We start from the raw sequence: 52,123 nt of genomic DNA on the forward strand, positions 1-52,123 counted from the left end.
TCAAATGACAAGTCCATTCAACCCTCAAATTACCAGAAGGATTTGAACTTTATGTGGGCTCACCGATTGATGTGGATTGCATGGCCTGCCTTCTTGCTGGCAGGCATGATAGAAATGCTGGTATTCGCCCTGGTTGATCCGCAGAGCCTGCATTGGTTTGGCCAGCCTCTGGCTTTGTCTCGCGAGGCCGTCTACACTTTGGCTTTTTTTGTATTCTGGGCACTGACCATGGCATCAAGTGCTTTGACAACCCTGCTTGCCATGTCTCCATTCGAAGTCAATCGTCGCCAACTTCTGGCGGATGAAGTGCTCGAAAGCGGTGCTCGAAAAGTGAAGATCAATTAGCCCGTCCACCCATCAGTCACCGGCCAAGAAATTTCAGTCTTAGCAGGATTTCTGGTTGTTGTTCACGATCAGTTTGAGGGCTTCGGTATCAAGGATGCGCACATGACGCTGCTTGACCTCCACAATCTTGTCTTCTACGAATTTTGAAAAAGTCCGGCTGACCGTTTCCAGCTTAAGGCCCAGGTAGCTGCCAATTTCCTCTCGCGTCATGCGCAACAGAAGTTCGGATTGCGAGAAGCCGCGAGCATGCAGCCGCTGGACCAGGTTCAACAAAAAGGCGGCCAGGCGCTCTTCCGCGCGCATGCTGCCGAGCAGCAGCATCACGCCGTGTTCACGAACGATCTCTCGGCTCATGATTTTGTGCACATGGCGTTGAAGGGAGACAACTTCCCGTGACAACTCTTCGATGCGGTCAAACGGCATCACGCATACTTCAGCGTCTTCCAGCGCGATAGCATCACAGGTGTGGTGCTCCTTGACAATGCCGTCCAGACCGATAATTTCGCCAGCCATCTGAAATCCGGTCACCTGATTGCGGCCGTCTTCGGTGGTGATGCAGGTTTTGAAAAAGCCGGTTCGGATGGCAAACAGTGAACTGAACTTTTCACCGTTGCTGTACAGACGGCCTCCGCGTTTGACCTTGCGGCGTACAGCGACCACTTCCTCGATCCTGTCCAGTTCATCGGCTTTCAGGCCCATGGGCATGCAAAGTTCACGAAGGTTGCAGTTGGAGCAGGCAACTTTCACGGTGACAGGGTTGATGGGCTGGAGCCCGGCGTCGCTTGCGACTTCCCCGCGCTTGCCCGTACTCATGGACTCTGGTTTGACCTCGAACATGACATTCTCCTGATGTGGGTTCGTTGCATGGTTTTAGACAGGCTGACCGCTGACATAGGTCAAACAAGCAATGCGAACTTCAAGATACATTGGCAGTGCTTGCCCCGGAATCGCGGGTGCGCGTTTCAAGGAACCGTCACGAACGCACTTGCGGTTGATTGTATGCCCATCCCCACTCACGAATTGATTCGCCGTTTCGATGTACCGGGACCGCGCTACACCACGTACCCGACCGCAGACCGCTTCGTCGAAGCCTTCACGCCCGAACAGCTGGCGCAGGCACTTGCACAGCGCCGAAACGGCGCGGCCGCCATGCGAGTGCCGCTTTCAGTCTACGTGCATATTCCTTTCTGCGAATCGCTTTGCTATTACTGTTCCTGTCACAAGATCATCACCAGGCAGCATGCACACGGCGAAACCTACCTGCACTACCTTGGCCGCGAGCTTGATTTGTACACTGCTCATCTGGGAACGGGTCAAGCAGTCAGCCAGCTCGATCTGGGCGGCGGCAGCCCCACCTTCTTGAGCGATGGTGAATTGCGCAAGTTGATGGCCATGCTGCGGCGGAGCTTCCAGTTTGCAGCGGGTGGAGACTATTCCATTGAAGTCGATCCGCGAACCGTAGACTCCGCGCGCCTGTCCACACTGGCGGAACTGGGTTTCAACCGGCTGAGCTTCGGGGTCCAGGATTTCGATCCGGCGGTGCAAAAAGCGGTCCATCGCATCCAGCCTGCCGAACAGGTTTTTTCATTGATGGCAGCGGCACGCCTGATTGATTTTGAGTCCATCAACATGGACCTGATCCATGGGCTGCCGAAACAAACGCCGGAATCGTTTGACCGCACCCTGGCGCAGGTTTTGGAATTGCGGCCGGACTCCATTGCCCTGTACGCATATGACCACCTGCCCCAGCACTTCAAACCGCAACGCCGGATTGATGTTGCCGCGTTGCCTGACCCCCGCGCCAGGCTTTGCATGCAGTCGCACTCTTTTTCTGCCTTTCAGCATGCCGGTTATGTGTATATCGGCATGGACCACTTTGCCCTGCCTGACCATGCACTGGCGGTTGCCAAACGCCAGGGCCGACTGCACCGCAACTCCCAGGGCTACAGCATCCAGCCTGACGCCGACCTGATCGGTCTGGGGGTCTCCGCCATAGGCAAGGTGGGCGCCACTTACAGCCAAAACGCCAAGACACTGGACACGTATTACGACGACCTGCAGCAGGGGCGACTGCCCGTGGCACGGGGTCTGGCGCTGTCCCGCGATGACCTGGTGCGGCGCAGCGTCATCATGGCGCTGATGTGCCAGGGCCAGTTGGAGTTCGAGTCGATCGAACTGGGCTACCTGATTGATTTCAAGTGCTATTTTGCCGCCGAGCTGGAACTGCTTTGCGGCCTGCAGGCACAGGGTCTGGTGGAGGTCAGTGACACTGGCCTTCAGGTGACGGCGATGGGCTGTTATTTTGTACGCAGCGTGGCGATGGTTTTTGACCGCTATCTGCAGGCAGACCGTACGCGTGCAAGGTTTTCCCGGATCATCTAGAACGGTTTCATGAACACCTCGCTGGCCATGACGGCATTATTGATGGGACTGGCAGGCGGGCCGCACTGCATTGCCATGTGCGGCGCCGCCTGCGCGGGCATCGGCAATGCGGCCGGCGCGCGCAAGACATCCGCCCTCTGGACTTTCCAGGCTGGTAGGCTGGCCAGCTATTCGGCGCTCGGTGCGGTGGCCGCAGCGTCGATGCAGGGCCTGGGATGGCTGACCACCCAGACGGCAGTCATGCGCCCGGTCTGGACGCTGTTTCATGTCGCCGTGATGATGATGGGCTTGATGCTGGTGGTGCTGGCCCGCCAGCCGGTGTGGCTCGACAGCACGGCGCGTAGCGTATGGAGCCGGGTCAGGGCGTTCAATGCATCCTGGGGCCGGGGCGCGCCGCTGGCCATTGGCGCACTCTGGGCCTTCATGCCATGCGGGCTGCTGTACTCGGCGGTGCTGGTGGCGGCCCTGAGCGGCGGTCCGCTGCAGGGCGCGCTGACCATGGCGCTGTTTGCCCTGGGCAGTAGTGTGTCCCTGCTGATCGGCCCGTGGCTGCTGCTGCGCCTGCGCGGCGGTGGAAGCGGTGAATGGGGCATTCGCCTGGCCGGGCTGGCATTGGCAGCCACTTCCGGCTGGGCCTTGTGGATGGGGCTGGCGCACGATACGGCGCCCTGGTGTGTTACGTAAGCCCCCACGCTCCGCCGCTGCGCGGGTCGCTGCCCCTGAGGGGGCGCTGCGCCTGCGGCCCGGCAAAGCCGGTTCCGCGGCCCCTGCTGTTGTTCAGGGCTTTTTCAGCCTTTGGGGCGTATTCATTCTGATCAGAAAACCAATTTTCAGTACCGAATAGGCTTCTTTCGCATGCTGAGTATGGTTAACCAGCTACAAATTCGATAGCAATCAGCCAGCCGGCGAGTTTTGAACGCCGCGATGGACGTGCCCGGTGATGCCGCTCTATCCCCGGCGCATCAGCGTGCTTTTGCCGAACAGGCTTTCGATCAGGTCCAGCGCCACTTCGGCCGTGGCATTGCGCACGTCGAGTGCCGGGTTGAGCTCCATCACGTCAAGCGATGCCATGCGGCCGGTGTCGGCAATCATTTCCATGCACAGCTGGGCTTCGCGGTAGGTGGGGCCGCCCTTGACGGCCGTTCCAACGCCGGGCGCGAAGCTGGCGTCCAGAAAGTCCACGTCAAAGCTCACATGCAGGTGCGTGTCGGCGTCGATGCCGGCCAGCGCCGCCTCCATGGTGCGCTTCATGCCCATTTCGTCGATGTAGCGCATGTCGAACACCTCCAGCCCCGATGCCCTGACAAAGCGCTTTTCGCCGGCATCCACGCTGCGGATGCCGATCTGGCGAATGACCGACGGCTCGATCGCCGGCGACTGCCCGCCAATGCCTGTCAGTTCGGCCGGCCCGTGGCCGCACAGGACCGCCACCGGCATGCCGTGCGTGTTGCCGGTCGGCGTCAGGTCGTCGGTGTTGAAGTCGGTGTGCGCATCGAGCCACAGCACGCGCAGCTTCTTGCCGGTCTGGCGACAGTGACGGGCTACCGCGCTGATGGAGCCAATCGCCAAGCAGTGGTCGCCGCCCAGCAGCACCGGCATCTCGCCCTCGATCAGCGCCGTATGCACCGCTTCGTGCACCGCATGGTTCCAGGCCGCAACCTCGACCAGGTGGCGGTAGCCGCTAACGGGTGCTTGCCAGGGGTTGGCCGGTCCGACAAGGTTGCCCTGGTCGGTGACGCGCAGGCCGTGGCCTTCCAGTGTCGGCTGCAGGCCCGCCACGCGGAAAGCTTCCGGACCCATCGAGGCGCCGCGCGTGCCCGCGCCGACATCGGTGGGTGCGCCTATCAGTCTGATGTGTTGTGTCATGGGGTTGTCGATTCGCGGTTGTGGGCAATGTGTTTTATGGGCGACTTGCGGCTCATTCCAGAACGGGCTCGGCCACTGGCCGGACAGGCGCCCCGGCGTCCAGCAGTCCGGAGGCACTGGAAAAGGCCGGCCTGACGAGCTGGTAAAGGTCCTTGGGGTCTTCCAGCCGGGGAATCAGGGGCAGGGACTGGCCAAGTCCGTGCCCTCGGGCCTGGGCGTAAAGATAGCGCAAGGCCGAGAAATCCTCAAGCGCAAAGCCGACCGAGTCAAACACCGTGACCTGCGCGGCGCTGTCACGGCCCGTCGCATCGCCTGCCAGCACCTGCCACAGTTCGGTGACGGCAAAACCGGGCGGCATCTGCTGCAGATCGCCTTCCACGCGGGTTTGCGGCTCGTATTCCACGAACACTTTGGCGGCGGCCAGCACCTCGGGGTGGATTTCGGTTTTGCCGGGACAGTCGCCACCTACGGCGTTCAGGTGGGTGCCGGGGCTGAGCATGCCGGCGGTAATGATGGCCGCCTGTGTCTTGTCGGCGGTGATGGTGGTCACGATGTCCGCGTCAAACACCGCTTCAGCGCTGCTGGCGCAGACCCGCAGGCGCAGGCCGGCGGTGTCCGGGTTGGCCTGCAGGTTCCGCATCAGCTTGGCGGTGGCGGCGGCATCGGTGTCGTAGAGACGGATTTCCTTGATGCCGAGCAAATGGTGAAATGCCAGCGCCTGGAATTCGCTTTGTGCGCCATTGCCGATCAGCGCCATCACGCGGCTCTCGGGCCGGGCCAGCGCGCGCGCCGCCAGCACCGAAGTGGCGGCGGTGCGCAAGGCCGTCGCCAGCGTCAGTTCACTGAGCAGCATCGGCATGCCGGTGGACACATCGGCCAGAACCCCGAACGCCATGACAGTAGGCAGGCCCTGCGAGGTGTTTTTCGGATGGCCGTTGACGTATTTGAAGGTGTAGTGGGCGCCATCGGCAATCGGCATGAGTTCGATCACGCCGTCCGGTGAATGGCTCGCCAGGCGCGCCGACTTGTCAAAGCTGCTCCAGCGCGAAAAATCCTGCCGGATGTACGCTTCCAGACCCTGCAGCGTAGCAGCCATGCCCTGGTTGTGGACCAGTCCGGCCACATCGGAGGGGCTCAGGAAAAGGGTTTTCTGGCAGGGTTGAGTGACATGTTTCATGGAGGCCTCGCGCGCTTTGGAAAAGATGCACCCAGTGTCCTTCTCACGCAAGGCAATCACAAGTGTCAAAATTGAGTGCAAATTGACAGTTTATTGCCGTTATGACAGGATAAAATATCAAAATGGATGAAACCGATCACCAGCTGATTTCCTTTTTGCGCCAGGACGCACGCCTTTCCGTGGCGACGCTGGCCACTCGGATGGGGGTTTCGCGCGGTACCGTCACCAACCGGATTCGCAAGCTGGAAGACGAGCGCGTCATCGTCGGCTACACCGTGCGCCTGCGGCCCGATGTGCAGCGGAGTGAAATCAAGGCATGGATGAGCATTGCCGTCGAGGGCAACCAGACCCGCACGGTGATTGCCAGCCTGCTGGGCGAGCCCGGCGTGGCCACGCTGCACGACACCAACGGCCGCTGGGACCTGCTGGCCGAACTGCGCGCCGAAAACCTGCAGGATCTGGCCAAGGTGCTCGAACGCATCCGCCTGCTCAAGGGCATCAGCAACACCGAAACCAGCATTCACCTGGAAACCTACCGGCTCTCGTAGCGCGCAGGCCCCAGCTTCTAGAATCACTCCACTATGCAACTGGCCCCCGCCCAACTGTCCGACCACCTCAAGCGCGGCTTGAGGAGCCTCTACACCCTGCATGGCGACGAACCCCTGCTGGTGCAGGAGTTTGCCGATGCGCTGCGCGCTGCGGCCCGTCAGCAAGGTTACACCGAGCGCACGGTGCACACGGTTTCAGGCGCGCATTTCGACTGGAGCGAGGTGCTGGCCAGCGGCGGCTCGCTCAGCCTGTTTGCCGACAAACAGATCGTCGAGGTCCGCATTCCCGGCGGCAAGCCCGGGAAGGACGGCTCGGTGGCGCTGCAGCAACTGGCCGAGCGCGCCCAGGGCGACGACTCCACGCTGACGCTGGTGATGCTGCCGCGGCTCGACAGCGCTACCAGCAAGGGCGCCTGGTTTGGCGCGCTGGAGAGCTTCGGCGTGACCGTCAGGTTCGAGCCGATTGGCCGACCCATGCTGCCGCAATGGATCGCGCAGCGCCTGCAGCAGCAGGGCCAGCGCGTGGCGAATGGCGAAGAAGGCCAGCGCACGCTGCAGTTCTTTGCCGACCGGGTCGAGGGCAACCTGCTGGCCGCGCACCAGGAAATCCAGAAGCTGGCGCTGCTCTACCCGGTCACGGGCGATGGCGTTTTGAGCTTTGACCAGGTGGAAAATGCGGTGCTCAATGTGGCGCGCTACGACGTGTTCAAACTGTCCGAGGCGGTGCTGGGCGGTCAGGCGATCCGCGCTGCCCGCATGATCGACGGCCTGCAATCCGAAGGCGAGTCCGAAGTGCTGGTGCACTGGGCGCTGGCCGAAGACATCCGCAGCATGAAACGGGTGAAAGACGCGATTCGCGCCGGCCGCCCCATGCCGATGGCGCTGCGTGAAAACCGCGTCTGGGGTGCGAAAGAAAAACTCTATGAACGCGTGCTGCCCGGCATGAGCGATGCCGCACTGGCCAGACTGCTCGACGCCGCGCAAAAGGTCGATGGCATCGTCAAGGGCCTGAAGCAGCCCGACTGGCCGCTGAGCGGCTGGCAGGCACTGCACCGGCTGGCCGGCATGGTGTGCGAGCACTGCGCGGCACCATCGCGCGGGCCTCCACCGGCCAGCCGACAACGCCCGCAGGCATGAGGGATTCAACACATGCTGCACAACGCCTCCCTTTCCAAAAAGCTGCTGCGCATCGGTGCCAGCCTGCTGATCCTGGCGCTGGCGTCGATCGGACTGACCTTGTGGGTCACCTGGCAGCTTGAAGGCGGCGCTGCGGCGGTCAACGAAGCCGGACGCATGCGCATGCAGACCTGGCGCCTGACCAGCGCCGTGCATGCCGGCACGCCCCCTGTCGAACTGCAGCGCCTGATTGGCCACTTTGAAGACAGCCTGTCGGTATTGCGCAGTGGCGACGCGTCCCGGCCGCTGTTCGTTCCCTGGGATGACCAGGTCCGCCAGCAGTTTGCCGTGGTCGAGTCGCTGTGGCAGGTGCAGCGCCAGCACTGGCAGGCCGTGCCGGCCCTTCCCGTGGATGCTTCGCTGCAGACGGCTGGCGATTTTGTCGAGGCCATCGACCGCTTCGTGCTGGCCATCGAGCGGCACCTGTCCCGGCTGACCGCCATCCTCAACCTGTTCCAGTTCGCCATGATGGCGCTGGCCATCGGCGGTGCGGTCGTCATGCTCTACACCGGCTACCTGTATGTGATCAGCCCTCTGAGCCGGCTGCGCCAGGGCCTGGGCAAGATCGAGTCCGGCGAGCTCGCAACCCGCATCGATGTTGACACCGGTGACGAGTTCGGCCAGGTGGCCGCCGGCTTCAACCGCATGGCCGGCACCCTGGAGTCGATGTACCACGGCCTGGAGTCCCAGGTCGAGGCCAAGACCCGGCACATCGAGGCGCAGCGGCTGCGGCTGGAGGCACTCTATGAAGTCAGCGCCTTTCTGGCCCAGGCCAGCAGCATCGAGGAGCTGGCGCGTGGCTTTGCACAGCGTGTGCGCACGCTCATGAAGGCCGATGCCGGCGCCGTCCGCTGGTCGGACGACGCCAGCAAGCGCTACCTGATGCTGGCCTCTGACTGCTTTCCGCAGGACATGCTCGAAGAAGAGCGCACGCTGCTGGCCGGCGCCTGTGCCTGCGGCAACCTGCAGCCTGCGTCGCGCACCCGTGTGATCCCGATCCTGAGTCACGACGAAATCCCGGTGCGGCGCTGCGCCAAGGTGGGCTACGAAAGCGTTGTCAGCGTGCCCATCCGGCTGCAGCAGCGCCTGCTGGGCGAATTCAACCTGTTTTTCCGCAGCGCCGTCACGCTCAGCGACGAGGAAACCGAGCTGCTCGACGCGCTGGCCAGCCATCTGGCCAGCGCGCTGGAAAGCCTGCGTGCCGCCGCGCTGGCCAGAGAAGCCGCCGTGGCCGAAGAACGCGCGATGCTGGCGCGTGAACTGCACGACTCGATTGCGCAGTCGCTGGTGTTCCTCAAGATCCAGCTGCAACTGCTGCGCACCGCCACCCAGAAAGGCCAGACCGAGCAGATGCACCAGGCGCTGGACGAACTGGACACCGGGCTGCGCGAGAGCATCGGCGACGTGCGCGAGCTGCTGGTGCATTTCCGCACCCGCACCAATACCGACGACATTGAGCAGGCGCTGCAGGAAACATTGCAAAAATTCCAGCACCAGACCGGCCTGCCGACGCACTTGACCGTGCATGGCGACGGCCTGCCGCTGCCGCCCGACGTGCAGGTGCAGGTGCTGCATGTGCTGCAGGAAGCGCTGTCCAATGTGCGCAAGCATGCCGGCGCCAGCAAGGTCGAGCTCGAAGTGATCAAGGGTGCGCAGTGGCGCTTCATGGTGCGCGACGACGGCATCGGTTTCAATGCCCGCAGGGAACACGGCCCCTCCCATGTCGGCATGAAAATCATGCGCGAACGCGCCGGCGGCATTGGCGCCCACGTTGAAATCATCTCGAAGCCGGGGCAGGGCACCACCGCAAGCCTGACGCTGCCCACGCATCCGGTGGCTAAAAGCAGCGGCGTGGCCATCACCGGGCTGGAGCTGGAGTCGCTGGCCGGCCTGATGCGTGTTCATTGACAAAAACCTGACATTCCACGACTGAATAGCCATGAAAAACGCCTCTGGCGCACTATCCACTTACACAGATAGCTATTTAATTGATAGCGTTTTCCGAAAGGCACAGCCATGGAGCTGATCCGCTTGCTGGTGGTCGATGACCACACGCTGTTTCGCCGCGGCCTGATGGCCTTGCTGTCGCAGGACGAGCGCTTCCAGGTGACCGGTCAGGCTGGCGACATCGGCGAGGCGCTGCGCTGCGTGGCACAAGCCAAACCCGACCTGGTGTTGCTCGACAACCACCTCCCTGGCGTTCTGGGCGTGGACGGTATTGCCTCGCTGAAAGCGGCGGCACCCGGCATCCGCATCCTGATGCTGACCGTGAGCGAAAACGAGGATGACCTGGCCGCCGCGCTGCAGGCCGGTGCCGACGGCTACCTGCTGAAAACCGTGGAACTCGACCACCTCTCCGAATTCATCATCAAGGTGCTGGCCGGCGAATCGGTCATCAGCCCGGAAATGATGACCAAGCTGGTCGCCGCCTTTCGCGGCAAATCCGCATCAAGCGCGCCCGAACCGGCGGTCTTGCCTGAAATGCCCGCCGGTGTGGCCCCGGAGACTGCGCCAGCGCACCCGGGCATCGACCTGCTGTCGACGCGCGAGCGTGAAGTGCTGGCCCTGATCGCCCTGGGCGACAGCAACAAGCTGATTGCGCGCAAGCTCGACATTGCAGAAACCACCGTCAAGATCCACGTCCAGCACATCCTGCGCAAGCTGCAGCTGACGTCGCGCGTGCAGGCCGCCGTGGTGGCGACCGGCCTGGAAGCAGGTTGAGCCGGAACAGACTTTACTCATTTATTGATAGCTGCCTTGGTCCGCCAGGCTTGCGCAAGAGGCATGAAAGACCTGAAAAACTTGAAATCAGGCCGATCTGCAGCGCTGCGTGTCGCATTCATCGCCCGGGTGGGCTTTGACCTGCATCAAGCTTTTCCTGAATTGACACGGGTGTAGTCCTTCAGAACGATGGCCGCCGGGTTGGCCATCGTTCTTCTGGCGCGTTCGCACCTTCCAACGGTGGATAGGCAGCAAGCCCGAAAACCCCGACAGTCATGCCATGTCTCCTGGAGAAAAAAACATGGCCTCTGAGCTGAGCAATTCAAGAAGAGCGTGGTCGGTGCTGATCGTCAGCACGCTGGCGTTCACCGTTTGCTTCATGGTGTGGATGATGTTCGGCGTCATCGGCATCCCGATCAAGAAGATGCTGAACCTGAACGCCACCCAGTTCGGCCTGCTGACCGCCATGCCGGTGCTGACCGGCTCGCTGATCCGCGTGCCGCTGGGCATCTGGACCGACAAATACGGTGGCCGCATTGTCATGGCGGTGCTGATGGCGATCACCGTGCCAGCGATCTGGATGATGAGCTATGCCACGCAGTACTGGCATTTCATCACCATCGGCCTGTTCGTTGGCCTGGCTGGCGGTTCGTTCTCGGTCGGCACGCCGTATGTGGCGCGCTGGTTTCCCAAGAGCCGTCAGGGCACGGCCATGGGCGTCTATGGCGCGGGCAACTCGGGCGCGGCGGTGAACAAGTTCGTCGCGCCGGTGATTCTGGTGGCCTTTGGCTGGGCCATGGTGCCGCAGGTGTATGCGGCCATCATGTTCGGCACCCTGGTGCTGTTCTGGATGTTCAGCTACAGCGACCCCAAGCACCTGGTGCCCAGCAACGTCAAGTTCACCGACCAGCTCAAGGCCCTGAAAGACCCGAAAGTGCTCAAGTACTGCCAGTACTACAGCATCGTGTTTGGTGGCTATGTGGCGCTGTCGCTGTGGATGGTGCAGTACTACATCGGCGAATACGGCCTGGACATCCGCACGGCGGCGCTGCTGGCGGCCTGCTTCTCACTGCCCGGCGGCGTGCTGCGCGCGGTCGGCGGCGTGCTGTCGGACAAGTACGGCGCGCACAGCGTGACCTGGTGGGTGATGTGGGTGAGCTGGATCTGCCTGTTCCTGCTGTCCTATCCGCAGATGGATTTCACGCTGCTGACCGTCAACGGCCCCTCGACCTTTCACCTGGGCCTCAATGTGTACGCCTTTACCGGCCTGATGGCGGTGCTGGGCGTGGCCTTTGCCTTTGGCAAGGCCAGCGTCTTCAAGTACATCAGCGACGACTATTCGCACAACATCGGCGCCATCAGCGGCATCGTCGGACTGGCCGGCGGCCTGGGCGGTTTTGTGCTGCCCATCCTGTTCGGCGCGCTGATGGACATCACCGGCGTGCGTTCCAGCGCCTTCATGCTGATGTACGGCGTGGTCTGGGTCTCGCTGATCTGGATGTACTGGACCGAAGTGCGGCGCACCGAAGTCATGGGCCGCAACGCGGCCGGCGCCCAGGCTTGAACCCCGATTCCTAACGAGAAACTCACCATGAACAACAAAACTGCCTCCCCCGCAGGTGCTGCGGTCCTGCCGTCAGGGAAAGATTCCGGCGCCGACATCGGCGACTGGCGTCCCGAAGACGAAACCTTCTGGGAAAACACCGGCAAGCGCATCGCCTACCGCAACCTCTGGATCTCGATTCCGGCCCTGCTGTGCGGCTTCGCCGTCTGGGGAATGTGGGGCATCATCACCGTGCAGATGCTGAACCTGGGCTACCCGTTCAGTCAGGCCGAACTGTTCACGCTGACCGCCATTGCCGGCCTGGCCGGGGCAACGATGCGCATTCCGGCGTCCTTCCTGATTCGCCTGTCGGGCGGGCGTAATACCATTTTTCTGACCACCGCCATGCTGCTGGCCCCGGCCATCGGCACCGGCATTGTGCTGCAGCACCCGGAATGGCCGCTGTGGTCGTTTCAGCTGATGGCCTTGTGGTCGGGCGTGGGCGGCGGCAACTTTGCTTCTTCCATGTCCAACATCAGCAGCTTTTTCCCCAAGCGCCTGCAGGGAACCGGGCTGGGCCTGAATGCCGGCCTGGGCAATTTCGGCGTGACCACGATGCAGATCGTGATCCCGCTGGTCATGACGGTGAACATCTTTGGCAGCTTTGGCGGCGAACCGATGACGCTGCTCAAGGAAAGCGGCTGGATTTTTGGCGCCATTCCTCCGGGTACGCCGACCTGGATCCAGAACGCGGGCTTTGCGTGGGTGCTGTCGCTGGTGCCGCTGTCGATCTTGTGCTGGTTTGGCATGAACAACCTCAAGACGGTCTCGCCCGCCATTGGCGGCGCGATTCCGGCCTTTCTCAAGATCACCTGGCTTTACACACTGTCGTTCATTCCTGCCGGCATCGGCCTGTACCTGTACCTGCCCAAGCCGTCGGGCCTGGGCGTGCTGAACATGTGGCTGGCCATGCCGCTGATCATTGTCAGCACCCTGATGGTGCTCAAGCTGACGGCCTTCGGCCCGATGAAGGAAAACGTCGCCAAGCAGTTTGCCATTTTTCGCAACAAGCACACCTGGTCGCTGACCATTCTGTACATCGTCACCTTCGGCTCGTTCATCGGTTTTTCGATGGCGCTGCCGCTGGCGATGAAGGTGATTTTTGGCGTCAGCCATGTGCCTAACTCGGCCGGTGTGATGCAGCACACGCTGAACAACCCGAACGCCCCGGCGGTGCTGGCCTACGCCTGGATCGGTCCGTTTGTGGGTGCTGCGATCCGGCCCGTGGGCGGCTGGATTGCCGACAAGATCGGCGGCTCCATCGTCACGCAGGCGATTTCCGCTGTCATGGTGGCCGCCTCGGTGGCCGTGGGTTACGTGATGCTGCTGGCCTACAACTCGGCCACGCCCGAGCAGTATTTCTTCGCTTTCATGGCGCTGTTCGTGGTGCTGTTTGCCGCCAGTGGCATTGGCAACGGCTCGACCTTTCGCACCATCGGCGTGATTTTTGACCGCCAGCAGGCCGGCCCGGTGCTGGGCTGGACTTCGGCCATCGCCGCTTACGGTGCCTTCATTGCCCCGGTGGTGATTGGCGCGCAGATCAAGGCCGGAACGCCACAAAACGCGATGTACGGCTTTGCCATTTTTTACGCCCTGTGCCTGGTGCTGAACTGGTGGTTCTACTTGCGCGCGGGTGCCGAGATCAAGAACCCATGAGCCCTCTTAGCGCCGTCTCCCTCTGGCTCCCTCTCCAGAAGGGAGAGGGCAGGGGTGAGGGTTCCCCGATTTTGGGTTTTGTGGCGGTTGCAACGTCCGCTGCCCTCACCCTAACCCTCTCCCCAAGGGAGAGGGAACAAGAGCACACCCTCTCCCAGAGGAAGAGGGAAAAAGAACACATGTTTTACCGAATTAAAGGAGACCAGAATGAGTCATTTTCTTGATCGACTAAGCCACTTTTCCAATCCACGGGAATCGTTTTCGGGTGACCACGGCGTCACCACGGCCGAAGACCGCACCTGGGAAGACGCCTACCGCAACCGCTGGGCGCACGACAAGGTGGTGCGCAGCACGCACGGCGTGAATTGCACCGGCTCGTGCTCTTGGAAGATTTACGTCAAGGGCGGCATCGTCACCTGGGAAACCCAGCAGACCGACTACCCGCGAACCCGCTGGGACATGCCGAACCACGAGCCGCGCGGCTGCTCGCGCGGCGCCAGCTACAGCTGGTACCTGTACAGCGCCAACCGCGTGAAGTACCCGATGATCCGCGCCCGATTGCTCAAGCACTGGCGCGAAGCGCGCCTCACCTTGGCACCGGTCGAAGCCTGGGCAGCCGTGGTGCAGGACGAGGCCAAGCGCCGCGACTACCAGAGCGTGCGCGGCCTGGGCGGCATGGTGCGTTCCAGCTGGGACGAGGTCAACGAACTGATCGCTGCGTCCAACATCTACACCATCAAGCAGCATGGCGCCGACCGCATCATCGGCTTCTCGCCGATTCCTGCGATGTCGATGGTCAGCTATGCCTCGGGCTCGCGCTATTTGTCGCTGATTGGCGGCGTGTGCATGAGCTTTTACGACTGGTACTGCGACCTGCCTCCGTCGAGCCCGCAGGTCTGGGGCGAACAAACCGACGTGCCCGAGTCGGCCGACTGGTACAACTCCAGCTTCATCATCGCCTGGGGCTCGAACGTGCCGCAGACGCGCACCCCCGACGCCCACTTTTTCACCGAAGTGCGCTACAAGGGCTGCAAGACCGTCGCCATCACGCCTGACTATTCCGAAGTCGCCAAGCTGTCCGACCTGTGGCTGCACCCCAAGCAGGGCACTGATGCCGCCGTCGCGATGGCGATGGGCCATGTGATCCTGAAAGACTTCTATTTCGGCGGTAATGGCCGGCCACGCTCGCCGTACTTCGACGACTACGCGCGCCGCTACACCGACCTGCCGATGCTGGTGATGCTGAAAGAGCACACGCTGGAAAACGGCGACACCTGCCTGGTGCCGGATCGCTATGTGCGCGCCTCCGACTTCGGCGACCAACTCGGCCAGGACAACAACCCGGACTGGAAAACCGTCGCGTTCGATGCGAACGGCGAAGTCGTCACGCCGCAGGGCGCGATCGGTTTCCGCTGGGGGCCGGATGGCCGCGCCGACATGGGCCAGTGGAACCTGGAAGCCAAGGAAGCACGCGATGGCAACGACGTGAGCTTGCGGCTGTCGGCGCTGGAAGGCGATGAAGCCGGCCACGACAGCGCCCGCGTCGGTTTTCCGTATTTCGGCGGCATCCACCACGAGCATTTTCCGAACAATGAACAGGGCGATGTGCTGGTGCGCACCGTGCCGGTGACGCGTATTTCGGTCGGCAAAGACGGCGAAGCCAAGGATGTGATGGTCGCCACCGTGTTTGACCTGCAAGCCGCGCAGTACGGCATTCCGCGCGGGCTGACCGGCGAACTGGCTGCAGCAGACTTTGACGACAACACACCCTATACACCGGCCTGGCAGGAGCAGATCACCGGCGTGCCGCGCGCGCAGATCATCAGCGTGGCACGCCAGTTCGCCGAGAACGCCGAAAAGACCGAAGGCCGCTCGATGGTCATCATTGGCGCCGGCATGAACCACTGGTACCACAGCGACATGAACTACCGCGCGGTCATCAACATGCTGATGATGTGCGGCTGTATCGGCAAGAGCGGCGGCGGATGGGCGCATTACGTCGGCCAGGAAAAGCTGCGGCCGCAGACCGGCTGGACGCCGCTGGCCTTCGCGCTCGACTGGATTCGCCCGCCCAGGCAGATGAATTCGACCAGCTTTTTCTACGCCCATACCAACCAGTGGCGCTATGAAAAGCTCGGCGTCGATGAGGTGCTGTCGCCGCTGGCCGACAAGAAGCAATACGGCGGCAGCATGATCGACTACAACGTGCGCGCCGAGCGCATGGGCTGGCTGCCATCTGCGCCGCAGTTGCAGACGAATCCGATGCAGGTCGTGAAGGACGCGCAGGCGGCCGGACTGGACGCCAAGGATTACGTCGTCCAGTCGCTGAAGGACGGCTCGCTGAAATTGAGTTGCGAAGACCCTGACCACCCGGCCAACTGGCCGCGCAACATGTTCGTCTGGCGCTCCAACATCATCGGCTCGTCGGGCAAAGGCCATGAGTATTTCCTCAAGCACCTGCTGGGCACCGACAACGGCGTGCAAGGCAAGGACCTGGGCGCTGAAGACGGCAAGCCCGAAGAAGTGGTGTGGCACGACAAGGCGCCTGAAGGCAAGCTTGATTTGCTGGTCACGCTCGACTTCCGCATGAGCACGACCTGCCTGTATTCCGACATCGTGCTGCCGACCGCCACCTGGTACGAAAAGAATGACCTGAACACCAGCGACATGCACCCGTTTATCCATCCGTTGTCCACTGCCGTGGACCCGGTGTGGCAGTCGAAAAGCGACTGGGAAATCTACAAGGGCTTTGCGAAGAAGTTCAGCGAACTGTGCGTGGGCCACCTGGGTGTCGAAAAGGAAATGGTCCTGACGCCGGTGATGCACGACACACCCGGCGAGCTGGCCCAGCCGTTTGACGTGAAGGACTGGAAGCGCGGCGAATGCGAACTGATTCCCGGCAAGACCGCGCCGCAGATGCAGGTCGTCGAGCGCGACTACCCGAACGTTTACAAGCGCTTCACGGCCGTCGGCCCGCTGCTGAACAAAATCGGCAACGGCGGCAAGGGCATTGCGTGGGACACGAAGCTGGAGGTGACGCAGCTCGGCCAGTTGAGCGGCCTGGTGACAGAGCCCGGCGTCACGCAGGGCATGCCGCGCATCAACAGCGACATCGATGCCTGCGAAATGGTGCTGCAGCTGGCGCCTGAAACCAACGGCCACGTCGCCGTGAAGGCCTGGAAAGCGCTGGGCAAACAGACCGGGCGCGACCACACCCATCTGGCGCTGCACCGCGAGGACGAAAAGATCCGTTTCCGCGACATCCAGGCGCAGCCGCGCAAGATCATCAGCTCGCCGACCTGGAGCGGCATCGAGTCCGAGACCGTGTCGTACAACGACCAATGTGCATGAATACATCCCGTGGCGCACCCTGACCGGCCGCCAGCAGTTCTACCAGGACCACCCGTGGATGCTGGCCTTTGGCGAAGGCCTGGCCAGCTACCGTCCGCCGGTGAACCTGAAGGCGACGGCCGGCGTGCACGGCATCCGTTCTAATGGCAACGCCGAGATCCTGCTGAACTTCATCACGCCGCACCAGAAGTGGGGCATTCACTCGACCTATACCGACAACTTGTTGATGCTCACGCTGAGCCGGGGCGGCCCGATCATCTGGCTCAGTGAAGACGACGCCAAACTGATCGGCGTGCAGGACAACGACTGGATCGAGGCCTACAACGTGAACGGCGCGATTTCTGCGCGGGCCGTCGTCAGCCAGCGCGTCAAGCCCGGCATGGTGATGATGTACCACGCACAGGAAAAGATCGTCAACACGCCAGGCTCTGAAATCACCGGCCAGCGCGGCGGCATCCACAACTCGGTGACGCGCATCGTGCTCAAACCCACGCACATGATTGGCGGCTATGCGCAGCTGAGCTACGGCTTCAACTACTACGGAACCATTGGCACCAATCGCGACGAATTTGTCGTGGTGCGCAAGATGGACAAGGTTGACTGGCTGGATACGCCACGCGAAGATGAACGCGCCTTTGCGGTGCAACAACTGGGAGAAGCAGCATGAAGGTACGCGCACAAATCGGCATGGTGCTGAACCTGGACAAGTGCATCGGTTGCCACACTTGCTCGGTCACCTGCAAGAATGTCTGGACCAGCCGTCCGGGCATGGAATACGCCTGGTTCAACAACGTCGAGACCAAGCCCGGCATCGGTTACCCCAAGGAATGGGAAAACCAGGACAAGTGGAACGGCGGCTGGGTTCGCAAGGCTGATGGTTCCATCGAGCCCAAGCAAGGCGGCAAGTGGAAAATGCTGATGCGCCTGTTCGCCAATCCGAACATGCCGCAGATTGACGATTATTACGAGCCGTTCACGTTCGACTACGACCATTTGCAGTCAGCGCCCGAGATGAAGGCGACGCCCACGGCCCGCCCGCGCAGCCTGATCACCGGCAAGCGCATGGAAAAAATCGAATGGGGTCCGAACTGGGAGGAAATCCTGGGCGGCGAGTTTTCCAAGCGCAGCAAGGATGCCAATCTGGCGAATTTCGACCAGGTCCAGAAGGACATGGTCGGCCAGTTTGAAAACACCTTCATGATGTATTTGCCGCGCCTGTGCGAGCACTGCCTGAACCCGGCCTGCGTGGCCTCGTGCCCGTCGGGTTCGATCTACAAGCGCGAGGAAGACGGCATCGTGCTGATCGACCAGGACAAATGCCGGGGCTGGCGCATGTGCGTCTCGGGCTGCCCGTACAAGAAGATTTACTACAACTGGAAGAGCGGCAAGGCCGAGAAATGCACTTTTTGCTACCCGCGCATCGAGGCCGGCCAGCCGACGGTGTGCAGCGAAACCTGCGTCGGCCGCATCCGCTACCTGGGCGTCATTCTGTATGACGCCGACCGCATCCAGGAAGCCGCCAGCGTCGAAAACGACAAGGATCTGTACCAGGCCCAGCTCGACATCTTTTTGGACCCGAACGATCCGGCAGTGATTGCGCAAGCGCGTATCGACGGCATTCCCGACGCGTGGATGGACGGCGCGCGCCGCAGCCCGGTCTACAAAATGGCCGTCGAATGGAAGGTCGCCTTGCCGCTGCACCCCGAGTACCGCACGCTGCCGATGGTCTGGTATGTGCCGCCGCTGTCGCCGATCACGTCGGCTGCCAACGCCGGACACATCGGCATCAACGGCGAGTTGCCCGACATTGCCCAGATGCGCATTCCGGTGCAGTACCTGGCCAACCTGCTGACGGCGGGCGACACGGCACCCGTGATCCGCGCGCTGCAGCGGATGATGGCGATGCGCTCCTACCAGCGCAGCAAGCATGTGGACAACGAACAGAATCTGGCCGTGCTGGCCCAGGCCGGCCTGACGGTGGCCGAGGTCGAGGAGATGTACCACATCATGGCGATTGCCAACTACGAAGACCGCTTCGTGATTCCGACCAGCCACCGCGAGTACGCCGAGAACGCGTTTGACATGCGCGGCGGCTGCGGTTTTACCTTCGGCAACGGCTGCTCCGACGGCGCCAGCGATGTCAGCCTGTTCGGCGGCAGCAAGAAACGCACGATTCCCATCAAGGTAGAGGTCTGAGCCATGGCACTGTTCAATTCCATTCCCAAGGCGACCAAAAGCCTGCGCGTGCTGGCACGCCTGCTGGGCTATCCCGATGCCGAACTGCGCGGCCACCTGGCCGACATGCGCGGCGCGCTGCATGAAGAAAAAGCCTTGGCACCGCTGCGGCTGGCCGAACTCGATGCGCTGATCGACACGCTGGCGCGCAAGGATGTCCTGGAAGTCGAAGCCGCTTATGTCGAGCTGTTCGACCGGGGACGCGCCACTTCGCTGCACCTGTTCGAGCATGTGCATGGCGACTCGCGCGACCGGGGGCCGGCCATGATCGACCTGGCGCAGACCTACGGAAAAGCCGGCATGTACCTGGCCGAGGGCGAAATGCCCGACTTTTTGCCGGTGGTGCTCGAATTCACCTCGACCCAGCCGCCGCGCGAGGCGCGCGAGTTCCTGGCCGAAATGGCGCATATCTTCAACGCCATCTTTGCCGCCTTGCAGCAGCGCGGCAGTGCTTACGCCTGCGTGCTGGGCGCGCTGCTGGAACTGGCCGGCGAGAAAGCCTCGCCGGTTGAAATTGCCGCCGAGGAAGCCATCGATGCCGTCTGGCAGGAGCCGGTCGTGTTCGACGGCTGCTCGTCCAAAGGCCAGTCCAGGCCGGACCAGCCGCAACCCATCCACATCGTTCGCAAGCCACGTCCTTCCCAAGGAGCACAAGCATGAACTCCCTGCACGGTTTTCTCTTCGGGGTCTATCCCTACATCTGCCTGACGGTGTTTTTGCTCGGCAGCCTGATCCGCTTCGACCGCGACCAGTACACCTGGAAAAGCGACTCGTCACAACTGCTGCGCACCGGCCTGCTGCGCTGGGGCAGCAACCTGTTCCACGTCGGCATCTTGTTTCTGTTCTTCGGCCACCTGGTCGGCCTGCTGGCACCGCATGCGTTTTATGCGCACTTCCTGGAAGCCTCGGTCAAGCAGAAGATTGCCATCTACTCGGGCGGCCTGTTTGGCGTGCTGTGCTTCATCGGCCTGAGCATGCTGATCTACCGCCGCATGTTCGATGAGCGCATCCGCTACACCAGCCACAAGACCGACCTGGCGATCTTGCTGATCCTCTGGGTGCAACTGGTGGTCGGCCTGATTACCCTGCCGTTTTCATGGGCGCACTCCGATGGCAGCGTGATGCTGATCCTGGCGGACTGGGCCCAGCGCATCCTGACTCTGCGCACGGTCGATGCCGAGGTGCTGTGGGGTCTGCCATGGCCGTATCTGCTGCATATCGTGTTCGGCATGACCATCTTTTTGCTGTTCCCGTTCAGCCGCCTGGTCCATGTGTGGAGCGGCTTTGCCTCGGTCGGCTACCTGTTCAGGCCTTACCAGGTGGTGCGCAGCCGCCGCCTCGATGTCGGCGCCACCACACGGACGGCACCGCGTCCCCAGCAGCAGCCTGCGCAAGCCAGGCCTGCCGGCCAGCCCTCCGTGACTTCGGTGAAACCAGAAAGCAAATTCTCATGAGCACGCCTACTTCCACCGTGACCGGCTGCGGCAGCAGCAGCTGCCAGTGCGCCGGCCCTGACATGTCCAGCAGCCAGGCCGCCCTGCCAACCGCCGCTGTCAACGGCATCGAACTGCATCCGCCCGGCCAGCGCCCGGACATCGCGACCTTGCGAGAGCTGGCCTATGCCGAACTGCTGCGCCAGCAGGCGGTGGTGAAAGGCCTGCTGCCGCGTCACAAGGAACTCACCGCGCCCGAACTGGGCGAGTCAGAGCGCCAGGTCATCGAAGCCATGGCGGACGCCGAAGTGCAGAGCCCCCAGCCCAACGAAGACGAATGCCAGCGTTATTTCGAAGCCAACAAGCCGCAGTTCATGGTCGGGCAGGCGCTGCATGTGCGGCATATCCTGTTTGCCGTCACGCCCGGCGTCAACGTGCATGCGCTGACGGTGCATGCCGAAAAGGCGCTGCTGGAGTTGACGCGCAACGACGCATCCCCCGAGCGCTTTGCCCAGCTGGCCGCCGAATTGTCGAACTGCCCGACAAGCACCCAGGGCGGCGACCTGGGCTGGATTGGTCCGGACGACTGCGCGCCCGAACTGGCCAACGAGCTGTTTCACCAGAAGCATGCCCAATGGGGTATGGGCGTGCATCCCCGACTGATTCATACGCGCTTCGGCTTTCACATCATCGAGGTGCTTGAGCGCCGTGCCGGCAAGCAGCCCACCTACGCCGAGGTGCACGAACGCATCAAGGCCCTGCTGGCGATACAGTCGCGCGCCCGGGCGCTGCACCAGTACATGAGTCTGCTGGTCGGCGAGGCGCTGGTCGAAGGCATCGACCTGGAAGGGGCTGATTCGCCCTTGGTGCAATGACAGGAAACGCCGCAGCCAACGACGAGCTTCTGCTGCGCTTGCGGTGTTTCAAGTCAGACTACTTCCCGCTGCACCAGCAGCGTTTTCAGGATCTGGTGTCGCAAGGTCAGCATCCCAAAACACTGTTCATCGGCTGCTCGGACTCGCGCCTGGTGCCTTACCTGTTGACGGGCACCGGCCCCGGCGAGCTCTTCATCGTGCGCAACGTCGGCGCCTTCATTCCTCCTTACGATGGCTCGCACGGCCTGCACGGCACCACGGCGGCCATCGAGTACGCGGTGCTGACCCTGAATGTCGAGCGTATCGTCGTCTGCGGTCACAGCCAGTGCGGCGGCATCCGTGCGGCTTATGAAGGCGTGGCCGATGAAGCGGTTGCACTGAAAGCCTGGCTCCGGCTGGTGCAAGAGGCCCTGCTGCCCGTGCAACCGAGCCCCGAGGCGATGCGCCGCACCGAGCAGCGCTCGGTCGTGCTGCAGCTGGAGCGGTTGATGGGCTACCCCATGGTGCGCCGCGCGGTAGAGGCCGAAACGCTCACCTTGCATGGCTGGCATTACGTGATCGAGGAGGGCGAAATTCACATCTTCGATGCACAAAAGGGCGATTTCGTGCCTGCGTCGCTGGCGTCACATTGCGGCACCGGGCCGTATCAGCCTTATGTGGAACATGACGGGCAGGTGATTTGCGATTGAACGGGCGGCGTCGCACAAACCACCTCGCTTTGACGCGCGGGTGTACTTTTGAAAAATTTCAGTCAGCATGATGCTGTGTTTTTGATGGTTGTTAAAGCATATTCTGCATGCACGAAAGCCATATTTGACTCGAAAAATAGCGCCGTCGGCGGTTTTTGGCAGCGCGCTTTTGTCGCCGCGCCAGCATCGTTGCGGCGCCCGGGTCCATGGCTTGAAAATGGCGCCAACGCATGGTTGCGCTACATCAGGAATGCGCTTGAATCTGCGGCCAGGCGCCGACCCTGCCACCAGCTCATCGGTAAAAAAGGTCTATTCTCGCTACCTGCGCGGCAGCTGCCTTTTGAGCGGCACGGCCTGCGCCAGAACCTGAATTTCCAGGGCTGCGGGCGATGTGCGCTGCGCGGCCTTTCCCCTTTTTCCCAAGGAACACACCCATGAAGCGCGAACATTTCGGCCGGCCGCAAGACCTGACCGCCACCCAGCCCATCAGCTACGACGTGCTGAAGGAAAAATACCTCAAGCCCGGCGAAAGCGGACTGGAAGACGTGTACCGGCGCGTGGCGCGCGCATTGGCATCGGTCGAACTGCCCGCCGAGCGTGAAAAGCACGAGGCGCTGTTCCTCGAAAACCTGCACGCCGGTGCGATTGGCGCGGGCCGCATCATGAGCGCGGCTGGCACGGCCATCCAGGCCACCTTGATCAATTGCTTTGTGCAGCCGGTCGGCGATTGCATCCAGGGCGTCGATGACGGCGGCTACCCCGGCATTTACGAAGCGCTGCGCGAAGCCGCCGAAACCATGCGCCGCGGCGGCGGCGTGGGTTACGACTTTTCGCGCATCCGGCCGCGCAATGCCGAGGTCAAGGGCACGTCGTCGATGGCCTCAGGCCCGTGCAGTTACATCAACGTGTTCGACCAGTCGTGCTCGACGGTGGAAAGCGCGGGCGCCCGGCGCGGTGCGCAAATGGGCGTGCTGCGCATCGACCATCCCGATGTGCACGAGTTCATCACCGCCAAGCGCACGCCCGGCCGCTGGAACAACTTCAACGTGTCGGTCGGCATGTCGGATGGCTTCATGCAGGCGCTGAATGACGACCAGCCGTGGGAACTGGTCCACAAGGCCAAGCCCGGCGCAGCCCTGATCGCCAAAGGCGCCTTTCAGCGCGCCGACGGCCTGTGGGTCTACCAGACCGTGGCAGCACGCGAGTTGTGGGACACGGTGATGAAGTCGGCCTATGACTTTGCCGAGCCGGGCATCCTGTTCCTGGACAACATCAACACCGACAACAACCTGCGTTATTGCGAGGCGATTGCAGCGACGAATCCGTGCGTCACGGCCGATACCTGGGTGATGACGGCTGACGGCCCGGCGCAGGTGGCCGACCTGATCGGCCGGCGCTTCACGGCCGTGGTGGATGGCCGGGCGTATGCGGTGGAGAGCGAAGGCTTTTTCAGCACCGGCTGCAAGCCCGTGCTGGCGCTAAGAACCCGTGAAGGCCAGACTTTGCGCCTGACAGCCGACCACCGGGTGCGACGCGTGGCCCGTAAGACTCGTTATCTTCTGGAACCTGAGTGGATAGCCGCGGGGCAACTGCAGCCGGGTGACGAAATCCTCCTGCACGACCACCGCGCGCTGGGCGGCTGGGATGGCATCGGCACCGAGGCCGAAGGCTATCTGCTTGGCCTGCTGGTGGGCGACGGCACGCTCAAAAGCGACAAGGCGGTGATTTCCGTGTGGGCGCCTGAACTCAAAGCCGTGGGCAATGGCGCGATGGCTTACGCGTTAACCGGGGCTGCCGGTGTCGTGCAGGCGGCTGAAGCGGCCGCGGCCACGCTGGCGCATCGGGTAGATTTTGCCGGTTTCCAGCGCCCAATCGCCGGGCGAGGCGAGGCGCGCATGGCTTCTGGCCCGGTGCGGCGTTTGGCGCATGAAATGGGGATGCGACCCGGACACAAAACGCTCACGCCTGCGATGGAAAAAGCCTCTTCTGCTTTTGCTGCAGGGTTGTTGCGTGGGCTGTTTGACGCAGATGGTTCAGTGCAGGGCACTCAGGAAAACGGCGTCAACGTGCGTCTATCCCAAAGTGATTTGCCTTTGTTGCAAACGGCGCAGCGCATGCTGCTGCGCCTGGGCATTACCTCGGCAATCAACCAAAACCGCCGGTTGTCTCAGGAGCGCCTTTTGCCCGACGGGCGCGGTGGCCTCAAGCTCTACCAGACGCAGGCACAGCACGAACTGATCATCAGCGGTGACAACCTGCGCATCTATGCTGAATGCGTCGGCTTTGCCGACACCGCCAAGGCCGAGCGGCTGGCGCAAGCCTTGGGCAGCTACCAGCGCAGCCTGAACCGCGACCGCTTCACCGCCACCGTCGAGTCATTGAGCGAAGACGGTTTTGAAGAAGTGTTCGATGTCACCGTGGCCGATGTCCATGCCTTCGACGCCAATGGTTTGTATGTACACAATTGCGGCGAGCAGCCGCTTCCGCCCTACGGCTGCTGCGACCTCGGCCCCATCATCCTGACGCGTTTCGTGCGCCATCCGTTCGGCTTCGACGGCGAGCCGGAATTCGATTTCGAGGCCTTTGAAGCCTCGGTCGCCACGCAGGTGCGCGCGCTCGACAACGTGCTCGAAGTGACCTTCTGGCCCTTGCCGCAGCAGCAGGCCGAATCCAGTGCCAAGCGCCGCATCGGCGTCGGTTTTACCGGCCTGGGCAATGCGCTGACCATGCTGCGCCTGCGCTACGACGCCCCGGAAGGCCGCGACATGGCTGCCCGCATCGCCATCCGCATGCGCGATGCAGCGTATGCCGCCTCGGTGGCGCTGGCGAAGGAAAAGGGCGCTTTCCCCAAGTTCGATGCCGACGGCTACCTGGCCACGGGCACCTTTGCCAGCCGCTTGCCGGCCGAGCTGCAGCAGGCCATTCGCGCCGATGGCATCCGCAATAGCCACCTGCTGTCGATTGCGCCGACCGGCACGGTCAGCCTGGCGTTTGCCGACAACGCTTCCAACGGCATCGAGCCGGCGTTTTCGTGGATGTACAAGCGCAAGAAGCGCGAGTCCGACGGCAGCACCACCGACTACGCGGTCGAGGACCACGCCTGGCGGCTGTACCGCGAACTGGGCGGCGACGTCAACCAGTTGCCTGACTATTTCGTCTCGGCGCTGGAGATGTCGGCCACCAGCCACATTGCCATGATGCAGGCGGTGCAGCCCTTCATCGACACGGCAATTTCCAAGACGGTGAACGTGCCGGCCGACTACGCCTACAACGACTTCAAGAGCCTGTACCACCAGGCCTGGCGCGCCGGGCTCAAGGGCCTGGCAACCTACCGGCCCAATGCCATTTTGGGCTCGGTGCTCGAAGTCCATGCCAGCCCCGAAGCCATGCCCGCTGCAGAAGCAGCTGCCGCGCCCGTGGACCCGATGCGCACGGTGATCGAAAGCCGTCCCAAGGGCGCGCTGTCGGCCGTGGCTGAAAAAGTTGAATACTGGACGCAGGAAGGCCACAAGACGCTGTACATCGTGGTGTCGTTTTTGCCAGTGCCCGCCGCCAGCGGCGCGGGCATGGTCGATCGCGCCATCGAGTTCTTCATGCCGGTCGGCCAAAGCGGCGAATCGCAGCAATGGATCACATCGAGCATGCGCATGCTGTCGCTGGCGGCGCGCGGCGGCTTCCTGGAGCGCGCGCTCAGCGACATGCGCAAGGTCGCCTGGGACCGTGGCCCGGTGCGGCTGGGCACCTACGAAAAAGCCGACGGCACGCGCGTGCCACTGTGGCACGACTCCGAGGTGGCGGCCATTGCCTATGCGGTGCAGAACATCATCGCCCGGCGCGCTGTCCAGCCTGACGCGGCCGTGCTGCAAGCAGAGTCCGCGCCAGTCGCGGCGGGCCTGGCACCACCCGTCATGGCCGGCAAGAAATGCAGCGAATGCGGTGCCCACGCGGTGATCCGCAAGGACGGCTGCGACTACTGCACCCAGTGCGGCCACCTGGGCACCTGCGGATGAACCAGGCCGCCATTTCCACGGTTCGCGGGCTCAATGGCAAGCCCTCTGCCGAGGAACTGGCAAGGCTGGACCGGCACTGGCGGTCCCGTTACCTCCTGCTGGCGCCGCACAGGCTGGGGTTTTTCCTGGCAATGGTGGTACTTGTGACAGCAGGCGCGTGGTGGGCGCTGGTGCAGCTGGACCGCATGAGCGCAGCACTGGGCTGGTCTTACACCCTGTCACCCTCGCTGGTGCATGGGGCCGTGATGACCTTTGGTTTCATTCCGCTGTTTTTTTCGGGTTTCCTGTTCACTGCCGGTCCCAAATGGCTGGGGGTCAAGCCCCATGACATGGTTCGCGTGGCGCCGCCCATGCTGCTGCAGGCAACAGCCTGGCTGGGGTGGCTGGCGGCGGCGCACTTCAGCGCAAGCGTGGCGATTGCTGCGCTTGCGCTGGCGGGGTCAGGCCTGGCATGGATGACGCTGCTGTTCTGGCAACTCATCCGGCGCAGCCGCATGGCAGACCGCGTGCATGCGCTGACCATCGGCCTGGCCTGCATCGTCGGGTGCCTGAGCCTGGCGGGGCTGGCGCTGAGCCTGTCTTTTGGTGCGCAGGCTGCGGCGCTGGCCTGCGTGCTCACCGGTCTTTGGGGTTTTGTGCTGGTGGTGTATGTGTCGGTCGCGCACCGCATGATTCCATTTTTCACCTCCAGTGCCATTCCCGCGATGCAGGCCTGGCGGCCGTTCTGGGTGCTGTGGCTGATGCTGGCGGTGGCGGCGGTCGAGGTGGCCACCGCGTGGGGAGAGGCGGCCGGCCTTTTTCAGGGTGTGGCCGGCGCCCTATGGACGCTGGGGCGGGGTATTTTCGAGCTGCTGGCCGGTGCTCTGCTGCTGTGGCTCGCCCTGGCGTGGGGGCTGGTGAAAAGCTTCAGGAATCGTCTGCTGGCGATGCTGCACATCGGGTTTTTGTGGCTGGGCCTGGCGCTTGCGCTGGGCGGGGCGACGCAATTGCTGGGCTGGGCGCAGGGCGCACCGGTGCTCAGCCTGGGTGCGCTGCACGCGCTCACCATGGGCTGCCTGGCGTCATTGATGCTGGCCATGGTCACGCGGGTGTCCTGCGGCCACAGCGGACGCGCTCTGGTGGCCGACGGGCTCGTCTGGACGCTGTTTGGTGTGCTGCAGGTGGCAACCCTGCTGCGTATTGCGGGCGGCATGCAGAGCGACCTCACCGGCTGGCTGCTGCTGGCCAGTGCGCTGCTATGGGCCGCCATCATGGCGTTCTGGGGCGTGCGGCTGGGCAGCTGGTATGGCCGTTTGCGGGCCGATGGCCGCGTGGGCTAGAAAGAAAACGCATGAACCTGACTGCCCTGCCGGAACAGCTTCCGGTCCAGCACCGCGACAGCGATCTGGCGACGCTTGTCCCCGCGCTCATGCAGTCGCGGCAGACCATATTGCCCAAGCGCCTGGCCGCGCCCGGCCCCGACGCCGGCCAGCTCGAACTCATATTGAACGCTGCAGCCAGCGCGCCCGACCACGGCCAGCTGCTGCCATGGCGCTTTGTCATCGTGCCGCAGGCGGCGCGCGCCGCGCTGGCCGAGGTGTTCGGCGCGGCGCTGGTGGAGCGCGATGCCTCTGCCACCCCCGAGCAAGTCGCGCAGGCGCAAGAAAAAGCGCACCGTTCGCCGCTGCTGATGCTGTTGGTGGTCGATGGCGAGTGCGGCAACCCTGACATTGACCTGGCCGAGCGCATTGTTTCCGCCGGCTGCGCTGTGCAGAACATGCTGCTGATGGCGACCGCGCTGGGTTATGGCTCGGCGCTGACCAGCGGCAAGGCCTTGAAATCCGACGGCTTGCGCCGGCTGTTTGGCCTGGCGCAGGGAGAGCATGCGCTGTGCTTTGTCAGCATGGGCTCTGTCCAGTCGCGCAAAATCGCGAGGCTGCGGCCCGCACCCGGTGATTTCGTCAGCACCCTGTCGCCCGACGGGCAAATTGTGGCCGGTTTCTGATCGGCACGGCAGTTCAGCTTTTGCCCCTTGTTGCATTTCTGGCCCCTTCCTTTCCTTTTTTACAAACGGATATTTTTCATGAGCATCTCCACTTTTAACGATCTTTTGCAAGCCGCACGGTCCCAGCCCGATCCGCAGCGTCTCTTGTTTGTATTTGCCGGCGTCGAGCTGCCCGACGATGCCAGCCCCGCGCAGCGCGAGCGCTTCGAGGCCGGGCAGGGTGGCGCGCTGGTGCCGCTGATGTGCGTGGACAAGCGGCCCGACGAACTTGACTCGTTCAGCACACTGGTGGCCGAGTCGAGCCAGTTCGGTCACGACTGGCGCATCGTGTTTGCCGCTGCCATGTCGGGATCGGACCGGGCGCCCACCAGCGAAGACGCCGAAAAGCCGCTGGAGCGCATGGTCGAGTCCATCAAGCGCGGCGAGCACAGCGGGTTCATTCCCTTCGACACCCAGGGCCTTGCCGTCCAGATTGGCTGACATGGCAACTCTCAGCCGACCTACCACCCGCCCGGTTTCCCTGCCCGGCCACAGCGCGCCGGCCGCCGGATTTGAAGCGCCGTTCGAGATGCTGGCCACCTGCCACGACCGGGTCGAGCGCATGCTGGCGCTGCAAAAAAAGCTCCAGCAACACCTGCTGGACAAAGGCTGCGACGAGCCCGCCCGCCAGGCCGCACGCGACGTGATGCGCTACTTTGACATCGCCGCGCCGCTTCACCATCAGGACGAGGAACTGCATGTCTTTCCGCCCCTGCTGGCCGGGCCGGACGCTGCCCTGCACGCACTGGTGCTGCGGCTGATGCAGGACCACCGGCAGATGGATGCCGGTTGGGCGCGGGCGCGCCGCAGCCTGCAGGCCGTTGCCGACATGCCTGACTCAGGCAGCGTGGCACTGCCGCCGGACCAGACTGCCGCGCTGGACCAGTTCGCCGCCCTGTACCGCCAGCACCTGGATGACGAAAACAACATTGCCTATCCCGCCGCCCAGGCCGTGTTGCCGCCGCAAGCCGTGGCGGCCATGAGCGAAGACATGATGCAGCGACGGGGTGTGGCGCCGAAAACCTGAGCCGGGCCAGCGCCCTTGCCGGCGGTTGCAGGCAAAATGGCAGCATGAACGCGTCTCCCCATTTTTCTGCTGCCCCTGATGGTCTTGTTTCGCCTGCTTCATCGGCCATGTCGCCGGTCCCGGCTGTCAGCTACGAGATTTCAAACCTCATGCGAACCCTGGGTTTGAAGGCGAAATCAGCTTCTTCGCAGATGGCACGGGCGCCGGCAGCTATTAAAAAAAGAGCGCTTCTCGGCTTGGCCGCCTTGTTGCGCAGCAACCTGGCTGCGCTGCAGACCGCCAACCAGCGCGACCTGGACCGGGCCAGCGCCGCCGGTCTGGCCGGGCCTTTGTTCGAGCGCCTCAAGCTCAGCCCCAAGGACCTGGAAACCGTCGCGCTCGGCTGCGGGCAACTGGCCGCCATGCCCGACATCATTGGCGAGATCATCGGCATGAAAGAGCAGCCCAGCGGCATCCGTGTCGGCCAGATGCGCGTGCCTATTGGCGTGTTCGGCATGATCTACGAAAGCCGCCCGAACGTGACGATTGAAGCGGCATCGCTCGCCATCAAAAGCGGCAATGCCTGCATTTTGCGCGGCGGCTCCGAAGCCATCGAATCGAACAAGGCGCTGGCGGCGCTGGTGCAGCAGGCGCTGCTCGAAGCCGGCCTGCCGGCGGATGCCGTGCAGCTGGTGCCGACCACCGACCGCGAAGCCGTCGGCCATCTGATCGCCATGCCGCAGTATGTGGACGTGATCATTCCACGCGGCGGCAAGGGGCTGATCGAGCGCATCAGCCGTGATGCCAGGGTGCCGGTCATCAAGCACCTGGACGGCAACTGCCATGTCTATGTCGATGATCCGTGCGACATCGCCATGGCGGTGAACATCGCCGACAACGCCAAGACCCAGAAATACAGCCCCTGCAATGCGACCGAGAGCCTGCTGGTGGCGCGCGGCGTGGCGGAGGAATTCTTGCCTCTGATCGGCGCGATTTATGTCGCCAAAGGTGTGGAAATGCGGTGTGATGCGGCTGCAGCGCATATCCTGCGGGAGCAAGCAGCTATCAGTTCAGTAGCAAACATCGTGTTGGCCACCGAGCAGGACTGGTACGAGGAATACCTGGCACCGGTCATCAGCATCAAAGTGGTCAAGGACGTGGACGAAGCCATTGCCCACATCAACCAGTATTCCAGCCACCACACCGACGCCATCCTGACGCGCGACCACCTGCATGCCCAGCGTTTTCTGCGCGAAGTCGATTCGGCCAGCGTGATGGTCAACGCCAGCACCCGCTTTGCCGACGGCTTCGAGTACGGGCTGGGGGCGGAAATCGGCATCAGCACCGACAAGTTCCATGCGCGAGGGCCGGTCGGCATCGAAGGCCTGACCTCGCTCAAGTACGTGGTGCTGGGTCAGGGCGAAGTGCGAACCTGACTGGCTGGGGTCCTTGTCTTGTAGGCCATTTCCCCATCTACAGAGCCGTCCGCAGGGCTGGACGATTCACAGGCCCTAGAATTCGGCATCACCGAACAAGATAACGACATTCCCATCGAAAGTGGCCGCATGGTTCCGCACCTCATCACCGCCCTGACGGGCCCCATCAACGAGCTTGAGCAGCGCATCCTGGACACCACACCGGCCATCGAGCGCTGGTTCCGGCTCGAATGGATGGAGCACACGCCGCCGTTCTACAGCTCGGTCGATATCCGCAACGCCGGCTTCAAGCTCGCGCCGGTCGATACCAACCTGTTTCCGGGCGGCTGGGATCACCTGACCCCGCAGATGATGCCGCTGGCGGTGCAGGCCGCCATGGCGGCGATTGAAAAAATCTGCCCCGAAGCGCGCAACCTGCTGGTGGTGCCCGAACACCACACGCGCAACCCGTCCTACCTGGCCAACGTGCTGCAGCTCAAGCGGATTTTTTACCAGGCCGGCCTGAATGTGCGGTTTGGCTCGCTGAGCGCGGACATCAAGGAGCCGACCACGGTGCAGCTGCCCGACGGCGAGAGCCTGGTGCTGGAGCCGCTGATCCGCACCGACCGCCGGCTGGGGCTGAAGGATTTCGATCCCTGCACCATCCTGCTCAACAACGACCTGTCGGCCGGCATTCCCGGCATTCTGGAAGACCTGCACGAGCAATACCTGTTGCCGCCACTGCATGCCGGCTGGACAGTGCGCCGCAAGTCGAACCATTTCAAGGCGTATGAAGAGATTTCCAAGCGCTTTGGCAAGCTGCTGGGGATTGACCCGTGGCTGATCAATCCGATGTTTGCGCAATGCGGTGACGTGGACCTGGCCCAGGGGCGGGGCATGGAATGCTTGACGACGCATGTCGATGCGCTGCTGTCGCGCATCAAGCGCAAGTACAAGGAATACGGTATCAACGAAAAGCCGTTTGTCATGGTCAAGCCCGACAACGGCACCTCGGGCCTGGGCGTCATCACCGTGCATGACGCCAAGGAACTTGAAGCACTTGGGCGCAAGGCCAAAGCCAGGCCCGGCGCGGCCCGCGACGGCATGCCGCCATCTGAAATCATCATCCAGGAAGGCGTGCTGACCAACGAGCGCATCGAGGGAGCCGTGGCCGAACCGGTGGTCTACATGATGGACCGCTACGTGGTCGGCGGCTTTTACAGGGTGCATGCCGAGCGCGACGTGGACGAGAACCTCAACGCGCCCGGCGCGCGTTACGAGCCGCTGTCGTTTTCAGACAGCGGCCGGCTGCCGCAAAACGGTGAAAAGCCCGGCTCCAGCAGTCCTAACCGCTTCTACATGTACGGCGTGGTGGCCCGGCTGGCCATGCTGGCGGCCAGCTACGAGCTGGAAGCGACCGACCCGGATGCCGAAGTTTACGACTGACTGTGCGGCCGGGCAGGGCGCCGCCCGGCCAGTTGTTGCGGTGCAACAAAACCAGGGTTTCTACCCGTCGCGGGTGATCACTGCTTGCAAGCGCATGGGCTGAGTGCAAAATGGCGGACCCTTCGACAAGCCTTTCATGGGCCACGGCCGTCTCTGGCGGTGCTCGAATCCAGTCCTTTTTCCAAGACGGGCAGCTTTTGTGACAAGTCAAAAATCATCTCTTGCCGTGCTTACCGTTGGCGCCATCGGCGTTGTGTACGGCGACATCGGCACCAGCGTCCTGTATGCCATGAAGGAGGTCTTTGGTTCCGGGCATGTGCCGTTCACGCCCGACAACGTGTACGGCATCCTGTCCATCTTCTTCTGGACGTTGACGGTCATTGTTTCGCTCAAGTACGTCACGCTGGTGCTGCGCGCCGACAACAACGGCGAGGGCGGACTGATTGCCATGCTGGCGCTGGCTTCCACGGCGGTGCAGGACAAGCCCCAATTGCGCAAGCTTCTGCTGCTGGTCGGCATCTTTGGCACCTCGCTGTTTTACGGCGACGGCGTCATCACCCCGGCCATTTCGGTACTTTCTGCGGTCGAGGGCCTGGAAGTCATTTCGCCCACCTTCACCAGGGCGGTGATTCCCGCCACGCTGGTGATCCTGTTCGTTTTGTTTGCGCTGCAAAAGCACGGCACGGCCGGCATCGGCAAGTTTTTTGGTCCGATCACCATTGTCTGGTTTGCCGTACTGGCGATTCTGGGCGTTTCCCAGATCGTCACCCATCCGGAAATCCTGTTTGCGCTCAGCCCGCATTACGCGCTGGGGTTCATATGGGAGAACCCGGGCATCACCTTCATCATCCTGGGCGCGGTGGTGCTGTGTGTGACCGGAGCCGAGGCGCTGTATGCCGACCTGGGCCACTTCGGCAAAAAGCCGATCCGGCTGGCCTGGTTTTCGGTCGTCATGCCGTCGCTGGTGCTGAACTATTTTGGCCAGGGCGCGCTGCTGCTGAGCAACCCGGCAGCGGTCAAGAATCCGTTCTACCTGATGGCGCCCGACTGGGCGCTGATCCCGCTGGTCGTGCTGGCCACGCTGGCCACGGTGATCGCCTCGCAGGCGCTGATCACCGGCGCCTTCAGCGTTACCAAGCAGGCGATCCAGATGGGCTACCTGCCCCGACTGCGCATCGAGCACACCAGCGTGCGCGATACCGGCCAGATATACATGCCGTTTGTCAACTGGGCGCTGTTTGTCACCATCGTGCTGGCGGTGGTGATGTTCCGCTCGTCGAGCAATCTGGCGGCAGCCTACGGCATTGCGGTCTGCACCGACATGCTGATCACCACCATCCTGACTTTTTACGTGATTCGCTATGGCTGGAAGTACCCGCTGGCCCTGTGCATTGGGGCAACCAGCGTGTTTTTTGTCGTGGATTTTGCGTTTTTTGCGTCCAACCTGATGAAACTGTTTGCCGGCGGCTGGTTCCCGCTGGTGATCGGCGGCATCGTGTTCACGCTGATGATCACCTGGAAGGAAGGGCGGCGCATCCTGAACGAAAAGCTGCGTGCCGACGCGATTGACCTGCCGAGTTTTCTGGATGCCGTGTTCATCAACCCGCCTTTGCGGGTTGATGGCACCGCCGTCTTCATGACCGCCGAGCCGGGCATCGTGCCCAACGCCATGCTGCACAACCTCAAGCACAACAAGGTGCTGCATGAGCAGAACGTATTTGTCACGGTGCGCAACCATGAGGTTCCCTGGATCGGCATGGACAAGCGCCTGGAAGTGGAGTCGCTGGGCCATGACTGCTGGCAGGTCAATGTCCACTACGGTTTCAAGAACGACCTGGACCTGCCCAAGGCGCTGCAGCAGATCAGGAACCGGGGCTGCCAGCTCGAGGCGATGACGACCAGCTACTTCTTGTCGCGCGACACGGTGATTCCGACGATTGGCACCGGCATGTCGCAGTGGCGTGAAAAGTTGTTTGCGCAGATGCACCACAACGCCAGCGGCGCGGCCGACTTTTTGAACCTGCCGAACAACTCGGTCGTGGAACTCGGCAGCAAGATCGAAATTTGAGTCAAATCCGGGTTTTGCGCAATTTCCATCGGGCTTGGCTGCTCCTTATTTCATAGTCTTTGCTTGTTGCGGGGTTGGTCCGGGCGGGGTTGCAGGGAAAATCCATGCGAACGCCGCCAGTGCCAGCGCAGCATCCGGCGCGGCCACGCAGTTTGTACAACAATACGGTCCAGCATCGCCGCGCACGCCCAGCCCGTGCCGGCGCCACCAACCCGGACCGCCAAGTCCCCTCCAACGCCATGAACATCCTTTTTATTGCCGATCCGCTTGCGTCCTTCAAGATTTACAAGGACACCACCTTTTCCATGATGCGCGAGGCGCAAAGGCGCGGGCACCGCATCAGCGCCTGCGAGCCCAAGGACATCATGTGGCAGCAGGGCACGCCGGTAACCGCCTTCGTGCGCGACATCCACCTGACAGGCGATTCGCTGGACTGGTTCACCGCCGAGCAGCAGCATCCGAACGAGCGGCCGCAGCCGCTGAAGGACGTCGGCTGCGTCATCATGCGCAAGGACCCGCCGTTCGACAGCGAATACATCTACAGCACCCACCTGCTGGAGCAGGCCGAGCGCGAAGGCGCCAAGGTCTTCAACAAGCCGCGCGCACTGCGCGATCACCCGGAAAAGCTCGCCATCATGGAGTTCCCGCAGTTCATCGGTCCGACGCTGGTGACGCGCGACGCCGCCGACATCAAGCGCTTTCATGCCGAGCACCAGGACATCATCCTGAAGCCGCTCGACGGCATGGGCGGCATGGGCATTTTCCGGGTCAGGGCCGACGGCCTGAACCTGGGCAGCATCATCGAAACCCTGAACAAGAACGGCGCTGAAAGCGTGATGGTGCAAAAGTTTCTGCCTGAAATCGTCAAGGGCGACAAGCGCGTGCTGGTGATTGGCGGCAAGCCGGTTCCTTTCAGCCTGGCGCGCATTCCGCAGGGCAGCGAGGTGCGCGGCAACCTGGCGGCTGGCGGGCTGGGCGTGGCGCAGCCGCTGTCGGCGCGCGACTATGAAATCGCCGAGGCACTGGGACCCATCCTGGCCGCGCGCGGCCTGCTGCTGGCCGGCATTGACGTGATTGGCGACTGCGTGACCGAGATCAACGTCACCAGCCCGACCTGTTTCCAGGAAATCCACGACCAGATGGGTTTTGACGTGGCGTCAATGTTCATTGACGCGCTGGAAGACGCGCTGGCGGCCTGACCCTTAGCCGGGCAGGCACTGAAGGTCGAGTTTCAGGGCTGGCGCTGCCCGCCAACGAGGGAAATTTCCTCAAAACCGTCACCATCACGCAGCACAAACAGGGCGTCCATGCCCCGCTTTTGCGCCAGCGCCACGCCGTCGGTTTCTCCCAGCACCAGCAAGGCGGTGGCCCATGCATCGGCGAGCATGCAGCTTGGCATCACCACCGTCACCGCCGCCACGCGGTTGCGCACCGGCTGCCCGTTCAAGGGGTTCATGGTGTGGGAATAGTGCGTTCCCTGCACCTCGACCCAATGCCGGTAGTCGCCCGAAGTGGCGATGGCGGCATCGTTCAATTCCATCACACCCATGACTTCGCGCACATGCCGCACCGGTTTTTCAATCGCCACGGCCCAAGCCTGTCCATCAGGCTTGAGTCCTTTTGCCCGCATTTCTCCGTCAATGCCGACCAGATAGCGCGTGATGCCAAAGCCATCAAGGCACCTGGCCAGTGCATCGACACCGTAGCCTTTGGCAATGCCTGAAAGATCGAGCGTGACAGGCAGCCGTTTGCGCACCCGGCCGTGAGCCCGGTCGATCTCCAGCCCGTCAAGCGCCGGGTGGTGCAGGCATTGTGCGAGCGCGCCAGCCTGCTGCGCATCGGCTTGCGATCCGGCCGGACCAAAACCCCAGGCATTGACCAATCCGCCCACGCCAATATCAAACGCGCCCCGGGACTGCTGGCCGATGTGCAAGGCGGTGTCCAGCACCGTCATCAGTTCTTCGGGCAGGTCCAGCCACTGCTGTTCGGGCAGGGCATTGAGGCGGCTCAGGCTGGAGTCGGGTTTCCAGGTGGACATCTGCCGGTCCACCTGGTCCACCGCGGCAAACAGGCCGGCGCCAATGGCTGGCTGATCGACGCCAGCCGGGGCAAAAAAAATGGCGCTGTAGCGCGTGCCCATCGTCTGGCCGTTCAGGCTGTGGCGCTGCAGGCCCAAGGCGGGAAGCGCCGGCGTTTCAAAAGACATCTTCACGGTAACGTCCCTGTGTTTTCAGCGTCTGCACATTGAGCTTGAGGGGCGCCAGGATGCCATCCAGAGCCTGCGCGATGCTTTTTGCCATGGCGCGACTGCCGCACACCAGTATCTGGGCGTCACTGCCCATCAGCTGGCGCAGTTGCTCCGCATCGTCGAGCACCTTGTCCTGCACGTAGGCGCCGTCCTTGATCCGTGAAAAAACAGCATGCAAGCCGGTCAGCCGGCCATCGGCCAGGTACTGGTTGAGTTCGGGTTGGTAGAGGAAATCGGAAGCCGGATCGCGTCCGCCCCAATACAAATACATCGGGTGCTTGCCGGTGTTGTTGCGGATGAACCCGGCCAGGGGCCCAATGCCGGTGCCCGAGCCGATGAGAACGACCGGGGCCTTGCCGGATGCCGGGCGAAAGTCCGGATGCAGCTGAATAAAGGCCTCCATCGGGTCACCCGGCTGCAAGCCGTGCAGGAATTCAGAGCACAGCCCGTCGGGCACCTTGCGCACGCAAATTTCCAGAAAGCCGTCGCCTGACTTGCTGGCCAGCGAATAAAAGCGCGGCACGGTGCTGCCGGGCGGCACGATGCCGACCAGGTCGCCGGCCTCGAAATCCGGCAGTCCGTTGCCGCCCAGCAGGCGCGTCAAGCGGGCGGCAATGCCCGGCCGGGCGACTGCCGCGAAGCGCATGACGCTGGTGGGCGCTTGCACCGCTTCGCCGTAGTCGACCCGCCCCATCAGCGCGAAGCTTTGCGTTCGCGGGCGCGGGGGTGTATGCACCAGGTTCAGTTCGCGGCCAATCAGCGGGCCGACGGTCTGGCCCCAGCGCGTGAAAGCTTGTGCCGACTGCCGGTCTATGGTGTCCAGGTTGAGAAGCTGGCGCCAGCCTTTTGCCAGCAGCGCGGCCTGCGTGTCCTTGGCAAATTGGCAAAACTGCGGGAACTGCCGGTCGCCAAAGCCCAGCACGGCAAAGCCGGCCTGCGGATTGACCCGGGTTTTGGACAGGCGCGCCAGAAACTGGTTGGCAGAACTGGGCGCGTCACCGTCACCATAGGTGGCCGTGAGGATAAACAGGCGCTGCGCCTGACGGTACTCGGTGGCCAGCTGGTTCATCGCAGCCGTATGCACGCGCAGGCCAGACTTTCGCAGGGCGTCATGCAGGGTGTTGGCAAAGCCCCAGGTGCTGTTGCTTTCGCTGCCCACCAAAATGATGGTGTCGGCCGACTGCGCCGCGCTGTTTTCGATAATTTTGGGCATCGACTGCCGGCGCTGCCACCATGTCACGGCGCCGGTGGTGCTCATCAAGGGCACGCTGAGCGCACCCACGCCCAGCATCAAACCAAGCCACCACAGGCCTTCGCCGGTGTGCAGTTTGTAGATCAGCTCGTAGGTGTCGCGCGTGCCGCTGTGGGGCTGAAAAGACAACAGCGCGCCATTGGCCTGGTCAACATAGCCGTCGCCCTGGGCGGTGCGCAGCGAGTAAACGTCCGAAAGGTCGTTCGGCGCGGGATAGACCAGTTCGCGCAGGTCATTCAGGTCTGTCGCCAGCAGCGCCGGCAGGGTGGTGACGGGCGCTGCCGCACCACCGGCCACACTGGCGGGAAAGTCGGGTTCGTTTTGCATGCCGTCAGAAATGAAGCTGAAGGTGGCCGCCGACATGTAAAGGCCGGTCAGCGCAGACAGCAGCAGCCCGGCGACCACGACGCGGCCGACCTTGGCGTGCCAGCGCTGGTTCAGGCCGCCGCGCAAGGGGTCGGCCAGATGTCGCCAGCCGCCCATGCGCTTGACCAGCAGCAGCGCGCCAGAAACCGACAGCACCAGCATGACCAGTGCCGTCAGGCCCGATACCGCACGCCCCGGGGTATCCAGCAGCAAAGACCGGTGCAGGCTTTTCAGCCAGCGTGAAAAGGCCGAGGGCGCATAGGGGGCAATGCCTTGGCCGGTGAGCGGGTCCACGCGATCAATGCCGGCCTTTCCGTCGCGACTGTAATAAACGATGACCGCGCCTGATGGCGAGCGCTGGATTTGTTCAGCCTGCGGGTAATGCTGCGCCACCCGGCCGGCCAGCGCGGCCACGCTGATCTGGCCGTGGGCAGGCACTGTGGCCGCCAGCCGTTCGAGCGCCGGATCCAACGACAAGATGGCGCCGCTGAGGCCCAGCACCAAAGCGAGCAGGGCGGCCATCAGGCCAAGCAGTGAATGAAGCTGACGCACTATCGATAAACAGTTTTGCGGGCGGGGTTGCGTTTACATGTCATAAGTGAAGGACTTGACGTAACCGCGGCCTGGGGCGGGTTTGCCGGCGCCCTGCTTGGTGAGCGGCGCGCGCACGTCGGCGGGGTTTTCGCGCTGGTCTTCGACGGCGCTGTCCACACGAATTTCATAGCCCGCATCAATCAGTGCATCGGCCAGCTCGACCGTCACCTTCAGCGATTTCCCGCTGCCCACGCTGGCGCCGCTGACACCGTCAAACTCACTGGCCCTCAAGCCGCTGCCACGCGCCCAGTCACGCAGGTGCTTGTAGTATTTGGACTTCTTGCCTGAGACCCAGAGCGTCTTTTTGTACTGGCCACTGGCGTCGGTCACATAAAACGCCAGATAAGCGCCGTTCCCGCCATAACTTTGCAGCTGGGTGGTCAAGGTCACGGGGCGCGCCTGCACCAGGCCGGGCGCTGCCATGGCACCCGCCAGAAAAAGCGAGGCAGCAAGTGTTTTTAGAACTGGTTTCATGATGAAGCTTCCGGTTGAGTGGTGGTTGCGATGACTCCATGTTGACGTTGCCACATGAAGGCTTTCTGAAGGCAGGCTTGAAAACACCGCGGTGGTGTCAGATGCAAAAAAGGGTTTGAGCCGTCAGTTGGTCTTCTGGCCCTGATCGAGGTAGCCAGACGCGTCGCCACCCTCGCTGAAGTCGATTTCCAGTTTGCGGATGCGCAGCGAAGCCGGCCCGTATTTGGCCTTGACGCGGTTGCCCAGACGGTCCGTGCCCCTGACCTCATAGCAGCCGTCGTCCACCTTGATGCGCTGCACGGTCCAGCCGCGCTGTTCCAGTTGTTGCCGCAACATCCCGCGCGGCTGCCAGTTGGCCACCGGCTCATCGCAATTGCTGTCCGCCCATGCAGCGCCGCTGGCCAGAAGGCCGGCCAGCATGGCCGCCGCCAGGATTCGGGATTTCATGAGGCCTGTCGGGCAATCACTTTGAGGACGCATGATGAATCTCCTTGGGGGTGATGGAAGACAAAAGAGAAAGCGAGGGAGCGGTTAACAGGCAGGCATCTTGCGTGCCGGCCCCGGCTGATGTTGGACATGCTTGTGTGTTGACCATCACACTGGTGCGCAAGCCTCGCGGAATCAAGTAACTTGGCCTTGCATTCCTTGAATTGACTGTAGTTGGACTGAAATAGCGACTTTTGATCTATCGCATACCGTGCTGCATTGCGCTCGCTTAACCGCCCAATGTTTGATCTGGCGCAAAAAACACGCACCCCGTAATGCCGCTTTCCCCCCGTCAGCTCATCCATCACGCCGCATGGGCGCATGCGTTTTGACGATTTCGGCAGTCAATTCGCCCCCCGGCTGCTGCGTGGCAAGGCGGTTGCCTCTGCCGGCCGGTGGGCGCGGCGCTGCAGAGGCCGTGCTGCTGTTCAGGCGCCTGCCAGCAGCGCGCCGTTTTCAAACACCTTGAGCTCGCCCGGCGCAAAGGCCGTCCAGCGCTCGTTGGTGGTCAGCGGGGCGGTCACCACCACAGCCACCCGGTCGCTCGGCTGGGTGTGCTCTTCGAAGTTCACGCTCACGTCCTCGTCGCTCAGCGTGGCATTGGCGAACGGATGGCGGCGCTCCACGTACACCAGGCTGGTCGAGGCATGCGCCCACAGTGCCTGGCCGTTGCTCAGCAGGAAATTGAAGGTGCCGTGTTTTGCCGCCTGCCCTGCCAGTTCGCGCAAGGTCAACGTCAACTCCCGCACGCTGGGAACGTCGGCATGCGATTTGGCCAGCTCCTGCATGATCCAGCAAAACGCGCGTTCGCTGTCGGTGGAGCCGACCGGCCGGAAGCTGCCATGCAGGCGCGGCGCGAAATCGACCAGGTTGCCGTTGTGCGCAAACACCCAGTAGCGGCCCCACAGCTCGCGCACAAAGGGGTGACAGTTTTCCAGCGCCACCCGGCCTTGCGTGGCCTTGCGGATGTGCGCAATCACGTTGCGGCTCTTGATCGGGTAGCGGCGGATCAACTCGGCCACCGGCGACTCGCAGGCCGGCAGGTGGTCGACGAAATGGCGCAGGCCCTTGCCATCGCCCGCCCCGTCCACCGCGCTGTCGCCTTCAAAAAACGCGATGCCCCAGCCGTCGGCATGGTGGTCGGTGCGGCCGCCGCGCTGCGCGAAGCCGCGAAAGCTGAAGGTCACGTCGGTGGGCGCGTTGCAGTTCATGCCGAGCAGCTGGCACATGGTCTAGTCTCCGGTGGAAGGCGCGGGCGCAACGCGAAGCTGCGACGCCGCCGCCATGGCAAGCACGCACAACGCGGCCAGCATCAAGAACGATTCATTGAAGGCGGCCAGCCGCGCCGGGCTGCTCGCAGCAAGGGCAAGCGAATCGCCATGCGCGGCCAGCCGCCATTCCAGCACGATGCCGCACAGGCTGACGCCAATCGCGCCGCCCAGCATGCGCACGAAGCTGATGGCGCTGGCGCCCTGCGACACCAATTCTGCAGGCAGCGGCCGCAGCGAGCCCAGGTTGAGCGACGGCAAAATGAAGCCCAGACCGATGCGCCCCAGCGTGGCCCACAGCGCCAGCAGCCACAACGCCGAACTCAGCGTGAGCGTCATCATGAGCGCAAACGACACCGCCAGCAGCCCCAGACCGGTGGTGACCAGCAACCAGGTCGGCTGCCGGTCGGCCAGGCGGCCGACGATGGCAATCGTCGCTGCCAGCACGATGCCGGCGGGCAGCAGCACCGTTCCGGCATGCGAGGCCGACAAATTCAGGCCCAGCTGCATGTAGACCGGCAGCAGATAGGTCGAGCCGAACAGTGCCGTGCCGTAGATGAAGGCCACCACGCTGCCCATGGCAAAGGGCCGGTTGCCGAACAGCGCCAGGTTCATCAGCGGTTCCCGGCCGGTCGCCAGCATGCGCCGCTGCCAGCCGATGAAGCCGGCCAGCAACGCCAGCGCGGCGCCCAGCAGCAGGGCCGCCTGCAGCGGGTGGCTGCCCTGGCCCTGCAGCGCAACCATACCATTGAGCAGGCATAGCGTGCCGGTGCCCGCCAGCAGCATGCCGCGCCAGTCGATCATCGCGCCCTTGCGGCCAGCCTCCACACCGCCGGGCGCGCTGTCAGGCACATAGCGGTAGGCCATCCACAGCGACAGCAGGCACAGCGGCACGACCATGAAGAAAATCGAGCGCCACCCGTACAGGTCCACCAGCACCCCGCCCACGCTCGGCCCCAGCGCCGGCGCCAACACCACGCCCATGCCGAACATCCCGCTGGCCCGGCCCTGCTCATGCGTGCCGAAAGCGCGCATGATGATGATGGCCGCGATGGGCTGCACCACGCCTGCCGCCACCCCTTCGGCGACGCGCGCGGCCAGCACCAGCGTGAAGTTACCGGCCAGGCCGCCGCCGATGCCGCCGGCCATCAGCAGCAGCATGCTGCCCACATAGGTGCGGCGGTAGCCGTAGCGCGCCAGCAGCCACGGCGTGGTCAGCATGGACACCGTCATGGCGACCATGAAGCCCGACGTAACCCATTGCGCGCGGCCCTGGCCCAGCGAAAAGTGCTGGCTCATGTCGGGAATCGCCACGTTGACGATGGTCGACGACATGATCGACGCCATAATGCCGACCATCACGGCGACCAGCAGCAGCCAGCGGTAGCGCGTACCGAAGCGCGCCTGCAGCGCGGCGATGGATGATGGCGGCGGCAGGGCGTTCAAGCGCGGTCCCGGCCGGGCGTCAGTCTCTTGGTTCCGACCAGAGCTTGCCGCCGGTGGCCCAGTTCTCGCGCTTGACGTCGGTGATCAGGACATCGACCGAGTCCGGCTGGCCGCCCAGCACCTCGACGCTGACGCGGGTGATCGCCTCTACCAGTTTTTTCTTTTGCTCCAGCGTGCGGCCTTCGAGCATTTCGACGTGGTAAGTGGGCATGGTTTTCCTTCGGATGGATGGGTTTGGCGTGACCGGCTGCGCCGACGTGCGCAAGCTGTGCATTATTCCGTGTCTGGCCGTGCGCTGCTGCGGGACCGGCATTTTTTAACAAAAAATGCCTTTTGCGCATATTCAGCTTAGGCTAGAAGCTATTTTTTTGATAGCGGATTGTTTTTCCTGCCGGCATCAGTCCACCTCGCGCGTGCCCCGGCAGCGGTCCTGCGCAAAGCGGCTGCAGCCCCAGAACTGCTTGCCTGCATTCGCGCCGCTGCGCGCCTGGCGCAGCACCATCTCCGCGCCGCATGCCGGGCAGTCCGGCGTGGACAGGCCGGCCGGTTCCGTGGCCGACGGGCCGCTGCCGGCCTGCGCCCGTATGCCGCGCAGCAGGGTGGCTCCGTTGATCAGCGTCAGCGCCAGGCCGCCCGCAAAGCGATGCGCGTCCTCGGTGAATTCGCCCGAGGTGACAACAAAGCCGCCGGTTGCGCCGTGCGCCGCCATGACGCCGTAGAGTTCGCGCACCGGCTGCACGCCGACGCGCAGGGACCGCCAGTGCTTGCATTGCACCAGGTGGCTGCCGTCGTCGCTTTGCAGCACCACGTCCACGCCGCCATCGGCGCCGCCGCCGCCGTTGTCCGTCACGCCGTAACCCTGGCGCCGGAAATACTCGCCGACCAGGATTTCAAACTCCTGCCAGCTCATGCGGTCCAGAGCGTCAGGGCGGCTGGCGGCAGCGGCGTGCAGCCGTGCGGCCCTGTTCCGCCGAAAAGCCGACAGCAGCGCGCCCATGCCGAAAAACAGCGGCAGCAGGTATTGCCCCGCCAGCGCCAGCCCGTACATCAGCGACGACAGGATGAAGCCACCCATCGGTCCCGCCTGTGCGGTGCCAAGCGGCTTTTGCGCCAGGTGGTGCAGGCCCAGATAAGCCAGACCCGCCAGCGCCAGACCTAGCCACCAAGGCAGGCGCGCGGCCAGCCCCATCAAGGCCTTGGGCCAGCCCTGCTTTTCACGTAACTCCATCGCTGACTTTTCCCAACTCGTCTTTTCACTTGGCGCTGCGCTGCGCTTGCCGATGCTTCCTGTCTCCGTCCATGCCGGCAGTGCATGAACCACGCAGGTCGCGGAATTTGAACGGGCAACAGCCCGTATGCGACATGGCAAGAATGAACCTCAGGGACTGCGACAGAACGCGCGCAAAAAACCGCTGATTTTAGTTCAAATCAGGGCTTTGGCCAGAAGCTGCAAGTGTAAGCAGCTATATTTTTTATAGCGTTTGAGATGTCGCCGAAGCCGCCAGCGCGCCCAGCGCCGCCACCCCCACCGGCGGCTCGGGCAGCCACGGCAGCACGAAGGTGCGGCGCGCCAGACCGCTGGCGATGCGCGCGGTCTGGCGGTGTTCGCCGGCCAGACGGGCCTGCAGCAGCGGGTCGGTCGTGCCGGTGGCGGCGATGCTCTTGTTGATGACCCAGGCCCAGGGCTCGATCTTCGCGCGGCGCAAGTCCTCTTGCAGCGCGGCGGCCTGGCTGACGGGCGTGACTTCGGGCAGCGTGACCAAAATGACGTGCGTCATCGACGCATCCTGCAGCCGCATCAGCGGGGTGATGAGGTGGACCGCGTTGGCGCTGCCTTCGTACTGCTGCCGCATCTGCCGGTGGTAGGCGCCGGTGGCGTCCATCAGCAGCAGGCTGTGGCCGGTGGGCGCGGTGTCCAGCACCACGAAGGCGCTGCGCGCCTCGTTCACCACGCGGCTGAAAGCGTGGAACACGGCGACTTCCTCGGTGCAGGGCGATTGCAGGTCTTCGAGCAGCAGCGCCCGGCCGGCCTCGTCCAGGTCCTTGCCGCGCGCGGCCATCATCTTGGCAATGTAGGCTTCGGTCTCTTGCCGGGGGTCGATGCGGCCGACCTTCAGGCCGGTCAGGCTGCCGTTCAGCGTCTGCGCCACATGGGCGGCCGGGTCGGTGGTGGTCAGGTGCACGCTGTGGCCGCGCTGCACCAGGCCGACGGCCAGCGCGGCGGCAATCGTCGTCTTGCCGACGCCGCCCTTGCCCATGACCATGACCAGCCCGTGGCCCAGCGCCGCGAGTTCATCGGCCAGGCGGCCCAGTGGCTCGGCGGGCAGGTCGGCTGCAGAAACGCCGGTTTGCCCCACGGCGGCTGGCGCGGGGCCACTGCCCAGCAGCGCGCGCAGGGCGCTCAAGCCGACGGTGTCGAAGGCGCGCAGCGGCACCTCGTCGCGCGGCAGGCTGGCCAGCGCATCGGGCATCGTGGCAATCGCCTCGCGGCCCAGCGCCTCGATGGCGCGGGCAGTCGCATCGTCCGGCCCGCTCGCATGGAACACGCCGTTGACGACCAGCCGCTGGTTGGACAGGCCCAGCGTGCGCAGTTCCCCGGCGGTGCGCGCCGCCTCCTGCATGGGGCGCGGGTCGGGCCGCGTGACCAGCAGTACCGTCGTCAGGCTGGCGTCGCCGAGCGCGGCGAGCGCGGCATTGAAGCGCGCTTCCTGCATCTTCAGCCCGGAGTGCGGCCCGAGGCAGGACGCGCCCCGGTCGTTGCCGGCCAGAAATCCGCTCCAGGCCTTGGGCAGGCTGAGCAGGCGCAGCGTGTGGCCGGTCGGCGCGGTGTCGAAGACGATGTGGTCGTAGGCGCCGCTGCCTTCGGCTTCGCCGGCCAGCAGCGCGGCGAATTCGTCGAACGCGGCGATCTCGGTGGTGCAGGCGCCCGAGAGCTGCTCGCGCACCGTCTTGCGTTCGTCCTCGCTGGCGTTGGCTTCGAGTTGCGCCAGCACGCGCAGCCGGTAGGCCTCGGCGGCGGCATCCGGGTCGATGTTGAGCATGTCCAGGCCGGGAACGCCTGGAACGGCCTGCGCCTGGTTGCGCAGCGGCACGCCGAGCATTTCGTCGAGGTTGGACGCGGCATCGGTGCTGACCAGCAGCACGCGCCGGCCGCTGTCTGCCAGCGCGATGGCCGCCGCAGTGGACAGCGAGGTCTTGCCGACGCCGCCCTTGCCGGTGAAAAACAAAAAGCGCGTGGGCGACGACAAAAAGCCAGGGAGCGCAGGAATGGCGGTGTGCATGGGCCACAGCATGCCGTGCGAGAAGGCAAAAATTATTGCGTCAGGTCAAGCGGCGGTGAATGCGCGCGCCACGCCCGCCGGCAACGTGAAGCCCGCCAAGGCGCCCGGAGACTGGGTTAGAGTTCGCCACCGCTGTCAAAAAAACATGCTTTACGCGCCCGCCACAGCCCATCCAAGGAACCCCATGCATCCCAACCAGACCCGGCTCGACCATTTCTACGCCGCCTTCGCGCGCCTTGACGCCGACGCCATGGCCGCCTGCTATGCGCCCGATGTCCAGTTCGAGGACGAGGTGTTTACGCTCAGCGGCCACGAGCAGGTCAGCGGCATGTGGCGCATGCTGTGCGAAGCCACCCGGGCCAGGAATCGTGAAGACTGGAAGCTCAGCTACAGTGGCCTGGAAGCCAACGACCGCCGGGGCAAGGCCCACTGGGAAGCCGACTACCGTTTCAGCGCCGCCCGGCGCAAGGTACACAACGTCATCGACAGCGTGTTTGAATTCAACGACGCCGGGTTGATCACCCGCCAGCGCGACCGCTTCAACTTCTGGAGCTGGTCGCGCCAGGCGCTGGGCTTGCCCGGCATCCTGCTCGGCTGGAACCCGTCGTTCCGGACCATGGTCAAGCGCCAGGCAGAGGTCAACCTGGAAAACTACCTGCAAGCGCGCAGGAGTTGAGCCATGTCCACCTGCACCGCAAAAATGTCATGGCTGCGCAAGGGCGGCGACTTCCCGGGCGAACCGGTCCATGGCCCGGACTGACGCGCCGGGGTCGCGGCCGCGTGGCCGCCTGCTAGCCGGCTGGGCCTTGGGGGTGCTGGCCGCCCTGCTCTGGTCGGGCGTGGCGCCGCATGACCGGGGCACCTGGCTGCTCGAAGTGGCGCCGGTGCTGCTCGCCGCGCCGATGCTGCTGGCCACCTGGCGCCGCTACCCGCTGACCACGCTGCTCTATGGCCTGATCACGCTGCACGCGCTGGTGCTGATCCTGGGCGGCGCCTACACCTATGCGCGCGTGCCGCTCGGTTTCTGGCTGCAGGACGCGCTGCAACTGGGCCGCAACCCCTACGACAAGATCGGCCACTTCATGCAGGGGCTGGTGCCGGCGATGGTCGCGCGCGAGGTGCTGCTGCAGCGCGGCTACCTGCACAGCCGGCGCATGGCCGCGTTCCTGTCGGTGTGTGTGGCCATGGCGATCAGCGCGGTGTATGAACTGGTCGAATGGGCCGCCGCGCTGGCGCTCGGGCAGGGCGCCGATGAATTCCTGGGCACGCAGGGCGACCCGTGGGACACGCAGTCGGACATGTTGTGGGCGCTGATCGGTGCGACGGTGGCGGTCACGCTGCTGCTGCGCTGGCACGACCGGCAGCTCAGGGCGCTGCGCCTGTCGGGAACTGCTATCAAATAACTAGCTGTTGATGCCCGTGCCTGTTGCGAAAGAGCACTAAAACATGCTTGAAGCGTGGCTGAATCGTGCGCCCGGCAAGGCCGCCGTCCTTGCGCAGCATTTTGCGGCGGCGCCGCCTTCGGACACGCTTGTGCCTCCTCGGGCAGTCCTGTCTTTCGGTAACCTGGTCGAGGCTCAGAACGGGGCCGTGGGCCGGGACGGAAGCATGGACAACAGGCCTTCGGCCGCCGCCTTGTAGGCTTTCAGGCAAGCCGTTCCCACGCTCATCGCCGCCTCGCGGGAAGGGTAGGGATGGTCCGATGCGTCGATGCAGACCTCGCCGGTTTGCTCCTGCGCCGAGAGCTGCGTGACGATCCAGCAAAAAAGCCCGGGCGACGACTCCTCCACCCGGAGATTGAGTGCGCCGGAGGAAATCTGCGAACGCGCCGTCATACGGCCCGGCCCAGTTCGGTTCCGACATCCCGGGCGCCGGTCCCGACTTCGGCCACGGCCATGCGCAGCTCCAGTTCGCTGCATCGCAAGGCGGCCAGCCAGTAATTCACCGAGGCCGGTTCATTGATGTTGATCGGCTCGTTGGACGGCGCATGAACGTTTGGTGACAAGCTTGGCGAGTTGGATTGCATGGTTTTTTTCCTGGCCGGTTGATGAAGGAGGAGCCCAATCTTCTGGCAATGCGTTTTGACGTCATGTCAGAGACCTCCCCATCAGCTTGCAATCCAGATCAACCAAGGGCAATGGTTCAAATGACCTAATGAATAGGTTACCCATCGACCAGGACGCCCAGCAACCCTGAAACGCCGCTTGAACCTGGCGTCAAGCCCCGCAGCACTTCTTGTATTTCTTCCCGCTGCCGCAGGAGCACGGGTCGTTGCGCCCAGGCGTGGCTTCCTTGCGCAGCGTTTCGACCTTCGGCCCCATGGTTTTCCACAACTCGCGCAGGTCGTACACCGCCCAGATGGCTTCGCCGAAAGCATTCAGCCGCGCAATGCTGGTGCTCGGCGTGCCTTCCTCGCTCAGCGGCGAGACTTCGCAAGCGCCGGTATCGTCCTCGGTCATGGCGACGACGGCCTGCAGCGCGCCGTCGAGCCATTTGGCGGCGTCCTTGTCGCGCGGGGCGGCCCATTCGTCGGACCAGCTTTCCACCGCGAACATGAAGCCCAGCGCCCACACCTGCGCGAACGCGGGCAGGTCTTCCTTGGCAAATGCCGCCTGTTCCTCGGGCGGCAAATCGGCCACCACGCCGCGAATGTCCATGACTTCGGGGTGGTAGCAGGCGTCGTCCTCCAGCGAATCGACTTCGGCGTCGAGCGCGGTGGCGACTTCGTTCCAGCGCTGATCCCACAACGCCACGAAGCGCTCACGCTGTTCGTCGCTGGCGAACGAGCCGCTGTCGTCGTCGGGCTCCTCGCCCTCGACCGGCAGGCCCAGCAACACGCCGAGGTATTCGTAGGCCGGAATCGGGCGGCGCGAGCAGATCACGGCGGCCATGAAGCCCTCGCAGAATTCCCACTGCGGCGTTTCGTCGTAGCGGCTGCGCAGATCGTCCAGGATGGCGTCGAGTTCGTCGAAGGCCTCGGTTTCCATCCAGGGGGTGTCGGGCTGCTTTACGGGGTCAAGGTCAGGGTGTGTCATGGTGTTCGGTCCTGAGCCTCGGGCAAGGCTCTTATGATTAAAGTGTAGCTTCCGCGCCCTTGCGCTGGCAGCCTTCACGCCCGCCAGCGGCGCCGCAACCGGAAAACCCATCCATGCCCCAGCCATTCAAGACCCTGATTCCCGTCCGTTACGCCGCCCTGGGGCTGGCTTTGTGCGGCCTGCTGCTGGCGCTGGCCAACCTGGCGCTGTGGGGCGGCGGCTGGCCGGCTGCGTTGACCTTGATGGCCTGCGCTTTGGTGGTGGCGCTGGGCCTGCATGACCTGCGCCAGTCCCAGCACGCCATTTTGCGCAATTACCCGGTGATCGGCCACCTGCGCTTTTTGCTCGAATACATCCGGCCCGAAATCCGCCAGTATTTCATCGAGAGCGACAGCGAAACCACGCCTTTCTCGCGCGCCCAGCGCTCGCTGGTGTACCAGCGCGCCAAGGGCGAGCCCGACAACCGGCCGTTCGGCACGCAGCTTGACGTGGGCCGGCAGGGCTATGAATGGGTCAACCATTCCATGGCGCCCACCAAACTGCCGACGCACGACTTTCGCGTCTGGATTGGCGGCGCGCCCGGCCAGCCCAGCGTGTCGGCCCAGCCCTGCACCCAGCCCTACCACGCCAGCGTGTTCAACATCTCGGCCATGAGCTTTGGCTCGCTGTCTGCCAATGCCATCCTGGCGCTCAACCAGGGCGCGAAGATGGGCGGCTTTGCGCACGACACCGGCGAAGGTTCGATCTCGACGCACCACCGGGTGCACGGCGGCGACCTGATCTGGGAAATCGGTTCGGGCTACTTCGGCTGCCGCAACGACGACGGCAGTTTCAGCGAGGAACGCTTTGTTGCCAATGCCGCCGACCCGCAGGTCAAGCTGATCGAGCTCAAGATGAGCCAGGGCGCCAAGCCCGGTCACGGCGGCATCCTGCCCGGCCCCAAGGTGACGGCGGAAATCGCGGCCGCGCGCGGCGTGCCGGTCGGCCAGGACTGCATTTCGCCCGCCAGCCACGGAGCGTTTTCAACGCCCGTCGAGATGATGCAGTTCATCGCCCGGCTGCGCACCCTGTCGGGCGGCAAGCCGACCGGTTTCAAGCTGTGCATCGGCCATCCGTGGGAATGGTTCGCCATCGTCAAGGCGATGCTGGAGACCGGCATCACGCCCGACTTCATCGTCGTCGATGGCGCCGAGGGCGGCACCGGCGCGGCGCCGCTCGAATTCAGCGACCATGTGGGCGCGCCGCTGCAGGAAGGCCTGCTGCTGGTGCACAACACGCTGGTCGGTGTCAATTTGCGCAGCCGCGTCTCGATTGGCGCGGCCGGCAAGGTCACCAGCGCTTTCGACATCGTGCGCCTGATGGCGCTGGGCGCCGACTGGTGCAACGCCGGGCGCGGCTTCATGATGGCGCTGGGCTGCATCCAGGCGCAAACCTGCCACACCGGCCGCTGCCCGACCGGCGTGACCACGCAAGACCCGCTGCGCCAGCAGGCGCTGGTGGTGCCCGACAAGGCCGCACGGGTGCGCAACTTTCACCGCAGCACGCTGCATGCGCTGCAGGAACTGGTGCAGGCCGCCGGGCTGAACCATCCGAGCGAGGTCAACGCCCACCACATCGTGCGCCGGCTGACCGACACCGAGGTGCGGCTGCTGAGCAACCTGGTCCTGCAGGTCGAGCCCGGCGCACTGCTCGGACCGATGCAGGCACAGCACAACGTCTTTCGCCTCTACTGGCCCATGGCCAGCGCGCACAGTTTCCAGGCGAGCAGCCCGGCGGTCAGCGCCAGCGGGCCACCGCTGCATACGCAAGGCGCGCCCGACGCGGCGCCTGCGAACCGTGCCTGAAGGCTGGCGGTCGATTTTTTTGCTATGAATTAAATAGCTGTACCTGCCCACTGGCTATGCGAAGACGGCATTTTTTACAAGAATTGAAATCTTTTCCCGCTCGCAGCCAAGGAGCCGGAACATGACGGATTCAGTAAACTGCATCATGGTCGCCCACGTTCACCGGAATGATGCGCCCGTCCTGAATCAGCAATTCCAGCGTGATGCGGTAGGACAGGTTGATGGACACCGAATGCAGCCCTTCAAACTTGCCACGCAAGGCATGCAGGCGCAGCGAAGGGTGAAACGGATTGGCCTCCAGCAACTGCAGGGTCTTCAGGTAATGCTGGCGTAAATCGGGATGCTGCTTTAAAAACCGTGCTGCCCGGCGGTTGTAGTGCTCGGTAAAAACCAGGGCAAAGGGTTGTTGTGGCGCATTCACAGGGAATCGAGCCGCGCCAGGTGCTCGGCTGGCGACTCCTGCATCACCCGCCCGGCGGCCAGGTCGGCGCGGGTCTGGGCCAGCGCCGCATCGAGTTCGCATTCACGCAGATAGTGGTAATGCGCGATGTCCATCACCACAAACCGGTCCTTGCCGCGTACCGACACCATCGCCTCGGGCGCTGAACTGAGGGCCAGCTCAATGGCGGAAATTCCTTTGGTTTTTAAATCGTTGGCGCTGATGTGGGACATGCCGGGACTCCTGAAAAATGGATTTTGCATGCGTTAAATCATACGATAAACCACACGGTAAAACCTGCTATCTATGGCAAATCCCGCTCTGCGGCCCTGGTTTTTCGGCCTCTTGGCTGGACAAAACAATGCCCTGAATCAGACCACCGCCAGATTTCAAATTTGCTATTTTTTACATAGCTGCCTGCGCTCGCACACCATGCGCCAGCAGCCTTTTTGACATCGAAAGCACATGCCGGTCCTTGCTCAGCAGCAGGGTTTTTCCGGCCACGGCCAGGTCGATGAACTTCTGGTCGTCGGGGTCTTGGCAAGTCAGGCGTGCCTTGTCGGCGACGTCGATCAGCCGGGCATGGCGGTCGAACGAAGCGAGCACGTCATCGGCGCTGAGCCGGTAGAACGCCAGGCGCGGCGCGATCTGCGGATAGCCCAGCACGCGGGCGAGTTCGTCGCGCATCGGCTGGGTGGCGATCCAGTCGAGTTCGCCGGCTTCCAGCGCTTTTTTGATCGGTTTCGCGGCGGCATCGGCAAATACGAAGATGTCCAGAATGATGTTGGTGTCGATAACGACCGGCTGCCTGGGCGCTTCGGCCGGCAATGGCGCGACCCCGGCATCATCCTGCGCTGCATCCGCCTTCAGCATCATGCTTTGGGCGCATCAGCCGGCTTGCCGCGCGCCGAACCGGCCACCATGTCGAAGCGGAACAGCCGGCATTCGATCGGGCCGTTCCACATCGGCACGCGGCGCGACTCCTTCAGGCGCATCTTGTTCGGCAATTTCAGGTCGGGCGTGAGCACGTGGGCGGTCCAGCCGGCGTAGTTTTTCTTCCAGTGCGCGGCGAGTTGCGGGAAGAAGTCCGAGGCTTCCTCGCCCCAGGCGTTTTGCGCCTGCTCGCGGCCGGGGTTGGCGGAGCGGTCGCGCGGCGGCTCGAAGCCGCTTTCCTCGCGGCTGTCTCGCTCGTTGCGCTCATGACGCTCTTCCCGGCCTGAACGCATGTCCCGCTCGGGGCGAACCAGCGGCTGGCCGAATTCATCGACGGTTTGCCCCTGGAACTGTGACCGCCGCTGCTCGCGCTGCTGCACGCCACTGGTGCCGGCCACGCCCGCCACGTCGATGCGCTCGCCATACGGCGGG

The 52,123-nt window shown here is 63.6% G+C and carries 45 protein-coding genes and 2 pseudogenes; 28 read left to right on the forward strand and 19 right to left on the reverse strand.

What is annotated here, in order from left to right; translation table 11 throughout:
- Positions 1–51: 51 nt before the first annotated feature.
- On the forward strand, positions 52–345 hold the full coding sequence (locus GZ092_RS05570; RefSeq protein ID WP_293635248.1) for a hypothetical protein: 294 nt from the start codon (positions 52–54) through the stop codon (positions 343–345).
- A gap of 39 nt (positions 346–384) precedes the next feature.
- Here the strand turns inward: GZ092_RS05570 and fnr are convergent, their stop codons facing one another.
- Positions 385–1,107, reverse strand: coding sequence for a fumarate/nitrate reduction transcriptional regulator Fnr (gene fnr / locus GZ092_RS05575; RefSeq protein WP_293635250.1), 723 nt, complete (start codon positions 1,105–1,107; stop codon positions 385–387).
- A gap of 237 nt (positions 1,108–1,344) precedes the next feature.
- Here fnr and hemN point away from each other — a divergent pair, with 237 nt between their 5' ends.
- Positions 1,345–2,727, forward strand: coding sequence for an oxygen-independent coproporphyrinogen III oxidase (gene hemN, locus GZ092_RS05580; RefSeq protein WP_293635251.1), 1,383 nt, complete (start codon positions 1,345–1,347; stop codon positions 2,725–2,727).
- A 9-nt stretch (positions 2,728–2,736) separates the two neighbouring features.
- Positions 2,737–3,411, forward strand: a complete 675-nt coding sequence (locus GZ092_RS05585) for a sulfite exporter TauE/SafE family protein (protein WP_293635160.1) — start codon at positions 2,737–2,739, stop codon at positions 3,409–3,411.
- A gap of 264 nt (positions 3,412–3,675) precedes the next feature.
- Here the strand turns inward: GZ092_RS05585 and rocF are convergent, their stop codons facing one another.
- Together rocF and GZ092_RS05595 are read right to left on the reverse strand one after the other, a co-directional pair.
- Positions 3,676–4,593 carry an arginase gene (rocF, locus tag GZ092_RS05590; protein ID WP_293635162.1) on the reverse strand — a complete coding sequence of 306 codons (918 nt, stop codon included), beginning with the start codon at positions 4,591–4,593 and terminating at the stop codon, positions 3,676–3,678.
- Positions 4,594–4,645: 52 nt separating this feature from the next.
- Positions 4,646–5,770, reverse strand: coding sequence for an ornithine cyclodeaminase (locus GZ092_RS05595; RefSeq protein ID WP_293635164.1), 1,125 nt, complete (start codon positions 5,768–5,770; stop codon positions 4,646–4,648).
- A 122-nt stretch (positions 5,771–5,892) separates the two neighbouring features.
- Between GZ092_RS05595 and GZ092_RS05600 the strand changes: the two genes are divergently transcribed.
- The 22 genes and pseudogenes from GZ092_RS05600 to gshB all read left to right on the forward strand — a co-directional run bounded on the left by GZ092_RS05600 (position 5,893) and on the right by gshB (position 35,224).
- Positions 5,893–6,318: an Lrp/AsnC family transcriptional regulator gene (locus GZ092_RS05600; protein ID WP_293635166.1), complete on the forward strand. Its 426-nt coding sequence runs from the start codon at positions 5,893–5,895 to the stop codon at positions 6,316–6,318.
- A 33-nt stretch (positions 6,319–6,351) separates the two neighbouring features.
- Positions 6,352–7,455, forward strand: coding sequence for a DNA polymerase III subunit delta (holA, locus tag GZ092_RS05605; protein ID WP_293635168.1), 1,104 nt, complete (start codon positions 6,352–6,354; stop codon positions 7,453–7,455).
- 12 nt (positions 7,456–7,467) lie between these two features.
- Entirely contained in the window at positions 7,468–9,402 is a 1,935-nt protein-coding gene (locus tag GZ092_RS05610) for a type IV pili methyl-accepting chemotaxis transducer N-terminal domain-containing protein (protein ID WP_293635170.1), read from the forward strand.
- A 108-nt stretch (positions 9,403–9,510) separates the two neighbouring features.
- Entirely contained in the window at positions 9,511–10,215 is a 705-nt protein-coding gene (locus tag GZ092_RS05615) for a response regulator (RefSeq protein WP_293635172.1), read from the forward strand.
- 301 nt (positions 10,216–10,516) lie between these two features.
- On the forward strand, positions 10,517–11,779 hold the full coding sequence (locus tag GZ092_RS05620; protein WP_293635174.1) for a nitrate/nitrite transporter: 1,263 nt from the start codon (positions 10,517–10,519) through the stop codon (positions 11,777–11,779).
- A gap of 27 nt (positions 11,780–11,806) precedes the next feature.
- Complete coding sequence (locus tag GZ092_RS05625; protein ID WP_293635176.1) at positions 11,807–13,474, forward strand: MFS transporter; 1,668 nt, start codon at positions 11,807–11,809, stop codon at positions 13,472–13,474.
- Positions 13,475–13,681: 207 nt separating this feature from the next.
- A pseudogene (locus tag GZ092_RS05630) lies at positions 13,682–17,492 on the forward strand (nitrate reductase subunit alpha).
- Positions 17,489–19,021, forward strand: coding sequence for a nitrate reductase subunit beta (gene narH / locus GZ092_RS05635; protein ID WP_293635178.1), 1,533 nt, complete (start codon positions 17,489–17,491; stop codon positions 19,019–19,021). The pseudogene GZ092_RS05630 and the gene narH overlap by 4 nt, the downstream one beginning before the upstream one ends.
- 3 nt (positions 19,022–19,024) lie before the next feature.
- Positions 19,025–19,720 carry a nitrate reductase molybdenum cofactor assembly chaperone gene (gene narJ, locus GZ092_RS05640; protein ID WP_293635180.1) on the forward strand — a complete coding sequence of 232 codons (696 nt, stop codon included), beginning with the start codon at positions 19,025–19,027 and terminating at the stop codon, positions 19,718–19,720.
- The gene (gene narI / locus GZ092_RS05645) at positions 19,717–20,514 is read left to right on the forward strand and encodes a respiratory nitrate reductase subunit gamma (RefSeq protein ID WP_293635181.1); all 798 of its coding nucleotides are present in this window, start codon (positions 19,717–19,719) and stop codon (positions 20,512–20,514) included. Before narJ ends, narI begins: the two co-directional genes overlap by 4 nt.
- On the forward strand, positions 20,511–21,368 hold the full coding sequence (locus GZ092_RS05650; protein ID WP_293635182.1) for a peptidylprolyl isomerase: 858 nt from the start codon (positions 20,511–20,513) through the stop codon (positions 21,366–21,368). The genes narI and GZ092_RS05650 overlap by 4 nt, the downstream gene beginning before the upstream one ends.
- Positions 21,365–22,057, forward strand: a complete 693-nt coding sequence (locus tag GZ092_RS05655; protein WP_293635183.1) for a carbonic anhydrase — start codon at positions 21,365–21,367, stop codon at positions 22,055–22,057. Before GZ092_RS05650 ends, GZ092_RS05655 begins: the two co-directional genes overlap by 4 nt.
- Positions 22,058–22,105: 48 nt before the next feature.
- Positions 22,106–22,495: a hypothetical protein gene (locus GZ092_RS05660; protein WP_293635184.1), complete on the forward strand. Its 390-nt coding sequence runs from the start codon at positions 22,106–22,108 to the stop codon at positions 22,493–22,495.
- Complete coding sequence (locus GZ092_RS05665) at positions 22,492–26,067, forward strand: LAGLIDADG family homing endonuclease (RefSeq protein WP_293635186.1); 3,576 nt, start codon at positions 22,492–22,494, stop codon at positions 26,065–26,067. Before GZ092_RS05660 ends, GZ092_RS05665 begins: the two co-directional genes overlap by 4 nt.
- Positions 26,064–27,386, forward strand: coding sequence for an NnrS family protein (locus tag GZ092_RS05670; RefSeq protein ID WP_293635188.1), 1,323 nt, complete (start codon positions 26,064–26,066; stop codon positions 27,384–27,386). The genes GZ092_RS05665 and GZ092_RS05670 overlap by 4 nt, the downstream gene beginning before the upstream one ends.
- 11 nt (positions 27,387–27,397) lie before the next feature.
- Positions 27,398–28,051, forward strand: a complete 654-nt coding sequence (locus GZ092_RS05675) for a nitroreductase (protein ID WP_293635190.1) — start codon at positions 27,398–27,400, stop codon at positions 28,049–28,051.
- Positions 28,052–28,129: 78 nt separating this feature from the next.
- Entirely contained in the window at positions 28,130–28,531 is a 402-nt protein-coding gene (locus tag GZ092_RS05680) for a ribonucleotide reductase subunit alpha (RefSeq protein ID WP_293635192.1), read from the forward strand.
- Between the two features lies 1 nt (position 28,532).
- Positions 28,533–29,117 (forward strand): hemerythrin domain-containing protein, encoded by a 585-nt coding sequence (locus tag GZ092_RS05685; RefSeq protein WP_293635194.1) that lies wholly within the window; start codon positions 28,533–28,535, stop codon positions 29,115–29,117.
- A gap of 107 nt (positions 29,118–29,224) precedes the next feature.
- Positions 29,225–30,532: a glutamate-5-semialdehyde dehydrogenase gene (locus tag GZ092_RS05690; RefSeq protein ID WP_293635253.1), complete on the forward strand. Its 1,308-nt coding sequence runs from the start codon at positions 29,225–29,227 to the stop codon at positions 30,530–30,532.
- 129 nt (positions 30,533–30,661) lie between these two features.
- A complete protein-coding gene (gshA, locus tag GZ092_RS05695) occupies positions 30,662–31,957 on the forward strand; it encodes a glutamate--cysteine ligase (RefSeq protein WP_293635196.1) in 1,296 nt (431 codons plus the stop codon).
- 199 nt (positions 31,958–32,156) lie between these two features.
- Entirely contained in the window at positions 32,157–34,025 is a 1,869-nt protein-coding gene (locus GZ092_RS05700; RefSeq protein WP_293635198.1) for a potassium transporter Kup, read from the forward strand.
- Positions 34,026–34,264: 239 nt separating this feature from the next.
- Positions 34,265–35,224 (forward strand): glutathione synthase, encoded by a 960-nt coding sequence (gene gshB, locus GZ092_RS05705; protein ID WP_293635255.1) that lies wholly within the window; start codon positions 34,265–34,267, stop codon positions 35,222–35,224.
- Positions 35,225–35,256: 32 nt separating this feature from the next.
- On the opposite strand, the gene GZ092_RS05710 is transcribed toward gshB, so the two are convergent.
- From GZ092_RS05710 to arsA, 9 genes are all read right to left on the reverse strand, one after another.
- Positions 35,257–36,231, reverse strand: a complete 975-nt coding sequence (locus GZ092_RS05710; protein ID WP_293635257.1) for an FAD:protein FMN transferase — start codon at positions 36,229–36,231, stop codon at positions 35,257–35,259.
- Complete coding sequence (locus tag GZ092_RS05715; RefSeq protein WP_293635200.1) at positions 36,221–38,443, reverse strand: PepSY domain-containing protein; 2,223 nt, start codon at positions 38,441–38,443, stop codon at positions 36,221–36,223. The genes GZ092_RS05710 and GZ092_RS05715 overlap by 11 nt, the downstream gene beginning before the upstream one ends.
- 33 nt (positions 38,444–38,476) lie before the next feature.
- The gene (locus tag GZ092_RS05720; RefSeq protein ID WP_293635202.1) at positions 38,477–38,959 is read right to left on the reverse strand and encodes a DUF2271 domain-containing protein; all 483 of its coding nucleotides are present in this window, start codon (positions 38,957–38,959) and stop codon (positions 38,477–38,479) included.
- Between the two features lie 123 nt (positions 38,960–39,082).
- Positions 39,083–39,406 (reverse strand): PepSY domain-containing protein, encoded by a 324-nt coding sequence (locus tag GZ092_RS05725; RefSeq protein WP_293635204.1) that lies wholly within the window; start codon positions 39,404–39,406, stop codon positions 39,083–39,085.
- Positions 39,407–39,873: 467 nt separating this feature from the next.
- Positions 39,874–40,674 (reverse strand): class II glutamine amidotransferase, encoded by an 801-nt coding sequence (locus GZ092_RS05730; RefSeq protein WP_293635206.1) that lies wholly within the window; start codon positions 40,672–40,674, stop codon positions 39,874–39,876.
- Positions 40,675–40,677: 3 nt separating this feature from the next.
- Positions 40,678–42,159, reverse strand: a complete 1,482-nt coding sequence (locus GZ092_RS05735) for an MFS transporter (RefSeq protein WP_293635208.1) — start codon at positions 42,157–42,159, stop codon at positions 40,678–40,680.
- A gap of 19 nt (positions 42,160–42,178) precedes the next feature.
- Entirely contained in the window at positions 42,179–42,370 is a 192-nt protein-coding gene (locus tag GZ092_RS05740) for a 4-oxalocrotonate tautomerase (protein WP_293635210.1), read from the reverse strand.
- Between the two features lie 186 nt (positions 42,371–42,556).
- Entirely contained in the window at positions 42,557–43,387 is an 831-nt protein-coding gene (locus tag GZ092_RS05745; RefSeq protein WP_293635212.1) for a restriction endonuclease, read from the reverse strand.
- Between the two features lie 244 nt (positions 43,388–43,631).
- Complete coding sequence (arsA, locus tag GZ092_RS05750) at positions 43,632–45,452, reverse strand: arsenical pump-driving ATPase (RefSeq protein ID WP_293635214.1); 1,821 nt, start codon at positions 45,450–45,452, stop codon at positions 43,632–43,634.
- Positions 45,453–45,624: 172 nt separating this feature from the next.
- Here arsA and GZ092_RS05755 point away from each other — a divergent pair, with 172 nt between their 5' ends.
- Together GZ092_RS05755 and GZ092_RS05760 are read left to right on the forward strand one after the other, a co-directional pair.
- On the forward strand, positions 45,625–46,116 hold the full coding sequence (locus GZ092_RS05755) for a nuclear transport factor 2 family protein (protein ID WP_293635216.1): 492 nt from the start codon (positions 45,625–45,627) through the stop codon (positions 46,114–46,116).
- A 70-nt stretch (positions 46,117–46,186) separates the two neighbouring features.
- A complete protein-coding gene (locus GZ092_RS05760) occupies positions 46,187–46,843 on the forward strand; it encodes a DUF2238 domain-containing protein (RefSeq protein WP_293635218.1) in 657 nt (218 codons plus the stop codon).
- Positions 46,844–47,017: 174 nt separating this feature from the next.
- On the opposite strand, the gene GZ092_RS05765 is transcribed toward GZ092_RS05760, so the two are convergent.
- The 3 genes from GZ092_RS05765 to GZ092_RS05775 form a co-directional block, all read right to left on the reverse strand.
- Positions 47,018–47,275 carry a hypothetical protein gene (locus GZ092_RS05765; RefSeq protein WP_293635220.1) on the reverse strand — a complete coding sequence of 86 codons (258 nt, stop codon included), beginning with the start codon at positions 47,273–47,275 and terminating at the stop codon, positions 47,018–47,020.
- Positions 47,272–47,466 (reverse strand): DUF3606 domain-containing protein, encoded by a 195-nt coding sequence (locus tag GZ092_RS05770; protein ID WP_293635222.1) that lies wholly within the window; start codon positions 47,464–47,466, stop codon positions 47,272–47,274. The genes GZ092_RS05765 and GZ092_RS05770 overlap by 4 nt, the downstream gene beginning before the upstream one ends.
- Positions 47,467–47,656: 190 nt before the next feature.
- Positions 47,657–48,475: a UPF0149 family protein gene (locus GZ092_RS05775; protein ID WP_293635224.1), complete on the reverse strand. Its 819-nt coding sequence runs from the start codon at positions 48,473–48,475 to the stop codon at positions 47,657–47,659.
- 113 nt (positions 48,476–48,588) lie between these two features.
- On the opposite strand from GZ092_RS05775, the gene GZ092_RS05780 reads away from it, so the two are divergent.
- Positions 48,589–50,319 (forward strand): FMN-binding glutamate synthase family protein, encoded by a 1,731-nt coding sequence (locus GZ092_RS05780; RefSeq protein WP_293635226.1) that lies wholly within the window; start codon positions 48,589–48,591, stop codon positions 50,317–50,319.
- A gap of 130 nt (positions 50,320–50,449) precedes the next feature.
- Here the strand turns inward: GZ092_RS05780 and GZ092_RS05785 are convergent, their stop codons facing one another.
- The 4 genes and pseudogenes from GZ092_RS05785 to GZ092_RS05800 all read right to left on the reverse strand — a co-directional run.
- Positions 50,450–50,740 (reverse strand): hypothetical protein, encoded by a 291-nt coding sequence (locus GZ092_RS05785; RefSeq protein WP_293635228.1) that lies wholly within the window; start codon positions 50,738–50,740, stop codon positions 50,450–50,452.
- On the reverse strand, positions 50,737–50,991 hold the full coding sequence (locus GZ092_RS05790; protein WP_293635230.1) for a hypothetical protein: 255 nt from the start codon (positions 50,989–50,991) through the stop codon (positions 50,737–50,739). The genes GZ092_RS05785 and GZ092_RS05790 overlap by 4 nt, the downstream gene beginning before the upstream one ends.
- Positions 50,992–51,163: 172 nt before the next feature.
- Positions 51,164–51,634 (reverse strand): putative toxin-antitoxin system toxin component, PIN family, encoded by a 471-nt coding sequence (locus tag GZ092_RS05795; protein WP_293635232.1) that lies wholly within the window; start codon positions 51,632–51,634, stop codon positions 51,164–51,166.
- Positions 51,631–52,123: pseudogene (locus tag GZ092_RS05800) on the reverse strand (class I SAM-dependent RNA methyltransferase); the annotation flags it as partial. The gene GZ092_RS05795 and the pseudogene GZ092_RS05800, both read right to left, overlap by 4 nt.

The organism is Polaromonas sp. (assembly GCF_010365105.1).
In the GTDB taxonomy this organism is placed as follows: domain Bacteria; phylum Pseudomonadota; class Gammaproteobacteria; order Burkholderiales; family Burkholderiaceae_C; genus Polaromonas.

Excerpts from the sequence above, each read along its gene's own strand:
- GZ092_RS05690 (WP_293635253.1), top strand. The coding sequence starts at position 29,225 with ATGTCGCCGGTCCCGGCTGTCAGCTACGAGATTTCAAACCTCATGCGA.
- narH (WP_293635178.1), top strand. The coding sequence starts at position 17,489 with ATGAAGGTACGCGCACAAATCGGCATGGTGCTGAACCTGGACAAGTGC.
- GZ092_RS05760 (WP_293635218.1), top strand. The coding sequence starts at position 46,187 with ATGGCCCGGACTGACGCGCCGGGGTCGCGGCCGCGTGGCCGCCTGCTA.
- GZ092_RS05620 (WP_293635174.1), top strand. The coding sequence starts at position 10,517 with ATGGCCTCTGAGCTGAGCAATTCAAGAAGAGCGTGGTCGGTGCTGATC.
- holA (WP_293635168.1), top strand. The coding sequence starts at position 6,352 with ATGCAACTGGCCCCCGCCCAACTGTCCGACCACCTCAAGCGCGGCTTG.
- GZ092_RS05780 (WP_293635226.1), top strand. The coding sequence starts at position 48,589 with ATGCCCCAGCCATTCAAGACCCTGATTCCCGTCCGTTACGCCGCCCTG.
- GZ092_RS05685 (WP_293635194.1), top strand. The coding sequence starts at position 28,533 with ATGGCAACTCTCAGCCGACCTACCACCCGCCCGGTTTCCCTGCCCGGC.
- GZ092_RS05610 (WP_293635170.1), top strand. The coding sequence starts at position 7,468 with ATGCTGCACAACGCCTCCCTTTCCAAAAAGCTGCTGCGCATCGGTGCC.
- GZ092_RS05650 (WP_293635182.1), top strand. The coding sequence starts at position 20,511 with ATGAGCACGCCTACTTCCACCGTGACCGGCTGCGGCAGCAGCAGCTGC.
- GZ092_RS05730 (WP_293635206.1), bottom strand. The coding sequence starts at position 40,674 with ATGTGCCAGCTGCTCGGCATGAACTGCAACGCGCCCACCGACGTGACC.
- GZ092_RS05570 (WP_293635248.1), top strand. The coding sequence starts at position 52 with ATGTGGGCTCACCGATTGATGTGGATTGCATGGCCTGCCTTCTTGCTG.
- rocF (WP_293635162.1), bottom strand. The coding sequence starts at position 4,593 with ATGACACAACACATCAGACTGATAGGCGCACCCACCGATGTCGGCGCG.
- GZ092_RS05595 (WP_293635164.1), bottom strand. The coding sequence starts at position 5,770 with ATGAAACATGTCACTCAACCCTGCCAGAAAACCCTTTTCCTGAGCCCC.
- GZ092_RS05790 (WP_293635230.1), bottom strand. The coding sequence starts at position 50,991 with ATGTCCCACATCAGCGCCAACGATTTAAAAACCAAAGGAATTTCCGCC.
- GZ092_RS05615 (WP_293635172.1), top strand. The coding sequence starts at position 9,511 with ATGGAGCTGATCCGCTTGCTGGTGGTCGATGACCACACGCTGTTTCGC.
- GZ092_RS05765 (WP_293635220.1), bottom strand. The coding sequence starts at position 47,275 with ATGACGGCGCGTTCGCAGATTTCCTCCGGCGCACTCAATCTCCGGGTG.
- GZ092_RS05725 (WP_293635204.1), bottom strand. The coding sequence starts at position 39,406 with ATGAAATCCCGAATCCTGGCGGCGGCCATGCTGGCCGGCCTTCTGGCC.
- GZ092_RS05795 (WP_293635232.1), bottom strand. The coding sequence starts at position 51,634 with ATGATGCTGAAGGCGGATGCAGCGCAGGATGATGCCGGGGTCGCGCCA.
- GZ092_RS05755 (WP_293635216.1), top strand. The coding sequence starts at position 45,625 with ATGCATCCCAACCAGACCCGGCTCGACCATTTCTACGCCGCCTTCGCG.
- GZ092_RS05710 (WP_293635257.1), bottom strand. The coding sequence starts at position 36,231 with ATGTCTTTTGAAACGCCGGCGCTTCCCGCCTTGGGCCTGCAGCGCCAC.
- hemN (WP_293635251.1), top strand. The coding sequence starts at position 1,345 with ATGCCCATCCCCACTCACGAATTGATTCGCCGTTTCGATGTACCGGGA.
- GZ092_RS05655 (WP_293635183.1), top strand. The coding sequence starts at position 21,365 with ATGACAGGAAACGCCGCAGCCAACGACGAGCTTCTGCTGCGCTTGCGG.
- GZ092_RS05670 (WP_293635188.1), top strand. The coding sequence starts at position 26,064 with ATGAACCAGGCCGCCATTTCCACGGTTCGCGGGCTCAATGGCAAGCCC.
- GZ092_RS05675 (WP_293635190.1), top strand. The coding sequence starts at position 27,398 with ATGAACCTGACTGCCCTGCCGGAACAGCTTCCGGTCCAGCACCGCGAC.
- gshA (WP_293635196.1), top strand. The coding sequence starts at position 30,662 with ATGGTTCCGCACCTCATCACCGCCCTGACGGGCCCCATCAACGAGCTT.
- GZ092_RS05745 (WP_293635212.1), bottom strand. The coding sequence starts at position 43,387 with ATGGAGTTACGTGAAAAGCAGGGCTGGCCCAAGGCCTTGATGGGGCTG.
- GZ092_RS05585 (WP_293635160.1), top strand. The coding sequence starts at position 2,737 with ATGAACACCTCGCTGGCCATGACGGCATTATTGATGGGACTGGCAGGC.
- narJ (WP_293635180.1), top strand. The coding sequence starts at position 19,025 with ATGGCACTGTTCAATTCCATTCCCAAGGCGACCAAAAGCCTGCGCGTG.
- GZ092_RS05600 (WP_293635166.1), top strand. The coding sequence starts at position 5,893 with ATGGATGAAACCGATCACCAGCTGATTTCCTTTTTGCGCCAGGACGCA.
- narI (WP_293635181.1), top strand. The coding sequence starts at position 19,717 with ATGAACTCCCTGCACGGTTTTCTCTTCGGGGTCTATCCCTACATCTGC.
- GZ092_RS05770 (WP_293635222.1), bottom strand. The coding sequence starts at position 47,466 with ATGCAATCCAACTCGCCAAGCTTGTCACCAAACGTTCATGCGCCGTCC.
- GZ092_RS05665 (WP_293635186.1), top strand. The coding sequence starts at position 22,492 with ATGAAGCGCGAACATTTCGGCCGGCCGCAAGACCTGACCGCCACCCAG.
- GZ092_RS05720 (WP_293635202.1), bottom strand. The coding sequence starts at position 38,959 with ATGAAACCAGTTCTAAAAACACTTGCTGCCTCGCTTTTTCTGGCGGGT.
- GZ092_RS05775 (WP_293635224.1), bottom strand. The coding sequence starts at position 48,475 with ATGACACACCCTGACCTTGACCCCGTAAAGCAGCCCGACACCCCCTGG.
- GZ092_RS05625 (WP_293635176.1), top strand. The coding sequence starts at position 11,807 with ATGAACAACAAAACTGCCTCCCCCGCAGGTGCTGCGGTCCTGCCGTCA.
- GZ092_RS05680 (WP_293635192.1), top strand. The coding sequence starts at position 28,130 with ATGAGCATCTCCACTTTTAACGATCTTTTGCAAGCCGCACGGTCCCAG.
- GZ092_RS05740 (WP_293635210.1), bottom strand. The coding sequence starts at position 42,370 with ATGCCCACTTACCACGTCGAAATGCTCGAAGGCCGCACGCTGGAGCAA.
- arsA (WP_293635214.1), bottom strand. The coding sequence starts at position 45,452 with ATGCTGTGGCCCATGCACACCGCCATTCCTGCGCTCCCTGGCTTTTTG.
- gshB (WP_293635255.1), top strand. The coding sequence starts at position 34,265 with ATGAACATCCTTTTTATTGCCGATCCGCTTGCGTCCTTCAAGATTTAC.